Source organism: Streptomyces sp. NPDC110618 (assembly GCF_055657065.1).
Genome location: NZ_JBVKBN010000033.1, coordinates 1 through 56,767, shown reverse-complemented (window position 1 = coordinate 56,767; position 56,767 = coordinate 1). Strand labels below are relative to the sequence as shown.

Annotated in this window: 53 protein-coding genes (1 of these 53 cut by a window edge); 6 read left to right on the top strand and 47 right to left on the bottom strand. The window is 71.2% G+C overall.

The window, feature by feature from the left end:
* The 11 genes from ACZ7L7_RS35190 to rpe form a co-directional block, all read right to left on the bottom strand.
* On the bottom strand, positions 1-81 hold the beginning of the coding sequence (locus tag ACZ7L7_RS35190; protein WP_285511362.1) for a flavin monoamine oxidase family protein. It extends 1,620 nt beyond the left edge of the window; 81 of the gene's 1,701 nt are visible here — the first part of the coding sequence; it begins with the start codon at positions 79-81; its stop codon lies beyond the left edge, outside the window.
* A gap of 47 nt (positions 82-128) precedes the next feature.
* Positions 129-917: a carbon-nitrogen hydrolase family protein gene (locus tag ACZ7L7_RS35185; protein ID WP_472077896.1), complete on the bottom strand. Its 789-nt coding sequence runs from the start codon at positions 915-917 to the stop codon at positions 129-131.
* A gap of 485 nt (positions 918-1,402) precedes the next feature.
* Positions 1,403-2,644, bottom strand: coding sequence for an MFS transporter (locus ACZ7L7_RS35180; protein WP_472077895.1), 1,242 nt, complete (start codon positions 2,642-2,644; stop codon positions 1,403-1,405).
* A 147-nt stretch (positions 2,645-2,791) separates the two neighbouring features.
* Entirely contained in the window at positions 2,792-3,244 is a 453-nt protein-coding gene (locus ACZ7L7_RS35175) for an Lrp/AsnC family transcriptional regulator (RefSeq protein ID WP_093551890.1), read from the bottom strand.
* A gap of 10 nt (positions 3,245-3,254) precedes the next feature.
* On the bottom strand, positions 3,255-4,760 hold the full coding sequence (locus tag ACZ7L7_RS35170; protein WP_472077894.1) for an amino acid permease: 1,506 nt from the start codon (positions 4,758-4,760) through the stop codon (positions 3,255-3,257).
* A 236-nt stretch (positions 4,761-4,996) separates the two neighbouring features.
* On the bottom strand, positions 4,997-5,491 hold the full coding sequence (locus ACZ7L7_RS35165; RefSeq protein WP_471591735.1) for a GNAT family N-acetyltransferase: 495 nt from the start codon (positions 5,489-5,491) through the stop codon (positions 4,997-4,999).
* An 88-nt stretch (positions 5,492-5,579) separates the two neighbouring features.
* Positions 5,580-7,031, bottom strand: coding sequence for a GuaB1 family IMP dehydrogenase-related protein (locus ACZ7L7_RS35160; RefSeq protein ID WP_472077893.1), 1,452 nt, complete (start codon positions 7,029-7,031; stop codon positions 5,580-5,582).
* 97 nt (positions 7,032-7,128) lie between these two features.
* On the bottom strand, positions 7,129-7,443 hold the full coding sequence (locus ACZ7L7_RS35155; protein WP_472077892.1) for a barstar family protein: 315 nt from the start codon (positions 7,441-7,443) through the stop codon (positions 7,129-7,131).
* Positions 7,440-7,829, bottom strand: coding sequence for a guanyl-specific ribonuclease (locus ACZ7L7_RS35150; protein ID WP_472077891.1), 390 nt, complete (start codon positions 7,827-7,829; stop codon positions 7,440-7,442). The genes ACZ7L7_RS35155 and ACZ7L7_RS35150 overlap by 4 nt, the downstream gene beginning before the upstream one ends.
* A 40-nt stretch (positions 7,830-7,869) precedes the next feature.
* Positions 7,870-8,913 (bottom strand): sugar-binding transcriptional regulator, encoded by a 1,044-nt coding sequence (locus ACZ7L7_RS35145; RefSeq protein ID WP_285511370.1) that lies wholly within the window; start codon positions 8,911-8,913, stop codon positions 7,870-7,872.
* 78 nt (positions 8,914-8,991) lie between these two features.
* Entirely contained in the window at positions 8,992-9,678 is a 687-nt protein-coding gene (rpe, locus tag ACZ7L7_RS35140; protein ID WP_093718930.1) for a ribulose-phosphate 3-epimerase, read from the bottom strand.
* Between the two features lie 158 nt (positions 9,679-9,836).
* Here rpe and ACZ7L7_RS35135 point away from each other — a divergent pair, with 158 nt between their 5' ends.
* Positions 9,837-11,996, top strand: a complete 2,160-nt coding sequence (locus ACZ7L7_RS35135) for an MMPL family transporter (RefSeq protein ID WP_453606471.1) — start codon at positions 9,837-9,839, stop codon at positions 11,994-11,996.
* On the opposite strand, the gene ACZ7L7_RS35130 is transcribed toward ACZ7L7_RS35135, so the two are convergent.
* The 3 genes from ACZ7L7_RS35130 to fmt all read right to left on the bottom strand — a co-directional run bounded on the left by ACZ7L7_RS35130 (position 11,947) and on the right by fmt (position 14,866).
* Complete coding sequence (locus ACZ7L7_RS35130) at positions 11,947-12,375, bottom strand: DUF6027 family protein (RefSeq protein ID WP_453606473.1); 429 nt, start codon at positions 12,373-12,375, stop codon at positions 11,947-11,949. The two genes, ACZ7L7_RS35135 and ACZ7L7_RS35130, sit on opposite strands and share 50 nt — an antisense overlap.
* Positions 12,376-12,430: 55 nt before the next feature.
* The gene (locus ACZ7L7_RS35125; protein WP_453606475.1) at positions 12,431-13,849 is read right to left on the bottom strand and encodes an RsmB/NOP family class I SAM-dependent RNA methyltransferase; all 1,419 of its coding nucleotides are present in this window, start codon (positions 13,847-13,849) and stop codon (positions 12,431-12,433) included.
* Between the two features lie 84 nt (positions 13,850-13,933).
* On the bottom strand, positions 13,934-14,866 hold the full coding sequence (gene fmt, locus ACZ7L7_RS35120; protein ID WP_285511373.1) for a methionyl-tRNA formyltransferase: 933 nt from the start codon (positions 14,864-14,866) through the stop codon (positions 13,934-13,936).
* Between the two features lie 208 nt (positions 14,867-15,074).
* On the opposite strand from fmt, the gene ACZ7L7_RS35115 reads away from it, so the two are divergent.
* A complete protein-coding gene (locus ACZ7L7_RS35115) occupies positions 15,075-15,593 on the top strand; it encodes a hypothetical protein (protein WP_285511374.1) in 519 nt (172 codons plus the stop codon).
* 249 nt (positions 15,594-15,842) lie between these two features.
* On the opposite strand, the gene ACZ7L7_RS35110 is transcribed toward ACZ7L7_RS35115, so the two are convergent.
* The 14 genes from ACZ7L7_RS35110 to pyrR all read right to left on the bottom strand — a co-directional run bounded on the left by ACZ7L7_RS35110 (position 15,843) and on the right by pyrR (position 32,405).
* Positions 15,843-17,999 carry a primosomal protein N' gene (locus ACZ7L7_RS35110; RefSeq protein ID WP_471429913.1) on the bottom strand — a complete coding sequence of 719 codons (2,157 nt, stop codon included), beginning with the start codon at positions 17,997-17,999 and terminating at the stop codon, positions 15,843-15,845.
* Between the two features lie 144 nt (positions 18,000-18,143).
* Positions 18,144-19,352, bottom strand: coding sequence for a methionine adenosyltransferase (gene metK / locus ACZ7L7_RS35105; protein WP_093718936.1), 1,209 nt, complete (start codon positions 19,350-19,352; stop codon positions 18,144-18,146).
* Between the two features lie 239 nt (positions 19,353-19,591).
* Positions 19,592-20,794 carry a bifunctional phosphopantothenoylcysteine decarboxylase/phosphopantothenate--cysteine ligase CoaBC gene (gene coaBC / locus ACZ7L7_RS35100; protein ID WP_285511376.1) on the bottom strand — a complete coding sequence of 401 codons (1,203 nt, stop codon included), beginning with the start codon at positions 20,792-20,794 and terminating at the stop codon, positions 19,592-19,594.
* Positions 20,795-20,903: 109 nt separating this feature from the next.
* Positions 20,904-21,176 carry a DNA-directed RNA polymerase subunit omega gene (gene rpoZ, locus ACZ7L7_RS35095; RefSeq protein WP_003988945.1) on the bottom strand — a complete coding sequence of 91 codons (273 nt, stop codon included), beginning with the start codon at positions 21,174-21,176 and terminating at the stop codon, positions 20,904-20,906.
* A gap of 50 nt (positions 21,177-21,226) precedes the next feature.
* The gene (gene gmk, locus ACZ7L7_RS35090) at positions 21,227-21,784 is read right to left on the bottom strand and encodes a guanylate kinase (RefSeq protein WP_285511377.1); all 558 of its coding nucleotides are present in this window, start codon (positions 21,782-21,784) and stop codon (positions 21,227-21,229) included.
* A 60-nt stretch (positions 21,785-21,844) separates the two neighbouring features.
* The gene (locus ACZ7L7_RS35085) at positions 21,845-22,168 is read right to left on the bottom strand and encodes an integration host factor (RefSeq protein ID WP_003977346.1); all 324 of its coding nucleotides are present in this window, start codon (positions 22,166-22,168) and stop codon (positions 21,845-21,847) included.
* A 312-nt stretch (positions 22,169-22,480) separates the two neighbouring features.
* Complete coding sequence (gene pyrF, locus ACZ7L7_RS35080) at positions 22,481-23,323, bottom strand: orotidine-5'-phosphate decarboxylase (protein WP_285511378.1); 843 nt, start codon at positions 23,321-23,323, stop codon at positions 22,481-22,483.
* Entirely contained in the window at positions 23,320-24,429 is a 1,110-nt protein-coding gene (locus tag ACZ7L7_RS35075) for a quinone-dependent dihydroorotate dehydrogenase (protein WP_453606482.1), read from the bottom strand. The genes pyrF and ACZ7L7_RS35075 overlap by 4 nt, the downstream gene beginning before the upstream one ends.
* Positions 24,430-24,497: 68 nt before the next feature.
* On the bottom strand, positions 24,498-27,806 hold the full coding sequence (gene carB / locus ACZ7L7_RS35070; RefSeq protein ID WP_285511379.1) for a carbamoyl-phosphate synthase large subunit: 3,309 nt from the start codon (positions 27,804-27,806) through the stop codon (positions 24,498-24,500).
* A complete protein-coding gene (carA, locus tag ACZ7L7_RS35065; protein WP_471429908.1) occupies positions 27,799-28,941 on the bottom strand; it encodes a glutamine-hydrolyzing carbamoyl-phosphate synthase small subunit in 1,143 nt (380 codons plus the stop codon). The genes carB and carA overlap by 8 nt, the downstream gene beginning before the upstream one ends.
* Positions 28,938-29,498, bottom strand: a complete 561-nt coding sequence (locus ACZ7L7_RS35060; protein ID WP_285511381.1) for a PH-like domain-containing protein — start codon at positions 29,496-29,498, stop codon at positions 28,938-28,940. The genes carA and ACZ7L7_RS35060 overlap by 4 nt, the downstream gene beginning before the upstream one ends.
* Positions 29,495-30,781 carry a dihydroorotase gene (locus tag ACZ7L7_RS35055; RefSeq protein ID WP_472077890.1) on the bottom strand — a complete coding sequence of 429 codons (1,287 nt, stop codon included), beginning with the start codon at positions 30,779-30,781 and terminating at the stop codon, positions 29,495-29,497. The genes ACZ7L7_RS35060 and ACZ7L7_RS35055 overlap by 4 nt, the downstream gene beginning before the upstream one ends.
* Positions 30,782-30,785: 4 nt before the next feature.
* Complete coding sequence (locus ACZ7L7_RS35050) at positions 30,786-31,763, bottom strand: aspartate carbamoyltransferase catalytic subunit (RefSeq protein ID WP_285511382.1); 978 nt, start codon at positions 31,761-31,763, stop codon at positions 30,786-30,788.
* Between the two features lie 84 nt (positions 31,764-31,847).
* Positions 31,848-32,405: a bifunctional pyr operon transcriptional regulator/uracil phosphoribosyltransferase PyrR gene (gene pyrR / locus ACZ7L7_RS35045; RefSeq protein WP_285511383.1), complete on the bottom strand. Its 558-nt coding sequence runs from the start codon at positions 32,403-32,405 to the stop codon at positions 31,848-31,850.
* A 255-nt stretch (positions 32,406-32,660) separates the two neighbouring features.
* Between pyrR and bldD the strand changes: the two genes are divergently transcribed.
* Entirely contained in the window at positions 32,661-33,161 is a 501-nt protein-coding gene (bldD, locus tag ACZ7L7_RS35040; protein ID WP_003956405.1) for a transcriptional regulator BldD, read from the top strand.
* A 166-nt stretch (positions 33,162-33,327) separates the two neighbouring features.
* On the opposite strand, the gene nusB is transcribed toward bldD, so the two are convergent.
* The 14 genes from nusB to ACZ7L7_RS34970 form a co-directional block, all read right to left on the bottom strand.
* Positions 33,328-33,762, bottom strand: coding sequence for a transcription antitermination factor NusB (gene nusB, locus ACZ7L7_RS35035; protein WP_285511384.1), 435 nt, complete (start codon positions 33,760-33,762; stop codon positions 33,328-33,330).
* A gap of 2 nt (positions 33,763-33,764) precedes the next feature.
* Positions 33,765-34,331, bottom strand: coding sequence for an elongation factor P (gene efp, locus ACZ7L7_RS35030; protein WP_285511385.1), 567 nt, complete (start codon positions 34,329-34,331; stop codon positions 33,765-33,767).
* A 52-nt stretch (positions 34,332-34,383) separates the two neighbouring features.
* On the bottom strand, positions 34,384-35,490 hold the full coding sequence (locus ACZ7L7_RS35025) for an aminopeptidase P family protein (protein ID WP_453609264.1): 1,107 nt from the start codon (positions 35,488-35,490) through the stop codon (positions 34,384-34,386).
* A gap of 262 nt (positions 35,491-35,752) precedes the next feature.
* Positions 35,753-36,586: a Pro-rich N-terminal domain-containing protein gene (locus tag ACZ7L7_RS35020; protein WP_285511387.1), complete on the bottom strand. Its 834-nt coding sequence runs from the start codon at positions 36,584-36,586 to the stop codon at positions 35,753-35,755.
* A gap of 165 nt (positions 36,587-36,751) precedes the next feature.
* Complete coding sequence (gene aroB / locus ACZ7L7_RS35015) at positions 36,752-37,843, bottom strand: 3-dehydroquinate synthase (protein ID WP_285511388.1); 1,092 nt, start codon at positions 37,841-37,843, stop codon at positions 36,752-36,754.
* A complete protein-coding gene (locus ACZ7L7_RS35010; RefSeq protein ID WP_472077889.1) occupies positions 37,840-38,352 on the bottom strand; it encodes a shikimate kinase in 513 nt (170 codons plus the stop codon). Before ACZ7L7_RS35010 ends, aroB begins: the two co-directional genes overlap by 4 nt.
* Positions 38,349-39,533 carry a chorismate synthase gene (gene aroC, locus ACZ7L7_RS35005; RefSeq protein WP_261717851.1) on the bottom strand — a complete coding sequence of 395 codons (1,185 nt, stop codon included), beginning with the start codon at positions 39,531-39,533 and terminating at the stop codon, positions 38,349-38,351. Before aroC ends, ACZ7L7_RS35010 begins: the two co-directional genes overlap by 4 nt.
* Positions 39,534-39,718: 185 nt before the next feature.
* The gene (locus tag ACZ7L7_RS35000; protein WP_285511390.1) at positions 39,719-39,994 is read right to left on the bottom strand and encodes a hypothetical protein; all 276 of its coding nucleotides are present in this window, start codon (positions 39,992-39,994) and stop codon (positions 39,719-39,721) included.
* Positions 39,995-40,044: 50 nt separating this feature from the next.
* On the bottom strand, positions 40,045-40,884 hold the full coding sequence (locus tag ACZ7L7_RS34995; RefSeq protein ID WP_285511391.1) for a shikimate dehydrogenase: 840 nt from the start codon (positions 40,882-40,884) through the stop codon (positions 40,045-40,047).
* Positions 40,885-40,923: 39 nt separating this feature from the next.
* Complete coding sequence (gene mltG, locus ACZ7L7_RS34990; RefSeq protein WP_472077888.1) at positions 40,924-42,603, bottom strand: endolytic transglycosylase MltG; 1,680 nt, start codon at positions 42,601-42,603, stop codon at positions 40,924-40,926.
* A 125-nt stretch (positions 42,604-42,728) separates the two neighbouring features.
* A complete protein-coding gene (gene ruvX / locus ACZ7L7_RS34985; RefSeq protein ID WP_285511393.1) occupies positions 42,729-43,193 on the bottom strand; it encodes a Holliday junction resolvase RuvX in 465 nt (154 codons plus the stop codon).
* Positions 43,193-45,865 (bottom strand): alanine--tRNA ligase, encoded by a 2,673-nt coding sequence (alaS, locus tag ACZ7L7_RS34980; protein WP_285511394.1) that lies wholly within the window; start codon positions 45,863-45,865, stop codon positions 43,193-43,195. Before alaS ends, ruvX begins: the two co-directional genes overlap by 1 nt.
* Positions 45,865-46,215: a hypothetical protein gene (locus ACZ7L7_RS34975; protein WP_285511395.1), complete on the bottom strand. Its 351-nt coding sequence runs from the start codon at positions 46,213-46,215 to the stop codon at positions 45,865-45,867. The genes alaS and ACZ7L7_RS34975 overlap by 1 nt, the downstream gene beginning before the upstream one ends.
* A gap of 7 nt (positions 46,216-46,222) precedes the next feature.
* The gene (locus tag ACZ7L7_RS34970; protein ID WP_472077887.1) at positions 46,223-46,666 is read right to left on the bottom strand and encodes a DUF948 domain-containing protein; all 444 of its coding nucleotides are present in this window, start codon (positions 46,664-46,666) and stop codon (positions 46,223-46,225) included.
* Between the two features lie 152 nt (positions 46,667-46,818).
* Here ACZ7L7_RS34970 and ACZ7L7_RS34965 point away from each other — a divergent pair, with 152 nt between their 5' ends.
* Positions 46,819-48,975, top strand: a complete 2,157-nt coding sequence (locus tag ACZ7L7_RS34965) for an ATP-binding protein (RefSeq protein WP_472077886.1) — start codon at positions 46,819-46,821, stop codon at positions 48,973-48,975.
* 28 nt (positions 48,976-49,003) lie between these two features.
* Here the strand turns inward: ACZ7L7_RS34965 and rpsD are convergent, their stop codons facing one another.
* From rpsD to ACZ7L7_RS34940, 5 genes are all read right to left on the bottom strand, one after another.
* Positions 49,004-49,618, bottom strand: coding sequence for a 30S ribosomal protein S4 (gene rpsD / locus ACZ7L7_RS34960; protein WP_093718960.1), 615 nt, complete (start codon positions 49,616-49,618; stop codon positions 49,004-49,006).
* Positions 49,619-49,917: 299 nt separating this feature from the next.
* Positions 49,918-51,273: a replication-associated recombination protein A gene (locus tag ACZ7L7_RS34955; RefSeq protein WP_472077885.1), complete on the bottom strand. Its 1,356-nt coding sequence runs from the start codon at positions 51,271-51,273 to the stop codon at positions 49,918-49,920.
* A gap of 44 nt (positions 51,274-51,317) precedes the next feature.
* The gene (locus ACZ7L7_RS34950; protein ID WP_285511399.1) at positions 51,318-51,974 is read right to left on the bottom strand and encodes a vitamin K epoxide reductase family protein; all 657 of its coding nucleotides are present in this window, start codon (positions 51,972-51,974) and stop codon (positions 51,318-51,320) included.
* A 281-nt stretch (positions 51,975-52,255) separates the two neighbouring features.
* On the bottom strand, positions 52,256-53,518 hold the full coding sequence (gene hisS / locus ACZ7L7_RS34945) for a histidine--tRNA ligase (protein ID WP_453606396.1): 1,263 nt from the start codon (positions 53,516-53,518) through the stop codon (positions 52,256-52,258).
* Between the two features lie 12 nt (positions 53,519-53,530).
* The gene (locus ACZ7L7_RS34940; protein WP_453606398.1) at positions 53,531-54,244 is read right to left on the bottom strand and encodes an MBL fold metallo-hydrolase; all 714 of its coding nucleotides are present in this window, start codon (positions 54,242-54,244) and stop codon (positions 53,531-53,533) included.
* A gap of 181 nt (positions 54,245-54,425) precedes the next feature.
* On the opposite strand from ACZ7L7_RS34940, the gene ACZ7L7_RS34935 reads away from it, so the two are divergent.
* On the top strand, positions 54,426-55,274 hold the full coding sequence (locus ACZ7L7_RS34935) for a peptidylprolyl isomerase (RefSeq protein ID WP_093718965.1): 849 nt from the start codon (positions 54,426-54,428) through the stop codon (positions 55,272-55,274).
* Between the two features lie 136 nt (positions 55,275-55,410).
* On the top strand, positions 55,411-56,640 hold the full coding sequence (locus ACZ7L7_RS34930; RefSeq protein WP_285511403.1) for a DUF349 domain-containing protein: 1,230 nt from the start codon (positions 55,411-55,413) through the stop codon (positions 56,638-56,640).
* Positions 56,641-56,767 lie beyond the last annotated feature (127 nt).

The window sequence follows — 56,767 nt, the reverse complement described above, 5'->3', positions numbered from 1 at the left end:
CGGGAAGTCCGGACCGAACATGGTGATCGGCGGCTGCTGCTCGTCGGCGTGCTGGACGGCGTTGGGCACCATGGACGTCATGGGGTACGGACTCCTTGCGAAAACGGTGAGCTGGGGGGAGGGGAGCTTCAGACGAGGGACCCGTAGAGGCCGGGACGGCGGTCCTTCAGGTACGGGTTGGCCTCGCGGGAGGCGGCGAGGAAGGCGGGGTCGGTGTCGGCGAACACCAGGTCCTCCTCGCGTCCGGCGCGGGTGCGGGCGACGCCGTCGGGGCCGGCCAGGGTGGAGAGGCCGACGAACTCGAACTCCCCTTCGCGGCCCACGCGGTTGACGTAGGCCACGTACATCTGGTTCTCGAAGGCGCGTACCGGGATCATCGACTCGGCGACGAACTGGAAGGGGTGCATCTGCGCGGTCGGCACGACCAGCAGGTCGGTGCCGGCGAGGGCGTGGGCCCGGACGTTCTCCGGGAACTCGACGTCGTAGCAGATGAGGATGCCCACGCGGAGGCCGTTCAGCTCGGCCTGCACCACCTGCTGCTCACCGGGGGTGAAGTGGTCCCGCTCGAAGCAGCCGAAGAGGTGGGTCTTGCGGTAGCTCGCGAGGCGGGTGCCGTCGGCGGAGATCAGCTGGGCGGAGTTGTAGACGGTCCCGCCGTCGCGCTCGGGGTAGCCGTACGCGACGGCGAGTCCGTGCCGAGTGGCGATCTCAGCGACGGTGTCCGCGCTGTCGCCGTCGGCGGCCTCGGCGAGTCGGGCGATGTCGTCGCCGATCGCGTACCCGGTGAGGAACATCTCCGGAGCGATCACCAGCCCGGCCCCGGCAGCGGCGGCACGGCCCGCGGCGTCGTCGAGCACCTTCAGGTTCTCGGCGACCGAACCGGGGCGTCCGGAGCTCTGGAGCAGGGCGGTGCGCATGCGTGTTCCTCACCGGGCAAAGGGGGTTTGGGGGGCCATAAAGAAGGTACGGTCGCCCCGCTGACCTGGACAAGAAGAACCCGTTGCGCGCCGGTGAGCGAAACGTTGCGTGAAACCCGCTCCGACCGTCGATTCATTGCACACCTCCACGGCCGCTCCCGCCCCTGGGGCTTCCCGGCTACGGCCCGGCTCACGGCCCCGGTGCAGGCGACGCCGCCCGGTTCCCCGGTCCAGCGCCGACGGGCCGCGACGCCGTGGCGTACCGCAGGCGAGCGCCGTCCGGCCCAGGCCCGCCCCCGGCCGGCGTCCGGCACAGCCCGGCTAGCAGGCACAGGGCCCCGGGCCCGGAGCATCACTCCTCAACCGGGCCGCGCCCCATCACCCGGCACCGGACCGTTCCGCGGCCCCAAGCCCTCGGCGCACGAATCGCCCCGTACCCCGGACCAGGTCCGCTCACCGACCCCCGTGCCCCGGACCAGCCCCGCTCACCCACCCCCGCGCCCGGTCGACGGCGCCTCCTCGGCCGGTGCCCGGCACGTCCGCCCCCGCCGCAGTACGCCCCAAGCCGCCGCCCACACCAGGTACGGCACCGCGAACGCCGCGAACACCGTGCCGTGGGAGGCGCGGTCGCCCGCCACCGCGTACGCCCCGTACACCAGGACCGTCATCAGTTCCGTGCCCAGGCCGGCCACCGAGGTCAGGGTCGCCCGGCCGCCCTCCTCGATGCGGTGCTGGAGGCGGACGTCGGCCAGGATCGTGGCCAGCTGGAAGCCGGCGAAGGCGACGGCGACGAGGGCGAGGCCGGGGGGCGTGCGAAGGGCGGCACCGAGCGCCAGGGCGAGGGCGGACACCGCGATCAGGCCGAGGAAACCCGGTGTGCCGAGGCGCTCGGCCGGGCCCGCCAGCAGGCTCACCGCCGTGACCGCGGCCCAGATCAGCAGCAGGGCGTACGGGACGAAGCCGTCGGGGACGCCGGTCTCGCGGACCAGGAGGGGTGAGTACTCGTCCAGCGCGCCCCAGACGCAGGCCACTGCCGGGACCAGCAGCAGCGCGCGGCGCAGGGAGGGGTTCCGGCGGGCCGTGGCCAGGCCGGTGCGCAGGGTTCGCGCCCAGCCCTCGTCGTCGGACGTGCGGCCCCGGTCGTCCGGGAAGCGGGTCGCCACGAGCGCCGCCAGCAGCGACGAGGCGACGCTCGCCGCGCCGACGGCCGGGTAGCCGCCCCACGTGAACACCGGACCCGCCGCCCCCATCGCCCCGATCACACCGAGCAGGCCCGCCGCCCGGGCCCGGCCGAGCACCCGGGCGTACCGGTCGGCGGCGCCGAGCCGGTCCAGTTCGTCGTAGACCAGGGCTTCCTGCGCGCCGGAGGCCAGCGCGCCGCTGATCCCCCACAGGACGAAGCCGACCGCGAAGGACCAGTACGTGGGCACGAGCACCCACAGGGCGAACCCGGCCGCGGTCAGCAGCGGGCCCAGCCAGAGCAGCAGGCGGCGGGAGACGGCGTCGGCCCAGGCGCCGGAGGGCACCTCGAACAGGACGCCGGAGATCGACCACAGGGCGAACAGTGAGGAGATCTGCCACAGCGACAGCCCGCTGTCGGCGAAGAGCAGCGCGTACAGCGGGTAGAGCAGGACGAGGTTCTGGAGGAACTCGTAGCCGTACAGCGTGGCCGTGAGCCGTCGGATGCCGACGGAGGTCGCGGGCGCGCGCGCAGGTGAAAGTGTCATGAGGCCTTCCCGTGGGGCGATGCGGACGCGGATGGATCGGCGTCCGCGGCGGCCCTCGGGAGGCACGACGCGTTATGGATCAATGTCGCCAGGTCATGACATCGATGGTAGGCCGATGGAGGCCCGATGTGCAGCGGAATATTCCGCTTACGTCGGCGACCCCGACGAGAAGCGCCTGAGCAGCGGGGAGAGCACCAGTACCGACTTCGTGCGCTCCACGAACGGCTCCCCCGCGATCCGCTCCAGCACCCTCTCGAAGTGCCGCATGTCGGAGGCGAAGACCTGGGCGACGGCGTCCGCGTCCCCGGTGACGGTGGACGCGGCCACGACCTCCTGGTACCGCTCAAGACCGCGCTGGATGGTCTCCGGCGAGGTGTTGCGGCGGCAGTAGATCTCGACGAACCCCTCGGTCTCCCAGCCGAGCGCCGCCGGGTCCACCCGCACGGTGAATCCGGTGATGGCCCCGGTGGCGCGCAGCCGGTCCACGCGCCGCTTCACGGCGGGCGCGGACAGGCCGACGAGTTGCCCGATGTCGGCGTAGGAGCGACGGGCGTCCTCGGCGAGGGCGTGCACGATGCGTTCGTCGAGATCGTTCAGCACTGCGGGTGGGTCACTTCACTTCTGGTGTTGCGGGAGCTTCGGGCGCTGCGAGCGCTTCCCCCGTCGCGAGACGGGAACGGCGATGGCCGTACAGGAAGTAGAACACGAGACCCGCCGCCATCCAGAACCCGAAGACGACCCAGGTCACGGTGTCGAGGCTGAACATGTTGTACGCGCAGAACAGGAAGCCGATGATCGGCAGCACCGGCCCGAACGGCACCTTGAAGGTCCGCTCCAGCTCGGGGCGCTTGTAGCGCAGCACGATCACCGCGATGTTGACCAGGGCGAAGGCGAACAGCGTGCCGATGCTGGTGGCGTCGACGAGCTTGCCGAGCGGGATGAGCGCGGCGAGGACACCGCAGAAGGCGGAGACGAGGACGGTGTTCAGACGCGGGGTGCCGGTCCTGCGGTCGACCTTGCCGAGCGCCTTGGGCACCAGGCCGTCGCGGGACATGGCGAACAGGATGCGGGTCTGGCCGTAGAGGACGGTGAGGACCACGGACGCGATGGAGATGACCGCGCCGAGGGCGAGCAGGGTGCCCCAGAAGGTCTGGCCGCTGACGTCGTTCATGATCGCCGCGAGGGAGGCCTCGGAGCCCTCGAACTTCGTCCAGTTCCAGGCGCCGACGGCGACACCGGCGACCAGCACGTACAGCGCGGTCACGATGATCAGCGAGAGCATGATCGCGCGCGGCAGGTCCTTCTTGGGGTTCTTGGCCTCCTCACCGGCGGTGGAGGCGGCGTCGAAACCGATGTACGAGAAGAACAGGGTGGCACCCGCGGCGCTGACGCCCGCCATGCCGAGCGGCATGAAGTCCTCGTAGTTGCCGGACTTGAAGCCCATGAAGCCGACCGCGCAGAACAGCACCAGCGCGGCGATCTTCACGGCCACCATGATCGTGTTGGCGCGGGCGGACTCCCGGACGCCGCCGAGCAGGAAGATCATCGCCAGGACGACGACGAGCAGCGCGGGCAGGTTGACGATGCCGCCCTCGCCGGGTGCCGAGGACAGCGCGTCGGGGATGGTGACACCGATGGTGCCGTCGAGGAGTTCGTTGAGGTACTCGCCCCAGCCGACCGCGACCGCGGCCACCGAGACGCCGTACTCCAGCACCAGGCACCAGCCGCAGACCCAGGCGACGAGTTCGCCCATCGTTGCGTACGCGTACGAGTAGGAGGAGCCGGCGACCGGGATGCTGCCCGCCAGCTCCGCGTAGGACAGGGCCGAGAACAGCGCCGTCAGTCCGGCTATGACGAAGGCCAGGGTAACGGCCGGTCCGGCCTCAGGGACGGCGTCACCGAGGACGACGAAGATGCCGGTGCCGAGGGTGGCACCGATGCTGATCATGGTGAGCTGCCACAGGCCCAGGGAACGCTTGAGCGAGCCTCCCTCGCCCTGGCCGCCCTCGGCGACCAGGTGTTCCACGGGCTTGCGTCGCATCAGGCGCGCGCCGAGCCCCGGGGACGGTGGGGCGGACTGGCCTCTGTTCTGCGGGGGTGCGCCTTGGTCGAGCACGCGCTGGCTCCTTCATCGCTGCCGGTCAGGGAGACGGGGACCGGCGGCACCCCCACGGACACGGGGACCCACCGAGCGGGGTCCCCGCCACGCCACGTACGAGGCGACAGCCTATGAGCGGGGCGTTGCCGTTGTAATGCAGCAACCTTGCGCGCACCCGCAAGATCATTGCGTTCCTGCGGACTGCGCGGATGTTCGTTGCACGGCGGCTTTCGAGCGTTGCGCGGAGCCCCGTTTCAGCCGAGTTCGCGGACGAGGAAGGTGCAGGGGTCGGCACACTCCCGCGGCATCCCTGCACGGTCCTCGTAGGAGTAGCGGTCGAGGTAGTCGATCAGGGGCCGGTAGCCGAGCCGCCGGTACAGCGCGGCGGCGCGCGGGTTGTCCTTGCCGACGCCGATCCCCGCGACCGTCAGGCGCCGCTCACGGACCAGTTGTTCGGCGGCCCGCACCAGGGCCGTACCGATGCCGCGCGAGCGCAGGTCCTCGGCCACGGCGAGGCCGCCGATCTCCGGGCAGCCCGGTCGAGCCGCCCGCACCGAGGCGTCCGCGCAGCCCGTCCAGCGCAGTTCGGTGTGCCCGACGGGCCGGCCGTCCAGCCGGGCCACGAGGTACGCGCACTCCCCGGCCTCCTGGCGGGCGAACCGCCGGGCGTGGAAGGACGTGCGGCCGGGCGAGGGCAGGCAGCGGTCGAGGAGCGCCACGTCCGGGGCTGTGCAGAGGGTGATCTCCATGCCGCGACGGTAGTGCGCAAGCATGCGAAACGGCCCCCGAATTGTCCCGGCGGGCGGGACAACGGGGGCCGTTCGGCGGTGAGTTGTGTCAGCTCCAGCTGGCGTGCAGCGGCTTGCCCTCGGCGTAGCCCGCGGCACTCTGGATGCCGACGACGGCCTTCTCGGCGAACTCCTCCAGGCTCGCGGCACCGGCGTAGGTGCAGGAGGAGCGGACGCCCGCGATGATCGAGTCGATCAGGTCCTCGACGCCCGGGCGGGCCGGGTCGAGGAACATCCGCGAGGTGGAGATGCCCTCCTCGAACAGCGCCTTGCGGGCGCGGTCGTAGGCGGACTCCTCGGAGGTGCGGTTGCGCACGGCGCGCGCGGACGCCATGCCGAACGACTCCTTGTAGGCACGGCCGTTGGCGTCGTGCTGGAGGTCGCCCGGGGACTCGTAGGTCCCGGCGAACCAGGACCCGACCATCACGTTGGATGCGCCCGCCGCCAGCGCCATCGCCACGTCACGCGGGTGCCGCACACCGCCGTCCGCCCACACGTGCTTGCTGTACTTCTTGGCCTCGGCGGCGCACTCCAGCACCGCGGAGAACTGCGGGCGGCCGACGCCGGTCATCATGCGGGTGGTGCACATGGCGCCGGGGCCCACACCGACCTTGATGATGTCGGCGCCGGCCTCGATCAGGTCCCGGACGCCCTCGGCGGCGACGATGTTGCCGGCCGCGATCGGGACCTGCGGGTCGAGTGCGCGCACCAGCTTGATCGCGGAGATCATCGACTCCTGGTGGCCGTGGGCGGTGTCGATGACGAGCGTGTCGACACCGGCGTCCAGCAGCTGCTTGGCCTTGCCCGCCACATCGCCGTTGATGCCGACGGCGGCGGCGATGCGCAGGCGGCCCTGCGCGTCCACGGCCGGGGTGTAGAGGGTGGCCCGTAGGGCGCCCTTGCGGGTCAGGATGCCCGCCAGCCTGCCGTCGGAGTCCACGGCCGGGGCGTAGCGGCGGTTGTGCTGGTCGAGGGTGTTGAAGGCCTCGCGCGGGTCGATGTCGGCGTCCAGCAGGAGCAGGTCGCGGGACATGACCTCGGCGAGCTGCGTGAAGCGGTCCACGCCGGTCAGGTCCTGGTCGGTGACCACACCGACCGGGCGCCGGTCGTCGTCGACGACGACCCCGGCGTTGTGCGCGCGCTTGGGCAGCAGCGCGAGGGCGTCGGCGACCGTCTGGTGCGGGGCCAGCACGATCGGGGTGTCGAGGACATGGTGGCGGCTCTTGACCCAGGAGACGACCTCGGTGACGACCTCGATCGGGATGTCCTGGGGGATGACCACCAGGCCACCGCGCCGGGCGACGGTCTCGGCCATCCGGCGGCCGGCGATGGCGGTCATGTTGGCGACGACGAGCGGAATCGTGGTTCCCGTGCCGTCCGGGGAGCTGAGGTCCACGCCCTGGCGGGAGCCGACCGCCGAGCGGCTCGGCACCATGAACACGTCGTCGTACGTCAGGTCGTACGAGGGCTGGATGTCATTGAGGAAACGCACGTGCTGCATCCCAGTCGTTCGGAAGTGGCCCCCGGACAGGTCAGCCAGGGGGAAAGAGCACGTACTTCATTGTCCCATGTCAGGCGGATTGCCATGCACGGTCGGTTCATCCAGGGTGGCCCGGAGGCGGCTCGGAGGATCCTCCAAGGGCGAGGGCCACGGTGACGGCGGAGGCGCTCGCGAAGACCTCGGCGGCGGTCTGCCACTCCTGCGGGCGCGCCTCGGCGTACGGCCGCCAGTTGTGTACGAGGACCACGACCGGGTCCCCGGGCCACCGGTCCGGGTCGGACAGGACGTCGGCGAGGGCGTCCCAGTTGCGGCCGAACCAGTCGGGCAGGCCGAGGGCGCGGGCGCAGCGGTCCATCAGCGCGGCCTTGTCCAGCACGCCGTCGAGGTCCACCGAGAGCACACGCCGGGTCATCTCAGCACCGCCTTGAACGATCCGTAGTGATCATCGGTGTAGTAGACCTCCCCGTTCTGCCCGGTGACGATGCGGCGGGCGCCGCGGTCACTGGAGCCGGGGGTGGGAACGGTGTACTCGCGGTAGTAGCCGCGCGACTGCTCCGGCAGCTGCCGTTCGAAGTTGTTGAAGACGGAGCCGTCCCTGGCGTACGGGAAGGGCCCGCCCTGGTCGATGAGGTCCAGCGTCTCGCGCGCCTCCTCGGGCAGCTCGGAGACGGGGACGGTGGTCATGTCCGCGGCCCAGGTGGGCGCGGCGGGACCGGAGTCGGCGCCGTCGGCGCCGCACCCCGTCAGCAGTACGAGGAGGACGCCGAGCAGCACCCGGACAACGAACCGCGGCAGCATGCTCGTGATGCTGCCACGGTCCCTGCCCGCTGACCTCTTGTCAGGGGCCGTCCGGGTCGGCCCGGTTGAGGGCGGGCTTCGGCGTCGGCCCCGACGTCATCAGCACGTCCGCCGCCGAGGTGTCCGTCACCAGGCTGGTGACCAGGCCCGAGCGCAGCACCGCGTCGATGGCGGCCGCCTTGCGGGCACCGCCCGCGATGGCGACCACCTCGGGGATACGGCGCAGCTGGTCGGCCTTGACGGTGATGCACCGCTCCCCCAGGTCCCGCCCGACCCGGCGGCCCTCGGCGTCGAAGAGGTGCGCTGACATCTCGGCGGCGACGCCGAGCGAGGCGTAGTGCGCCCGCTCCTGGTCGCTGAGCATGTCGTGCACCGTCGAGATACCGGGCTCCCAGGAGCCGATGGAGACGCAGGCGACGGTGACCTTGTCGAAGTACTCGAAGGCCCGCGCGATACCGGTCTGGCTGCGCAGGGCCGCCGCGGTGGCCGCGTCCGGCAGCAGCATCGGCGCGTAGATGGGGTGGGCGTCGCCGCCGGAGACCTGGGCCGCCCGGCGCACCGCCTCCACCGAGCCGCGCTCGGCGGTACCCGCGTCGTACACGCCCGTCAGCTGTACGACCGTGCAGGGCGGCAGCCGGTCCAGGGCAGCCGCCATGTGGATGGTGGAGCGGCCCCAGGCGAGCCCGAGCACGTCTCCCTCGTTCACCAGTTCGCCGAGCAGATCCGCGGCGACCTCACCGAGGTTCTCCGGGTCGGGAGTGTCCTCGGCCTCGGCCGGCGACTCGACCACGACGGCGTGCCTGAGGCCGTAGCGGGCGCGCAGCGCGTCCGAGCGCTCGGCGTCCAGCTCGGCGGGGACGCGGATCTCGATACGCACGAGATCCCGTTCGAGGGCCGTCTCCAGGACCCGGGCCACCTTGAAGCGGCTGACGCCGAACTCCTCCGCGATCTGGATCTTGGACTTGCCCTCAAGGTAGAAGCGGCGGGCCATGGCCGCCGCCTGCACCAGCTCAGCGGGTCCCATCCGCATGGCTGACCGGCCCGCCGACATACCCGACACGGCGATCTCCTCACTACTGTTCACACTCTGGATTCGCCGTTCATCCTTGCAGATCCGGCGCGATCGATCCGCCCTGATGGACGGCGTTCACGTTCCCTTGGCTCAGTGTCCGCACGCCCAGGCTGCGGACTTCATCGCCCCCTCGGCCTGTGCGCGCAGCCCGCGGACCGCCTCGGCGGGGTCCTCCGCCCCGTAGACCGCGGAACCGGCGACGAAGACATCGGCTCCCGCCTCCGCGCACCGCTCGATGGTGGCGGCCGAGACCCCGCCGTCCACCTGGAGCCACAGCTCAAGGCCGTGCTTGCTGATCAACTCGCGGGTCCGGCGAATCTTGGGGAGCATGATGTCGAGGAACGCCTGCCCGCCGAATCCGGGCTCGACCGTCATGATCAGCAGCATGTCGAGCTCCGGGAGCAGGTCCTCGTACGGCTCGATCGGCGTCGCGGGCCTCAGCGCCATGGAGGCGCGGGCGCCCTTGGCCCGGATCTCGCGGGCCAGACGCACCGGAGCGGTGGCGGCCTCGACATGGAAGGTGACGGAACCGGCCCCCGCTTCTACGTACTGGGGCGCCCACCGATCGGGGGCCTCGATCATCAGATGGCAGTCCAGCGGGGTGTCCGTCGCACGGGCCAAGGACTCTACGACCGGCACGCCGAGCGTGAGGTTCGGGACGAAATGGTTGTCCATGACGTCGACGTGGAGCCAGTCGGCTCCCTCGACCGCCTTCGCCTCGTCCGCGAGACGGGCGAAGTCGGCGGACAGGATGCTGGGGTTGATCTGCACGGCCATGACCCAACTCTGCCATGTCCTGCGGGGGTCGGCCGAACGGGTCCGCCCGGGAGACGGTTCTGTTATGCCCGCGGACCGGGCGCGGCCGGGCGCGCGGCGTCCCGCGCCCCTTACGGGGCACGCCCGTGCGTGGCATTCTTTCGGCTTCGGGGGTGGTCATGACCGAGCAGCGCGGGATCGCACATTACGTCTGCGGGCGACGGGCCAAGTGGGTCGTGGTGGTGTTCTGGCTGGTCGTGCTGTTCATCGCGGCACCGTTCGCCCAGAAGCTCACCGACGTCCAGGACAACGATGCCGCCTCCTGGCTCCCCGGCTCGGCCGAGTCCACCCAAGTACTGGAGATCTCCGAGAACTTCCGGCCCGAGCAGATCCCCGCGGTCGTCGTCTACGCGCGGGAGAGCGGCCTGACGGCCGAGGACCGCGCGGCCATCGAGGAGGACGTGCGCGAGCTGAAACAGCTCACCGCGTACGGCGTCCGGGGCGACGAGACCCGCGGGCCCGCCTACGACCGCGAGGCCGATCCGCGCGCGGCCCAGGTGTACGTGCCGATCACCATGGACGAGCAGGGCTGGGAGCGGATCTCGCCCGCGGTCGAGGACATCCGGGACATCGTCGGTGAGGGCGGCGGCGGGCTCGCCGTGCACATCACCGGCCCGGGCGGCACCTCGGCGGACTTCGCGGAGGCGTTCGAAGGCATCGACTCCACCCTGCTGTTCGCGGCGATGGCGGTCGTCATCGTCATGCTGCTGATCACCTACCGCAGCCCGACCCTGCTGCTGGTTCCGCTGATCTCGGTGATCACCGCCCTGTTCACCGCGCAGGCCCTCGTCTACCTGCTGGCCGAGCACGCCGGTCTGACCGTGAACGGCCAGAGCGCGGGCATCCTCCTGGTGCTCGTCTTCGGCGCCGGGACGGACTACGCCCTGTTGCTGGTCGCCCGCTACCGGGAGGAGCTGCGCGCCCACGACGACCGGCACGAGGCGATGGCACGCGCCCTGCACCGCGCCGGTCCCGCCGTGATCGCCTCCGGCGCGACCGTCGTGCTCAGCATGCTGGTGCTGATGGCCGCCGAGATGAACTCCACCAGCGGTCTGGGACCGGTCGCGGCGATCGGCGTCGCGGTCGGCGTGGTGGCCATGATGACGCTGTTCCCGGCCCTGCTGGTGATCTTCGGCCGGTGGATCTTCTGGCCGGTCATTCCGCATCTCGGGGCCCCGAACCCGCACGAGAGCGGTATCTGGGCGCGCATGGGCCGCCGTATCGCCGCCCGGCCCCGGATGGTCTGGGGCGTCACCGCGGTGGTCCTCGCCGTCTGCTCGCTGGGCCTGATCCAGCTGCGCGCGGAGGGCATCAGCAACGCCGACGCCTTCACCGGCACCCCGGACTCGATCACCGGCCAAAAGGTCTCCGAGCGGTACTTCCCGGCGGGCAGCGGCGACCCCCTGGTCGTCATCAGCAACCAGGCGCAGGCCGAGGAGGTCGGCCGCGTCGTCTCGGAGACCCGGGGCGTGGTCCCGGACTCGCTCGGCCTGCCGCCGGGCACCAAGCCCGCCTTCGAGGGCAAGGTCCTGTTCGAGGCCACCATGACCGACCCGGCCGACAGCGAGGCCGCCAAGCAGACGGTGGAGCGGGTCCGGGACGCCGTGCACGCGGTGCCGGACGCCGACGCCCAGGTCGGCGGCGGTACGGCCGCCCTGCTGGACATGGACGAGGCGACCACGCACGACAACATCCTGATCATCCCGCTGGTGCTGCTCGTCGTGCTGCTGATCCTGTGCGTCCTGCTGCGCGCCCTGATCGCCCCGCTGCTGCTGATCGGAACGGTGATCCTGTCCTTCACGGCGGCCCTGGGCATCAGCGCGCTGGCCTTCCGGTACATCTTCGACTACGCGGGCGAGACGACCGACTTCCCGCTGTTCGTCTTCGTGTTCCTGGTCGCCCTGGGCATCGACTACAACATCTTCCTGACCACCCGGATCCGCGAGGAGGCGGCCCACCAGGGCACCCGGCCCGGTGTGATCACCGGGCTCGCGGCGACCGGTGCCGTGATCACCTCGGCCGGCCTGGTCCTGGCCGGTACCTTCGCGGCCCTGGGCACGCTGCCGATGGTCGCCTTCGCCGAGATCGGCTTCACGGTCGCCCTGGGCGTCCTCCTGGACACCTTCATCGTGCGTTCCGTCCTGGTCACGGCCCTGTTCCTGGACGTCGGCCCGAAGGTGTGGTGGCCGCACCGACTGGCGCGGGAGGACGGCGGACAGCAGCCGCCGGTCAGTCCCGCTGCGGCGGATACACCGTCGGGTCGTCCAACGGCACCTTGAGCCAGGCGATCATCTGACGGAGCTGGTGGTAGGCGCGCAGCCGCTCCTCGTCGCTGTCGGCCTCCTCGGCGGCGGCGACGGGCTCCCACAGCCGGGGCACCATCACCGGGCCCACCTCCAGCAGCCCGCCGCTGCCGCCGGACGCCCAGCGAGCCAGCACGTACCGGGCGAGCGCACCCACCGGGACGTCCAGGTTCCGCGACATCCCGCGCAGGGTCTCCAACGGATCCAGGAGGCCGTAACCCGCCACGTCCGACTTGAAGTTGGCGTGCGGGTCGTCGTCGGCCCATTCCCCCTTCCAGCGGCGCAGCCGGACGACGTCATGGCCGTCGGCATCGCTCCACACGTCGGGGTCCTCGGGCGGGTTCGGCACGGGCATCGGCCTCCTCGGGCGGAACGGCTCCTCCGAGTCTCGCCCCGGCCGCCCGCCGCCGTCAGGCGGTCCGCCGGACCAGCGCCAGATACATCGCGTCGGTCCCGTGCAGATGCGGCCACAGCTGTACGTCGGGGCCGTCGCCGAGGTCCGGCACTCCGGACAGCAGGGGGCGGGCGTCGATCAGCTCGGCGCCCGGGTGGTGCTTGAGCACGTCGTCGACGACGGCCCGGGTCTCGGCGAGGTGCGGAGAGCAGGTCGCGTAACCGACGACGCCGCCGACCCGCACCGAGTCGAGCGCGGTGCGCAGCAGGCCCCGCTGCAGGGGCGCGAAGCCGTCGAGGTCCTCGGGCCTGCGCCGCCAGCGGGCCTCCGGGCGGCGCCGCAGCGCGCCGAGGCCGGTGCACGGCACGTCCATCAGCACCCGGTCGAAGGTGCCGGGCCGCCACGGCGGGCGGGTCCCGTCGGCGGCGATGACCTGGTACGGGCCCGGGTTCCCGGCGAGCGCCTTGGCGACCAGCCCGGCCCGGTGCGGCTGCTTCTCGGAGGCGAGCAGCACGGCCCCGCGCTCCGCGGCCAGCGCACCGAGCAGCGCCGCCTTGCCGCCGGGACCGGCACAGCCGTCGAGCCACGTGCTGTCGGCCCCGTCCAGCGGGGCGTTGGCCAGTGCGAGGGCGACGAGCTGACTGCCCTCGTCCTGCACCCCGGCGCGCCCCTCGCGCACGGCCTCGATGGCGCCGGGCTCCCCGCCCTCGGCCAGCCGCACCGCGTACGGCGACCAGCGCCCCGGCACCGCGGCCTCCTCGGTGAGGAGTTCCTCGGTGGTGGCCCGCCCCGGCCGGGCGACCAGGGTCACCTCGGGCCGGGCGTTGTCGGCGGCCAGCAGCTCCTCGATACCGGCCCGGCCGCCGCCGAGCGAGTCCCACAGCGCGGAGACGACCCAGCGCGGATGGGAGTGCACGACGGCGAGATGGTCCTCGGGGTCCTCGTCGTAGGGCGGCGCGACCCGCTCGATCCACTCGTCCAGGTCGTACTGGGAGACCTTGCGCAGCACGGCGTTCACGAACTTGGCCCGCCCGTCGCCGAGCACCACCCGGGCCAGCTCCACGGTGGCGGACACCGCGGCGTGCGTCGGGATCCTGGTGCCGAGCAGCTGGTGCGCGCCGAGGCTCAGTACATCGAGCACCGGCGGGTCCACCTCGCGCAGCGGCCGGTCGACGCAGGCCGCGATGACCGCGTCGTACGTCCCCTGGCGGCGCAGCGTGCCGTAGACCAGCTCGGTCGCCAGGGCCGCGTCCCGCCCGTCGAAGTCGCCCTTCTCCCTCGCCTTGCGCAGCAGCGGCGGCAGGACGAGGTTGGCGTAGGCGTCCCGCTCGTCCACGGCCCGCAGGGCCTCGAAGGCAAGCATGCGGACGGGGTCCTTCTTGGGCCGCCGGTAGGGCTTGGCGGGCCTGCGGGGCCGACGGGAGGTGTCGCTCACGAAAAAGGTGCTCCGGATTGCTGGATGACGCTGGTCGCGTGTGCGTCCAGCCTACGTCGCACCGGGCGCCCGGTGCGCGGCCGGTCAGCCGCCGAGGCGCTCGCCGTCGCCGATGCGCACCCCGCGCGCCCAGTCGGCGGCCCGCATCGGCTTCTTGCCCTGGGCCTGCACCCACAGCAGCTCCACGGCGTACGAACCGGTGCCCACGTGCACGCTGTTCTTGCCCGCGGCCAGCGCGCCCGGGGCGAGTTCGGTGCGGTCCGGGACCGGCTTCACCTGGATCAGCTTCAGCCGCTCACCGCGGAAGACGGTCCACGCGCCGGGCGCCGGAGTACAGCCCCGCACCACCCGGTCGACACGCAGCGCGGGGGCGTTCCAGTCGATGTGGGCGTCCTCGACATTGACCTTCGGCGCCTGGGAGACGCCCTCGGCGGGCTGCGGTACGGCCTTCAGGGAGCCGTCCTCGATGCCGTCCATGGTCGCCGCGAGCAGCCCGGCACCCGCGAAGGCGAGCCGGGTGAGCAGGTCGCCGCTGGTGTCGGTGGGGCGGATGGTCTCGGTCACGGTGCCGTAGACCGGCCCGGAGTCCAGCCCTTCCTCGATCAGGAAGGTGGTGGCGCCGGTGATCTCGTCTCCCGCCATGATGGCGTGCTGCACGGGGGCGGCCCCGCGCCAGGCGGGCAGCAGCGAGAAGTGCAGGTTGACCCAGCCGTGGGCGGGGATGTCCAGGGCGACGCGGGGCAGCAGGGCGCCGTAGGCGACCACGGGGCAGCAGTCCGGGGCGATCTCCCGCAGCCGCTCCAGGAACTCCGGGTCACGCGGCTTGACGGGCTTCAGCACCTCGATCCCGGCCTCCGCCGCCCGCTCGGCCACGGGGGAGGCGACCAGCCGGCGTCCCCGTCCGGCGGGCGCGTCGGGCCGCGTCACGACCGCGGCCACCTCGTGCCGCCCGGAGGCGATCAGCGCGTCCAGAGCGGGAACGGCGACCTCGGGGGTACCGGCGAAGACAAGCTTCATGGGTGACTACGGGCCTCTCGCTCGGGGTTGGTCGGCAGCGCACCAGTCTATGGGGGACGGACCCCACCCCCCGGCGCACGCATATGCCGGTACGCCCCCTCTGCGTGACCAGCGGAGCTCAAACGCGTTGGTCAAGAAAGAGTTGACCACAACGGGCCGCACGTCGCGCGGCCCGATCCTTTTCAACGCCGGTTCGAGAGGCTTGTTCATGGCCGACCACGCAACCCACGACGCCCAGGCTCGGGCCAGCCTGCACTTGCTGGTGCGGGACATCGAGCGGGTCCGCCGGCAGGTGGACGCACTGCGCACGCTCACCGCCCAGTTGGGCAACGTCTACCGCCCGCGCCGCTCCGGCCCGTCCACGGGCTTCGTCGTCTACGGACGCGCCCCCGCCCCGACCGTACGGCTGGCTCAGGAACTGCGGGACAGTGTCGAGACCCTGGTCACGGCGGCGGTGGACTTCGACCGCTCGCTCGGCTTCTCGTGGGACGCGGTGGGCTCCGCGCTCGGCGTGACCAAGCAGGCGGTCCACCGCCGCTACGGTTCCCGCCGCGCCGCGACCCAGGCGGCGGCCGAGGCGGAGCGCACGACCGAGACGCCGACCACCCGCCCGCTGAGCGTCAACACGGGCCTCCCCACGGTCCCCGCGGCCCGCTCCATGCCCACCCAACCCACAGCAGGCAGCGACCCCCGCCCCCCAGCCTTCCCCTCCCCCCGAAACGGCTGACGCTCCACCACGCCCCCGCCCTCCCCTCCCGAGGGCGAGTGCGGGGGCGCCACGAAACCCAGGTAGCTGCGGGCAGCCGGTGCCGTCCTGCCTGCATAGCTGCGGGCAGCCGGTGCCGTCCTACGTGCATAGCTGCGGGCAGTCGTGCCGCTGGGGCGGCACGGGTGGGCTGGGGGTCCCCCCTCTGGGGGAGGCACCCGCAAGCGCGGGCGAGCGAAACCCACCCCCACGGCACCCCCAACGGACAGCTCACCCAATATCCGGCGGATCAATCCGCACCCGAACCGCCGCCTCCCCACCGGCCGCCCCCCGAGCCATCCGCGCAGCCTGAGCAGACTTGAGCGCGGCAGCCAACGCGCCCCCCTTCCCCGGCGGCACCCGAATCAACGCCCGCTCCCACCGCTCCCCCGGCGGCGGCGCCCCCACCCGACGAGGCCCGCCGGACGAAACAACAGGCACCGGCACCGGCCCCAGCACCTCAGCCTCCGCAGGCAGTTCAACAGCCCGCAAGAACTCCCCCACCGCAGCGACCGCCCCCAACACCGCCGCCATCCGGGACACCGGCGGAAACCCCAGCTCCGCCCGCTCCGCCAGCTCCCGCACCGCGTGCCCCACGGGATCCCACCGCACCAACGCCTGCACAGGCCGCAGCGTGGGCTCGGCAACGACCACCACAAGCCCCCCGGCAGTCTGCGGCCGCACCAACCCCGCCGCCCCGATCCACCGTCGCAGCGCGTCCTCCCCGGCCCGCAGATCGGGCCGCCCGAGCATCGCCCACCCGTCCAGCAACAGCGCCGCCGCGTACCCCCCCTCGGCCACCGGCTCCGCCCCGGGCGTACTCACCACCAGCGCGGGCGCCCCCGGCACCGTGTCCAGCACATGCTCCCGCCCGGACGTCCGCACCGGCACCGCCGGAAACGCCCTCCCCAACTCCTCCGCGGTCCGCCGCGCGCCCACGACCTGCGCCCGCAGCCGGAACCCCCCGCACTCGGCACAGTGCCAGGAGCCCTCCTCACGCCCGCACCAGCCACACCGCAACGCCCCGGCGTCCTGCGCCTCCAGCGGCCCCGCACAGTGCCGACACCGCGCCGGAGCCCGGCAGTTGGCGCAGGCCAGCCGAGGTACGTACCCGCGTCGCGGCACCTGCACCAGGACGGGCCCGCTCCGCAGCGCGTCCCTGACGACCTGCCAGGCCAGCGTCGGCAGCCGTGCCGCCCGCGCGGCCTCGTCCCGGGCGAGATCCTGGTCCCCCACGGTCCGCACCAGCGGCGCGGCCCCCCGTACCCGCTCCCGGGATGCGACCAGCGGCCGGGCCCACCCGCTCTCCACGAGCTGCGCGGCCTCCACCGTGCAGCTCCAACTGCCCAGCAGAAACGCGCACTTGTCCTGCGCCGCGCGCAGCAGCAGCACCTCACGCGCATGCGGCTGAGGGGCGTGCAGCTCGCTGTGGCTGTCGTCCCCGTCGTCCCAGATGACGACAAGGCCGAGATTCCGCACGGGCGCGAACATGGCGGCCCGCGTCCCCACCACGGCCCGTACGGACCCGCGCCGCACGGCGAGCCACTCCCGGTACCGCTTCTCCGGCCCCGCGTCCGCGGTCAGCACCGCGTGCCGCCCGGCCCCCAGCAGCTCCGTCAGCGCGGCGTCGACCCGCGCGACGGCCCTCCCGTCCGGCACCACGACCAGCGCCCCCCGCCCGCCGGCCAGCGTCGCCGCGACGGCCCGGGCGATCTCCGCGCTCCACTCCGGGCCCGGCAGCGCGTTCCACACGGCCCTCGGGGCCCCGCCGGACGCGAGCGCCCTGAGGAACGCCTCCCCGTGCTCGTAGCGCACCCAGGACCCCGCCTCGGGCGCGGCAGGCGGCGGCAGCGGCTCGGGAGAGGGCCGCTGCTCGGCCTTGGCGCTGCGCGGCGGCACGGCGAGCTGGAGGACATCGGCGAGGCTTCCCGCGTACCGGTCGGCGACCGCGCGCGCGAGCCCGAGCAGTTCGTCGTCCAGCACCCGCTCCGGGGACACGACCTGGGCCAGTGCCGCGAGCGGCCCGGAGTACTCGGACTCCGCGAGCCGTTCGACGAGGAACCCGTCGATCAGCCCGCCGCCCTCCCGGCGCCCGTCGCGCACCCGGTGCCGCCCGGCCCCGAACCGCACGCGGACCCGTACCCCGGGCTGGGCGTCGGCGTCGAGTTCCTCGGGGACGGCGTAGTCGAAATACCGGTCGAGATGGAGCACGCCCTTGTCCACGAGGACCCGCGCGACGGGCAGCTCGGGGGCGAGGGCCGCCCCGCGCCACGTCCGCGGCTTGGCCCGGGGCGCCTTGGCCTTGCGCACGCTCTCCCGGATGAACGCGAGCTGCTCCGGCGGCGCCCCCTCGGCCCCACCGCCGTCCCGCCCGTCTTCCCTGCTCACCCTTGCATTCTTACCAAACGCCACTGACAACCGGAGCCGCCCGGACATGCGATGAGGCCCGGCGTCCCCACCGGGACACCGGGCCTCGTCGGTCGATCAGAGGCGCGCGGCCTTACAAACCCGCGGCCTTACAAACCCGCGGTCTTACAGACCCGCGGCCTTGCGCAGCGCGTCCACGCGGTCCGTGCGCTCCCAGGTGAACTCGGGGAGTTCACGGCCGAAGTGGCCGTACGCCGCCGTCTGGGCGTAGATCGGGCGCAGCAGGTCGAGGTCGCGGATGATCGCGGCCGGGCGCAGGTCGAAGACCTCGTCGATGGCCTTCTCGATCTTCTCGGCGTCGACCTTGGCGGTGCCGAAGGTCTCGACGAAGAGACCGACCGGCTCGGCCTTGCCGATCGCGTACGCGACCTGGACCTCGCAGCGGGAGGCGAGGCCCGCGGCGACGACGTTCTTGGCGACCCAGCGCATCGCGTAGGCGGCCGAGCGGTCCACCTTGGACGGGTCCTTGCCGGAGAAGGCGCCGCCGCCGTGGCGGGCCATACCCCCGTAGGTGTCGATGATGATCTTGCGGCCGGTGAGGCCGGCGTCGCCCATCGGGCCGCCGATCTCGAAGCGGCCGGTCGGGTTGACCAGCAGCCGGTAGTTCTCGGTGTCGAGCTTGATGCCGTCGTCGAGCAGCGCCTTCAGCTCCGGCTCCACGACGAACTCGCGGATGTCGGGGGCGAGCAGCGACTCCAGGTCGATGTCGGAGGCGTGCTGCGAGGAGACGACGACCGTGTCGAGGCGGACGGCCTTGTCGCCGTCGTACTCGATGGTGACCTGCGTCTTGCCGTCGGGGCGCAGGTAGGGGATGGTGCCGTTCTTGCGGACCTCGGACAGCCGCTTGGACAGCCGGTGCGCGAGGAAGATCGGCAGCGGCATGTAGGTGGGCGTCTCGTCGGTGGCGTAGCCGAACATCAGGCCCTGGTCGCCGGCGCCCTGCCGGTCCAGCTCGTCCTCGTCGCCCTCGACCCGGGTCTCGTAGGCGGTGTCGACGCCCTGGGCGATGTCCGGGGACTGCGCGCCGATGGAGACCGAGACACCGCAGGAGGCGCCGTCGAAGCCCTTCTTGGAGGAGTCGTAGCCGATCTCCAGGATCTTGTTCCGGACCAGCGTCGCGATGTCCGCGTACGTCTTGGTCGTGACCTCTCCGGCCACGTGCACCAGGCCGGTGGTGATCAGCGTCTCGACGGCGACCCGGGAGGTCGGGTCCTCGCGCAGAAGCGCGTCGAGAATGGTGTCGCTGATCTGGTCAGCGATCTTGTCGGGGTGACCCTCGGTCACGGACTCCGAGGTGAACAGGCGACGGGACACAACGCTCCCTGGGGTTGCAGCGGCTGCTGGCTGATCATTGGCGGACGGGACGGGGGCTGCGCCCGGCGTCGTCCGAGAACAGTTTATCGGTCGCGCTCGGCCACGGGCCCACCTGTCTCGCCTCTCGGGAGCGCTGTGACCTGCGGCACGGGCATTCTGCCCAATCCCTCACGGCCTTGGCCAGGGGCGCCACGCCCCAATGTGCGGGGTTTCGGGGCGGGGTGAGCCGAATGCGACATTCAGCTCAGCCGTCCGGCCACCAGATCCCACACGATTTCGGCCAGGGCTTCCTTGGGACCGTGCGGCACGGGCGTCTCACTGCCGTCGGCGCCCAGCACCACGGCCTCGTTCTCCTCGGCGCCGAACGTCTTACGCTCGCCCACCTCGTTCACCACCAGCAGGTCGCACCCCTTGCGGGCGAGCTTGGCACGGCCGTTGGCCAGCACATCGTCCGTCTCGGCGGCGAAGCCGACGACGACCTGGCCGGGGCGGGCCCGGTCGGCGGAGATCTCCGCGAGGATGTCCGGATTCCGCACCAGGACGATCGGGTCGGGGTCCTGGCCGTCCTTCTTCTTGATCTTCCCTGCCGCGTAGGCCGCCGGGCGGAAGTCGGCGACCGCGGCGGCCATGACCACCGCGTCGGCGTCGGCGGCGGCCTTGAGTACCGCCTCCCGCAGGTGCACGGCCGTGCCGACCTGTACGACGTCCACGCCCGCCGGGTCGGGCAGCGCGGTGTTCGCGGCGATCAGCGTGACCCGGGCGCCGCGGGCCGCGGCGGTGCGGGCGAGTGCGTAGCCCTGCTTGCCGGAGGAGCGGTTACCGAGGAAGCGGACCGGGTCGAGGGGCTCGCGGGTGCCGCCGGCGCTGACGACCACGTGCCGCCCGGCGAGGTCGGGCTCGGTGACCCCGCGGGCCAGGACACGGCGGCAGACCTCGAAGATCTCCGCGGGGTCGGGCAGCCGGCCCTTGCCGGTGTCGACGCCGGTGAGGCGGCCGACGGCGGGTTCGACGACCACGGCGCCGCGGCGGCGCAGCGTCGCCACGTTCTCCTGGGTGGCCGGGTGCTCCCACATCTCGGTGTGCATGGCGGGGGCGAAGACGACCGGGCAGCGGGCGGTGAGCAGGGTGTTGGTCAGCAGGTCGTCGGCGAGGCCGTGGGCGGCCTTGGCGAGCATGTCGGCGGTGGCCGGGGCGACCACGACGAGGTCGGCGTGCTGGCCGATGCGCACGTGCGGAACCTCGTGGACGGAGTCCCACACCTCGGTGGAGACGGGGTTGCCGGACAGGGCCGACCAGGTGGCGGCGCCGACGAAGTGCAGCGCGGAGTCGGTGGGCACCACGCGGACGTCGTGGCCCGACTCGGTCAGCCGGCGCAGCAGCTCGCACGCCTTGTAGGCGGCGATGCCACCGCTGACCCCCAGAACGACCCTCGGCTTGTCCACGGTCTCTCCCCTGCTCGGCGTGGCTCGCATTACCTACCCCCATGACACACCACAGGCCCGGCAGACGTGCTGCCGGGCCTGTGGATAAGACTGCTGCAAGCAGGAAATACTACTGCGCCGGGCCCTCAACGGCCTCGGACGTCAGCAGCCCCGCGTTGATCTCGCGCAGCGCGATCGAGAGCGGCTTCTCGTGGACGTGCGTGTCGACGAGCGGACCGACGTACTCCAGGAGGCCCTCACCGAGCTGCGAGTAGTACGCGTTGATCTGACGCGCGCGCTTGGCCGCGTAGATCACGAGGCTGTACTTCGAGTCCGTGGCCTCAAGAAGCTCGTCGATCGGCGGGTTGATGATGCCCTCGGGCGCGGAGATGGAAGAGGACACGCTCTACCTTCCGATGGATGGGAAAGATTCAGTCAGGCGATCAGAGACGATCACACAACGTCCATCAAGGCTAGCAGCTCGCGCGCCACGTCCTCGACGGAGGTGTTGACCAGGGTCTCGTCGAACTCCGGCTCGGCGGCCAGCTCGATCTTGGCCGCCTCAAGGCGGCGCTCGATGACCTCGGGGGGTTCGGTGCCCCGGCCGGTGAGCCTGCGCACCAGCTCCTCCCAGGAGGGAGGAGCCAGGAACACCAGATGGGCGTCCGCCATCGACTCGCGGACCTGCCGTGCGCCCTGGAGATCGATCTCCAGCAGCACGGGCTCGCCCTTCTCCAAGCGCTCCATCACGGCCGCGCGGGGCGTGCCGTAGCGGTTGCCGGCGAATTCGGCCCATTCCAGCAGCTCGCCGTTGGCGATCAGCTTGTCCATCTCGTCGTCGGTGACGAAGAAGTAGTGGACTCCGTGCTGCTCGCCGGGGCGGGGCTTGCGGGTCGTCGCCGACACCGAGAGCCAGACCTCGGGGTGTTCCTTGCGCATATGGGCGACGACCGTGCTCTTGCCGACCCCTGAGGGGCCGGAGAGCACGGTCAGCCGCGGACGTTCACTCATGCAGCGATTATTCCAGCAATCCCGGGGTGCCCGGGACTCCCTTCCCGCCTAAGTGCGGGATCAGGAACCGGTGCTGCCGAACTCACGCTCCAGGGACGCGATCTGGTTGGAGCCGAGGCCACGCACTCGGCGGCTCTCGGAGATGCCGAGTCGCTCCATGATCTGCTTGGCGCGGACCTTGCCCACGCCCGGCAGGGACTCAAGGAGGGCGGAGACCTTCATCTTGCCGATGACGTCGTTCTCCTGGCCCTGCTTGATGACCTCGTGCAGGGAGGCGCCGGAGTGCTTGAGTCGATTCTTGACCTCGGCCCGCTCCCGGCGAGCCGCGGCGGCCTTTTCGAGCGCGGCTGCGCGCTGTTCAGGGGTAAGGGGCGGAAGAGCCACGCCTACGTCACCTCGGATGTTGAACTGTCGGATACGGACCGGTGAGGAACCTAGTCGCCCCACACCTGGGGAGCCACGAGCAACACGCTTGCCCGTTCTCTGCTCGGAGACTAGCGGGCAAGTGGGCCAGAGTCAGCGAGAACAGCGGAAAAGTCCTGGTCAGCCTCCGCCAGGACGGACTTTTCGGACATATTGCCCCGGATTTGAGGATGTATTCAGGCTCAAGTCGCCTCGGAGCCACCCTCCGAGGAGTCGAACAAGCGTCTAAATACGTCCGCCCGGGGTCGGCCCGTTCCGACCTGCGCCGACGGCTCAGGCCGCCGCCACGGCGGCCCGGACCTCCTCCGCGAACCGCTCCGCCGCCGACCGCAGCGCGGCCACGTCGGGACCGTGCCGCAGCACACCCCGGCTGACGTTCGGCACCACATTGCGCACCGCCGCACCGAACACCCGGGGAAGGTCCGCGGCCGTCGCTCCCTGGGCGCCGATGCCGGGCGCCAGGAGCGGGCCGTTGATCCTCAGGTCGTACGTCGACAGATCGCCCAGCGTGGCGCCGACCACCGCGCCGAAGGAACCCAGCGGCTCCTCCCCCTCGTTCTCCGCGGCCAGGTGCGCCAGCACGGTCGCGCCCACAGTGCGCCCGTCGGCCCGTACCGCGTGCTGCACCTCGCCGCCCTCCGGGTTCGAGGTCAGCGCCAGTACGAAGAGCCCGGCGCCGCTCTCCCGGGCCATCGCCACGGCGGGCGACAGGGAGCCGTAGCCGAGGTACGGGGAGACGGTCAGGGCGTCCGAGAAGAGCGGGGAGTCCTTGCGCAGGAAGGCCTCGGCGTAGGCGGCCATGGTCGAGCCGATGTCGCCGCGCTTGGCGTCCATCACGACCAGTGCCCCGGCCGCGCGGGCCTCCTCCACGGACTTCTCCAGCACCGCGATGCCGCGCGAGCCGAAGCGCTCGAAGAACGCGCTCTGCGGCTTCAGCACGGCCACCCGGTCCGCCATCGCCTCCACGACGGTGCGGCTGAACCGCTCCAGACCGGCGATGTCGTCGTTCAGGCCCCACTCCTGCAGGAGGGAGGCGTGCGGGTCGATGCCGACACACAGCGGCCCGCGCTCGTCCATGGCACTGCGCAGCCGGGCACCGAAGGGTTCCAGAGTCATACTGCGGCCTTCCTGACGTCGGCGCCGACCGCGTCGGCGAGGGTGGCGTACGGGCTGGTGCGCAGGCGCGCGGCGAGCCCCTTGTGGATGGCACGGGCCCAGAACGGGCCCTGGTAGATGAAGGCGCTGTAGCCCTGGACCAGCGTGGCGCCGGCCAGGATGCGCTGCCAGGCGTCCTCGGCGTTCTCGATGCCGCCGACGCCGACCAGGGTGATCCGGTCGCCCACGCGCGCGTACAGGCGCCGCAGCACCTCAAGGGAGCGCTCCTTGAGCGGGGCGCCGGACAGGCCGCCGGTCTCCTGGACGAGGGCGGGCTCGGAGGTCAGGCCGAGGCCCTCGCGGGCGATGGTGGTGTTGGTGGCGATGATGCCGTCCAGGCCGAGCTCGACGGCCAGGTCGGCCACAGCGTCGATGTCCTCGTCGGCGAGGTCCGGCGCGATCTTCACCAGCAGCGGCACGCGGCGCGCGCGCACCGCGCTGTCGGCCGCCTCGCGCACGGCGGTCAGCAGCGGGCGCAGCGCCTCGGTGGCCTGGAGGTTGCGCAGGCCGGGCGTGTTCGGCGAGGACACGTTCACGACCAGGTAGTCGGCGTACGGCGCCAGCCGCTCGGCGGACTTCACGTAGTCGGCGGTCGCCTCGGACTCGGGCACCACCTTGGTCTTGCCGATGTTGACGCCGAGGACGGTGCGGAAGACGGGCGTACGGGAGGCCAGGCGGGCGGCGACGGCCAGCGAGCCCTCGTTGTTGAAGCCCATGCGGTTGATCAGCGCCCGGTCCGGCACCAGCCGGAACAGCCGCTTCTTGGGGTTGCCGGGCTGCGGCTCCCCCGTGACGGTGCCGATCTCGACGTGGTCGAAGCCGAGCATGGCCAGGCCGTCCACGGCGACGGCGTTCTTGTCGAAGCCGGCGGCGAGCCCGAACGGGCTGTGCAGGCGCAGGCCGAACGCCTCGGTGCGCAGTTCCTTGTGACGGGGCGCGAGCACGGCGGCGACGAAGGTGCGCAGTACCGGGATGCCGGCGACGAGCCGGATCCAGCGGACGGCGAGGTGGTGCGCCTGCTCGGGGTCCATCCGCTTGAAGACGAGGTTGAAGAAGAACTTGTACATGGTCCTCACCGGGAAGTGGTGTCCTCACCAAGAGGGGGACACCGTTTCCGGTGTCCCCCTCAGGGCTGCTAGTCGCGGGCCGCGGTCAGATGTTCGGCGTGTTCCTGGAGGGAGCGCACGCCCACGTCGCCATGGTTGAGGGCGTCGATGCCCTGAACGGCGGCGGCCAGCGCCTGGACGGTCGTCAGGCACGGCACGGACCGCGCCACGGCCGCCGTACGGATCTCGTAGCCGTCCAGGCGGCCGCCGGTGCCGTAGGGGGTGTTGACGATGAGGTTGACCTCGCCGTCGTGGATGAGCTGGACGATGGTCTTCTCGCCGTTCGGGCCGGGGCCCTCGGACTGCTTGCGCACGACGGTGGCGTTGATGCCGTTGCGCTTGAGGACCTCGGCGGTGCCGGAGGTGGCCATCAACTCGAAGCCGTGGGCGACCAGCTCGCGCGCCGGGAAGATCATCGAACGCTTGTCGCGGTTGGCGACCGAGATGAACGCGCGGCCCTTGGTGGGCAGCGGGCCGTAGGCGCCGGCCTGGGACTTGGCGTACGCCGTGCCGAAGACGGAGTCGATGCCCATGACCTCGCCGGTGGAGCGCATCTCCGGGCCGAGGACGGTGTCCACGCCGCGGCCGTGGATGTCGCGGAAGCGCGACCACGGCATGACGGCCTCCTTGACGGAGATCGGCGCGTCCAGCGGCAGCTCGCCGCCGTCGCCGGTGGCCGGGAGCAGCCCCTCGGCGCGCAGCTCGGCGATGGTCGCGCCGAGCGAGATCCGGGCGGCGGCCTTCGCCAGCGGCACCGCGGTCGCCTTGGAGGTGAAGGGCACCGTGCGGGAGGCGCGCGGGTTGGCCTCCAGGACGTAAAGGATGTCACCGGCCATGGCGAACTGGATGTTGATCAGTCCGCGCACGCCGACGCCCTTGGCGATGGCCTCGGTGGAGGCGCGCAGCCGCTTGATGTCGAAGCCGCCGAGGGTGATCGGGGGCAGCGCGCACGCGGAGTCGCCGGAGTGGATGCCGGCTTCCTCGATGTGCTCCATCACGCCGCCGAGGTACAGCTCCTCGCCGTCGTAGAGGGCGTCCACGTCGATCTCGATGGCGTCGTCCAGGAAGCGGTCGACGAGGACCGGCCGGGTGGGGCTGATCTCGGTCGACTCCGCGATGTAGGAGGACAGCCGGGCCTCGTCGTAGACGATCTCCATGCCGCGTCCGCCGAGCACGTAGGACGGCCGCACCAGGACCGGGTAGCCGATCTCGTCGGCGATGGCCTTGGCCTCGGCGAAGGTGGTGGCGGTGCCGTGCTTGGGGGCGGGCAGGCCGGCCTCCTTCAGGACGCGGCCGAAGGCGCCGCGGTCCTCGGCGGCGTGGATCGCCTCCGGGGAGGTGCCGACGATCGGCACGCCGTTGTCCTTCAGCGCCTGCGACAGGCCCAGCGGGGTCTGGCCGCCGAGCTGGACGATCACACCCGCGACCGGGCCCGCGAGGGACTCGGCGTGGACGATCTCCAGCACGTCCTCCAGCGTCAGGGGTTCGAAGTACAGGCGGTCGGAGGTGTCGTAGTCGGTGGAGACGGTCTCCGGGTTGCAGTTGACCATCACGGTCTCGTACCCGGCGTCGTGCAGCGCGAAGGAGGCGTGGACGCAGGAGTAGTCGAACTCGATGCCCTGGCCGATGCGGTTGGGGCCGGAGCCGAGGATGATCACCGCGGGCTTCTCGCGCGGGGCGACCTCGCTCTCCTCGTCGTAGGACGAGTAGAAGTACGGGGTCCTCGCGGCGAACTCGGCGGCGCAGGTGTCGACGGTCTTGTAGACCGGGCGGATGCCGAGCGCGTGCCGCACCTCGCGGACGATGTCCTCGCGCAGCCCGCGGATCTCACCGATCTGCAGGTCGGAGAAGCCGTGCCGCTTGGCCTCGGCGAGCAGGTCGGGGGTGAGCTCGCTCGCCTCGGCGAGTTCGTCGGCGATCTCCTTGATCAAGAAGAGCTGGTCGACGAACCAGGGGTCGATCTTGGTGGCCTCGAAGACCTCCTCGGGGGTGGCGCCCGCGCGGATGGCCTGCATGACGGCGTTGATCCGGCCGTCGGTGGGGCGGACCGCCTCGCGCAGCAGCTCGTCCTTGTCGCCGGTCTCGCCGACGAAGGTGAACTGGCTGCCCTTCTTCTCCAGCGAGCGCAGCGCCTTCTGGAAGGCCTCGGTGAAGTTGCGGCCGATGGCCATGGCCTCGCCGACCGACTTCATCGTGGTGGTCAGCGTGGAGTCGGCCTGCGGGAACTTCTCGAAGGCGAAACGCGGGGCCTTGACGACGACGTAGTCAAGCGTGGGCTCGAAGGAGGCCGGGGTCTCCTGGGTGATGTCGTTGGGGATCTCGTCGAGGGTGTAGCCGACGGCGAGCTTCGCGGCGATCTTGGCGATGGGGAAGCCGGTGGCCTTGGAGGCGAGCGCCGAGGACCGGGAGACGCGCGGGTTCATCTCGATGACGATGACGCGGCCGTCGTCCGGGTTGACCGCGAACTGGATGTTGCAGCCGCCGGTGTCGACGCCGACCTCGCGGATGACGGCGATGCCGATGTCCCGCAGGATCTGGTACTCGCGGTCGGTGAGCGTCATCGCGGGCGCGACGGTGATGGAGTCACCGGTGTGCACGCCCATGGGGTCGAAGTTCTCGATGGAGCAGACGACCACGACGTTGTCGTGCTTGTCGCGCATCAGCTCCAGCTCGTACTCCTTCCAGCCGAGGATGGACTCCTCCAGGAGCACCTCGGTGGTCGGCGAGAGGGTGAGGCCCTGGCCGGCGATGCGGCGCAGCTCCTCCTCGTCGTGGGCGAAGCCGGAGCCGGCGCCGCCCATGGTGAAGGAGGGGCGGACGACGACCGGGTAGCCGCCGAGTTCCTCGACGCCCTTGAGGACGTCGTCCATGGAGTGGCAGATCACCGAGCGGGCGGACTCACCGTGGCCGATCTTGGCGTTGACCGCGTCGACGACCAGCTTGAACTGGTCGCGGTCCTCGCCCTTGTGGATGGCCTCGACGTTGGCGCCGATCAGTTCCACGCCGTACTTGTCCAGGACGCCGTTCTCGTGCAGGGAGATCGCGGTGTTCAGGGCCGTCTGGCCGCCCAGGGTGGGCAGCAGGGCGTCGGGGCGCTCCTTGGCGATGATCTTCTCGACGAACTCCGGGGTGATCGGCTCGACGTAGGTGGCGTCGGCGATCTCCGGGTCGGTCATGATCGTCGCCGGGTTGGAGTTGACCAGGATGACGCGCAGGCCCTCGGCCTTGAGCACGCGGCAGGCCTGCGTGCCGGAGTAGTCGAACTCGGCGGCCTGGCCGATGACGATCGGGCCGGAGCCGATGACCAGGACGGACTGGATATCGGTGCGCTTAGGCACGCTGGCCCTCCATCAGGGATACGAAGCGGTCGAACAGGTAGGCGGCGTCGTGCGGGCCCGCTGCCGCTTCGGGGTGGTACTGGACGCTGAAGGCCGGGCGGTCGAGGAGCTGCAGGCCCTCCACCACGTTGTCGTTGAGGCAGACGTGGGAGACCTCGGCGCGGCCGTAGGGGGTCTCGGAGACCTGGTCGAGCGGGGCGTCGACGGCGAAGCCGTGGTTGTGCGCGGTGACCTCGACCTTGCCGGTCGTACGGTCCTGCACGGGCTGGTTGATGCCGCGGTGGCCGTACTTCAGCTTGTAGGTGCCGAAGCCGAGGGCGCGGCCGAGGATCTGGTTGCCGAAGCAGATGCCGAAGAGCGGGGTGCCGCGCTCCAGGACCGCACGCATCACGGAGACCGGGTGGTCGGCGGTGGCCGGGTCGCCGGGGCCGTTGGAGAAGAACACGCCGTCCGGGTTGACGGCGTAGACGTCCTCGGCGGTGGCCGTGGCGGGCAGCACGTGGACCTCGATGCCGCGTTCGGCCATCCGGCGCGGGGTCATGCCCTTGATGCCGAGGTCGACGGCGGCGACGGTGAACTTCTTCTCGCCGATCGCGGGGACGACGTACGCCTCCTCGGTGGCGACCTCGGCGGAGAGGTCGGCGCCCTTCATCTCGGGGGCCTGGCGGACCTCGGCGAGCATGGTGCCCTCGTCGGGCAGGGCGTTGCCGGAGAAGATGCCGACGCGCATGGCGCCGCGCTCGCGCAGGTGGCGGGTGAGGGCGCGGGTGTCGATGTGGGAGATGCCGACGACGCCCTGGTGGCGCAGTTCCTCGTCGAGGGAGCGGCGCGAGCGCCAGTTGGAGGGCACGCGCGCGGGGTCGCGCACGACGTAGCCGGAGACCCAGATGCGCTTGCTCTCGGGGTCCTCGTCGTTGACGCCGGTGTTGCCGACGTGCGGCGCGGTCATCACGACGACCTGGCGGTGGTAGGAGGGGTCCGTCAGGGTCTCCTGGTAGCCGGTCATACCGGTGGAGAACACGGCCTCGCCGAAGGTCACCCCCACGGCCCCGTAGGCACGGCCGCGGAAGATGCGGCCGTCCTCCAGGACGAGGACGGCGGGAACCCTCGTGGCTCCCCGGGTGGAGGTCGTCATCGTGCGCCTTCCGTGTTGTTGATCATCTGGTTCAGGGTGTCGACCCAGGTGGTGTGCTCGGCGGCGGTGTCCGAGCGGAAGCCGGAGTCGATCAGGCGGTCGCCGTGCGCCCAGGTCACCACGAGCAGCCCGCCCTCGGTGAGCACCTTGCCGGCGATGCCCTTGTCCAGCCGGGCCTCGCGCAGCTGTCCGGCCGGGACGAAGAAGTCGCGCGCCCCGGGGCGTTCGACGACCAGGCCCGCGTCGGTCAGGGTGAGCTCGACCCGGCTGCGGGTGCCCAGGCCGTGCGCCACGATCCGGTCGAGCCACTGTCCGGCGGTGGTGGAGCCGTGGTAGCGGCCGCTCATCGTCAGTGTGGCCTCGCCCGGCTCCGACGGCGCGCTGGGCAGCTCCGGCAGGTCGCTCTGGAGGGTTCCGCGCCATTTCCAGCCCTCGCGCATCAGCCAGTAGACGAGGGCGACGAAGAGGGCGAGTCCGACGAGCCAGCCGATGCGGGCGGCCCAGTCGGTCACCTCGGCCGACTTCTGGTCTGCGGCGATGGTCAAAAGGGGTGTCACGTGAGCTTCCCGTCGACGAGCGTGGCCTTGCCCCGGAGCCACGTGTGCGTCACACGGCCCGGCAGCTCACGCCCCTGGTACGGGGTGTTGCGGCTGCGCGAGGCGAAGCCCGCGGGGTCCACCTGTCCACGGTATGCCGTGTCGACGAGGGTGAGGTTGGCGGGCTCACCTGCCGAGACGGGACGGCCGTGGCCCTTGGCCTGCCCGATCTCGGCGGGCTTGAAGGACATGCGCGCGGCGACCCCGGCCCAGTCGAGGAGCCCGGTGTCGACCATGGTCTCCTGCACCACGGACAGTGCGGTCTCCAGGCCGACCATGCCCATGGCGGCGGCGGCCCACTCGCAGTCCTTGTCCTCGTGCGGGTGGGGGGCGTGGTCGGTGGCCACGATGTCGATGGTGCCGTCGGCGAGGGCCTCGCGCAGGGCCAGCACGTCGCGCTCGGTGCGCAGCGGCGGGTTGACCTTGTAGACGGGGTTGTAGGTGCGCACCAGTTCGTCGGTGAGCAGGAGGTGGTGCGGGGTGACCTCGGCGGTGACGTCGATGCCGCGGGACTTGGCCCAGCGCACGATCTCGACGGAGCCGGCGGTGGAGAGGTGGCAGATGTGGACGCGGGAGCCGACGTGCTCGGCGAGCAGCACGTCGCGGGCGATGATCGACTCCTCGGCGACGGCGGGCCAGCCGCCGAGGCCAAGCTCGGCGGAGACGACGCCCTCGTTCATCTGGGCGCCCTCGGTGAGGCGCGGCTCCTGGGCGTGCTGGGCGACGACGCCGCCGAAGGCCTTCACGTACTCCAGGGCGCGGCGCATGATCACGGCGTCGTCGACGCACTTGCCGTCGTCGGAGAAGACGGTGACCCCGGCGGCCGAGTCGTGCATGGCGCCCAGCTCGGCGAGCTTCTTGCCCTCCAGGCCGACGGTGACGGCGCCGATGGGCTGGACGTCGCAGTAGCCGTGCTCCTGGCCGAGCCGGTAGACCTGCTCGACCACACCGGCGGTGTCGGCGACGGGGAAGGTGTTGGCCATGGCGAACACGGCCGTGTAGCCGCCGCCGGCGGCGGCGCGGGTACCGGTCAGGACGGTCTCGGAGTCCTCGCGGCCGGGCTCGCGCAGATGGGTGTGCAGGTCGACCAGGCCCGGCAGGAGCACCTTGCCCTCGGCCTCGACGACCTCGGCGCCCTCGGCGGACAGGCCGGTGCCTACGGCCTCGATGACCTCGCCGTTGATCAGGACGTCCTGCGGCTCGCCGCCGAGCACCTTCGCACCACGGATCAGGATCTTGCTCATCGTCTTACTTCTCCTCGACGCGGGTGTGGGTGACGGCGGGCTGGTTGCCGCCCAGCAGCAGGTACAGGACGGCCATCCGGATGGAGACTCCGTTTGCGACCTGCTCGATGGCGGTGCAGCGCTCGGAGTCGGCGACCTCGGCGGTGATCTCCATGCCGCGGACCATCGGGCCGGGGTGCATCACGATGGCGTGCTCGGGCATCTTCGCCATGCGGTCGCCGTCCAGGCCGTAGCGGCGGGAGTACTCGCGCTCGGTGGGGAAGAACGCGGCGTTCATCCGCTCGCGCTGGACGCGGAGCATCATCACCGCGTCGGACTTGGGCAGGGTGGCGTCGAGGTCGTAGGAGACCTCGCAGGGCCAGGTCTCGATGCCGACCGGGAGCAGGGTGGGCGGGGCGACCAGGGTGACCTCGGCGCCGAGGGTGTGCAGCAGGTCGACGTTGGAGCGGGCGACCCGGCTGTGCAGGACGTCACCGACGAGGGTGATGCGCTTGCCGGAGAGGTCCTGGCCGATGCCGGCGTCCCGGCCGACCAGGCGGCGGCGCATGGTGAAGGCGTCGAGCAGCGCCTGGGTGGGGTGCTGGTGGGTGCCGTCACCGGCGTTGATGACGACCGCGTCGATCCAGCCGGAGTTGGCGAGCCGGTAGGGCGCCCCGGAGGCGCCGTGCCGGATCACCACGGCGTCGACGCCCATGGCCTCCAGGGTCTGGGCGGTGTCCTTCAGGGACTCGCCCTTGGAGACGCTGGACCCCTTGGCGGAGAAGTTGATGACGTCGGCGGACAGGCGCTTCTCGGCGGCCTCGAAGGAGATCCGGGTCCGCGTGGAGTCCTCGAAGAAGAGGTTGACGATGGTGCGGCCGCGCAGGGTCGGCAGCTTCTTGATGGGCCGGTCGGCCACCCGGGCCATCTCCTCGGCGGTGTCGAGGATCTGGACGGCGTCGTCGCGGGTGAGATCGGCGGCCGAGATGAGATGACGCTGCATCTGTCAGGCTCCGTAAGGCAGTTCAGTTCGGGAGATTCCGGGCAGGCGAGGGCACGCCGGGTTCCGGCGGGTCCGGTCGGCTCGCTACTGGGTCGGCTTCACACCGAGCAGGACGGTGTCGCGACCGTCCTCCTCGACGAGGTGGACCTTGACCGTCTCCCGCAACGACGTGGGGAGGTTCTTGCCGACGTAGTCGGCACGGATGGGCAGTTCACGGTGGCCACGGTCGACGAGCACGGCGAGCTGCACCGCGCGGGGGCGGCCGATGTCGTTGAGCGCGTCGAGGGCGGCGCGGATGGTGCGGCCGGAGAACAGGACGTCGTCGACGAGGACGACGAGGCGGCCGTCGATGCCGTCACCGGGGATCTCGGTGCGGGCGAGGGCGCGCGGCGGGTGCATGCGCAGGTCGTCGCGGTACATGGTGATGTCCAGCGAGCCGACCGGGATCTTGCGTTCGGTGATCTCTTCGAGCTTGTCGGCGAGCCGCCGGGCGAGGAAGACGCCACGGGTGGGAATGCCGAGGAGTACCACGTCGTCGGCGCCCTTGGCGCGTTCGACGATCTCGTGGGCGATGCGGGTCAGGACCCGCGCGATGTCGGGACCCTCAAGAACGGGCCGCGCATCGGACGCTTGGGTGTCCATACGAAACGGACCTCCTTCTCCGCCTCACGGGACGGACCTTAAAGGACGTCGGGTTTGCGTCATCCACCGTAGCAGGCCGGGAAACGGACCCCGATCACCCCCTTGGCGTAATCAGCCACGGCTATCACGGAAGAGTCGGTGTGGACCATTCGGCTTGACGCACGAGAGTCACGCTGCGTAACCTCACAGTGAGTTACCAGCCGCGCGGCAGGAACCCCTCCCGCCGCGTCGACGACACAGTGTCCGGGGAGCTATATGTCCAGCGAATACGCCAAACAGCTCGGGGCCAAGCTCCGGGCCATCCGCACCCAGCAGGGCCTTTCCCTCCACGGTGTCGAGGAGAAGTCCCAGGGGCGCTGGAAGGCCGTGGTGGTCGGCTCGTACGAGCGCGGCGACCGTGCCGTGACCGTGCAGCGTCTTGCCGAGCTGGCGGATTTCTACGGCGTGCCGGTGCAGGAACTGCTCCCGGGCACCACTCCGGGCGGCGCCGCCGAGCCGCCGCCGAAGCTGGTCCTGGACCTGGAGCGGCTGGCGCACGTGCCGGCCGAGAAGGCGGGCCCGCTCCAGCGCTACGCGGCGACGATCCAGTCGCAGCGCGGTGACTACAACGGCAAGGTGCTCTCGATCCGCCAGGACGACCTGCGCACACTCGCCGTCATCTACGACCAGTCCCCCTCGGTCCTCACCGAGCAGCTGATCAGCTGGGGTGTGCTGGACGCCGACGCCCGTCGCGCGGTGTCCCACGAGGAGAGCTGAGCCTTCTGGCGACTCAGCAGAAACGTGCCGCCGGGGTGGCCGGAACCAATCGGTTCGGGCCACCCCGGCGGTCTTTTTTCGTGCGGCCATGCTCACGCATGGCCCACGGACACGAGGAAGGCCCACAGCGACTCGCTGTGGGCCTTCCGAGAACCGGCGGGCTCTCCTACGCCTCCTCGCGGCGCAGCGAGGGCTTGAGCTCCTTCAGCCGGCCGAGCAGGCCGTTGACGAACGAGGGCGACTCGTCCGTGGAGAACTCCTTGGCCAGCTGCACCATCTCGTCCAGCACGACGGCGTCGGGAGTGCCGTCGACCCAGATCAGCTCGTAGGCGCCGAGCCGCAGGATGTTGCGGTCCACGACCGGCATCCGGTCCAGCGTCCAGCCGACCGAGTACTGGGCGATCAGCTCGTCGATGCGCGCCGCCCGCCGGGCGTAGCCCTCGACCAGCTCCATCGTGTACTCGCTCACCGGCGGCTGCCGGGTGTCGGTCCGGGAGTGCCGGACCCAGTCCGCGAGGACCGTCTGGACGTCGACGCCACGCTGGTCGCCCTCGAAGAGGATCTGGAAGGCGCGCTTGCGGGCCGTGTTGCGGGCAGCCACGGTTAGCTGTTCACCCGGCCGAGGTAGTCGCTGGTGCGGGTGTCGACCTTGATCTTCTCACCGGTGGTGATGAAGAGCGGGACCTGGATCTGGTGGCCGGTCTCCAGGATGGCGGGCTTGGTGCCACCGGTGGAGCGGTCGCCCTGGACGCCCGGCTCGGTCTCCTGGATGGTCAGCTCGACGGCGGCGGGCAGCTCGACGAAGAGCACCTCGCCCTCGTGCTGCGCGACGGTGGCGGTGAAGCCCTCGATCAGGAAGTTGGCGGCGTCGCCGACGGCCTTGCGGTCGACCATCAGCTGGTCGTAGGTCTCCATGTCCATGAAGACGAAGTAGTCGCCGTCCATGTAGGAGAACTGCATGTCGCGCTTGTCGACGGTGGCCGTCTCGACCTTCACGCCGGCGTTGAAGGTCTTGTCGACGACCTTCCCGGAGAGCACGTTCTTGAGCTTGGTGCGCACGAAGGCGGGGCCCTTGCCGGGCTTGACGTGCTGGAACTCGACGACGGACCAGAGCTGGCCGCCTTCGAGCTTGAGCACCATGCCGTTCTTGAGGTCGTTCGTGGAAGCCACGGTTGCGGAATCTCCTGGACTGACGTGGACGACCCCGGGGGCACGCACCTGCCTATAGTGCGAGCAGCTCCTTGGTCGTGATGGTGAGTAGCTCGGGTCCGCCGTCCGCCTCGGGGCGGACGACGAGCGTGTCATCGATCCGGACGCCGCCCCGGCCCGGGAGGTGGACCCCCGGTTCGACGGTGACCGGCACGCAAGCGTCCAGTTTACCCATGGCCGCGGGGGCCAACTGCGGGTCCTCGTCGATTTCGAGTCCGACGCCGTGCCCGGTGAGCAGTGGCAGTCCCTCCGCATGGCCCGCGGAGTCCAGCACCTGACGTGCCGCGCGGTCCACGTCCCGGAACGCCGCGCCGGGCGCCAGGGTCTCCCGTCCGGCGCGCTGAGCGGCGAAGACCAGGTCGTACAGCTCGATCTGCCAGTCCGCCGGCGAGGTGCCGATGACGAACGTGCGGCCGATCTCGCAGCGGTAGCCGCGGTAGGTGGCGCCCAGGCAGACGGAGAGGAAGTCGCCCTCCTCGACCCGCCGGTCGGTGGGCCGGTGCCCGCGGCGACCGGAGTTCGGCCCGGTGGCGACGGAGGTCGGGAAGGCGGGACCGTCGGCGCCGTGGTCGACCAGCCGGCGCTCCAGTTCCAGCGCGAGATGCCGCTCGGTGCGGCCGACGAGGATGGACTCCAGGAGTTCCCCGAGCGCCTGGTCGGCGATCTCGGCGCCGATGCGCAGACAGGAGATCTCCTCCTCGTCCTTGACCACCCTGAGCTGTTCCACGGCCCCGCCGAGGTCGGCGAGGCGGATACGGGGGGCCACCGAGCGGATCTCCCGGTGCCGGGCGACGGTCAGGTGGTGCTCCTCCACGGCCAGGGTGTCGGCGCGCTGGGCGTCGGCGAGGTCGGCGGCGGCCACCGCCGGGTCGCCTCCGGCACTGGGGAGGACGTGCACTCGCAGGGCCTCGTCGGGGCGGCCCTCGGAGGGGCGGTCTTCCGGGGGGCTCGCGCACACCAGGACGTCCTCGGTACGGCCGATCAGCAGGACGGCGCCACGGGGGGCCGCGCCCGCGAGGTAGCGGACGTTGGCGGGGCGCGTGACCAGGGCGGACTGGCTGCCGCCGGCCTGGCAGCGGTCGCGGAGTCTTGCTCTTCGGGTGGCGTACACCTCTGACATGTGTCGAGCGTAGGAGTTTTGTCCGGTGTGCGCGTTTTGGGAGGGCCGTGTGGGGGTGGGCTGCGATGGATCGCCGGGTGCGGGTGAGTGGGGGCCGGTCACGCGGTTCCCCGCGGCCCTGGAGGTCGGAGCAGTTGCCCGGCGCCTGCTCAGCGCCGTATCTCCGCGCACCCACGCGGAGAAGTGCCCTCTGATCCCCGCGCACCCGCGCGGAGAAGTGCCCTCGGCCCCCGCGCACCCGCGCGAAGAAATCCCCCGGCGCCTACCAGCTCGGCGGGCTGGCTATCGAGCGGGACAGGACCTCGTTGAGGACCTGGGCCGTTTGCGGGACGTCCATCTGGGAGTTGTCGATGATCGGCAGGCCCGAGCCGTACCAGCCCGCCATCCGGCCGTGGATGCGGGCCACCTCCTCGTCGGTGAGGCGGCGGTTGCCGGTGCGCTGGGCGTTGCGCTCCAGGACGATCTCCAGGCCGGGCAGCAGGACCACCGGCAGCAGGCCGGGGCCGACATGGCGCTTCCAGCCGCCGAGGCCGACGACCGGACGGTCCGGGAAGACCGCGTCGTCGAGGATGCAGGAGATGCCGTTGGCCAAGAAGTTGCGCGCGGCGAAGCCGCAGGTGCGGCGGGCCAGCCGGTATTGGGCCTCGGAGTTGTCGTTCCAGCCGGTCTGCGGGTCGGCGAACCCGGAGCGGACCCACTCGCGCACGTCGTCGAGGCTGATGTGGGCCGTGGGGACCCGGCGGTGGTCGGCCCAGTACTTGGCGACGCTGGTCTTCCCGGCGCCGGCCGGGCCGATGAGCAGCACCGCGAGCGTGGTCGTGGACGGGTCGGGCGCGGCCGGGGTGGTCGGCATGGCGACCGGGCCGCCGGGCGGCAGCGGCACATGGCCGGTGGTGTCCGGGGCCGGGTGCGGCGGGATGTGCTGCGGGGCGGGCGGCACCTGGCCGGGGGGCGGTGCGGTGAATCCCGGGGGCGGGGGCACCGGGGCGGCTCCCTGGTGCGGACCCGGGTGTTGTGCGGCCGGGGACCAGCCGACGGCCGGTCCGTGCCCCGGCTGGTGGGGCGGCGGCAGCGGAGAACCCACTGCGTGCTGCATCCGGTGCCACTCCATCTCGTACGGGCCATGAGCGTGGGCAGCGGGGGCCGAACCCCCGTTCCCTACCGAACGGTACCGCCCCCGGCCGCCGTTTGGTGAACGGCCGGGAGCGGCGGGAAGTGCCCATTCCCACAGGAAAATCGGGCGTACGGCGCCCTGAGGGACTTACTGCCCCACTTCGCCGTACGCGGCGAGGAGCACCGCCGGGTCGGGGCCCTCCAGGACGGTCGGCTTGGCGAGGCCGTCCAGGACGATGAAGCGGAGCAGGTCGCCGCGGGACTTCTTGTCGACCTTCATGGTCTCCAGCAGCTTGGGCCACTGGTCGTGGCGGTAGTGCAGCGGAAGACCGACGGACTCCAGGATCGCCCGGTGCCGGTCGGCGGTCGCGTCGTCCAGCCGTCCCGCCAGGCGGCCCAGTTCGGCGGCGAAGTGCATGCCGACGGCGACCGCGGCGCCGTGCCGCCACTTGTAGCGCTCGTTCTTCTCGATGGCGTGGCCGAGGGTGTGGCCGTAGTTGAGGATCTCGCGCAGCCCCGACTCCTTCAGGTCCGAGGAAACGACCTCGGCCTTCACGCGGATGGAGCGCTCGATCAGCTCGGCGGTGTGCCGGCCCTCGGGGCTGCGGGCGGCCTCGGGGTCGGACTCGATGAGGTCGAGGATGGCCGGGTCGGCGATGAAGCCGGCCTTGATGATCTCGGCGAGCCCGGAGACGTAGTCGTTGACCGGGAGGGAGTCCAGCGCGGCCAGGTCGCACAGGACTCCGGCAGGCGGGTGGAAGGCGCCGACGAGGTTCTTGCCCTCGGCGGTGTTGATGCCGGTCTTGCCGCCGACGGCCGCGTCGACCATGGCGAGCACGGTGGTGGGGACGGCGATCCAGCGCACCCCGCGCAGCCAGGTCGCCGCCACGAACCCGGCGAGGTCGGTGGTGGCGCCGCCGCCCACGCCGACGACCACGTCGGTGCGGGTGAAGCCGGACTGGCCGAGCGCCTTCCAGCAGTAGGCGGCGACCTCGGCGGTCTTGGCCTCCTCGGCGTTGGGCACCTGGATGGCGACGGCCTCGTAGCCCTGTCCGGCGAGGTCGGCGCGCAGGGCCTCGCCGGTCTCGGCGAGCGCCTCGGGGTGGATGACGGCGACGCGCTTGGCCTTCTCGCCGATCAACCCGCCGAGTTCGCCCAGCAGCTGACGGCCCACCAGGACCTCGTACGGCTCGCTGCCCGCGGTGCCGCCGACCTGGATCCGGGTCACTGCCTCGCTCATGCTTCCTTCAACTCCAGTGCGTCGAGCACGGCTTGGGTCACTTCTTCGGGCGTACGGCCGTCCGTCGCGACGACCGCCGTGGCGATCTGCTCGTACAGGTGCCGCCGGGCCTCCATCAGCTCGCGCCACTGCTTGCGCGGGTTGACCGCGAGCAGGGGGCGGGCGGCGTTGAGGCCGGTCCGCTTGACGGCCTCCTCGACGTCCATCGAGAGGTAGACGACCGGCTGCCCGGCGAGCAGGTCACGCGTGTCCTCGTCGAGGACGGCGCCGCCGCCGAGGGCGAGGACGCCGTCGTGCTCGGCGAGGGCGCGCCGCACCGCCTGCTTCTCCAGCGCGCGGAAGGCGGGCTCGCCGTCGTCGACGAAGATCTCGGAGATGGACCGGCCCTGCTCGGCGACGATGTCGTCGTCGGTGTCGCGGTAGCCGACACCGAGTCGCTCGGCGAGCTGCTGTCCGACGGTGGACTTGCCCACGCCCATCGGGCCGACGAGCACCACCACCGGGTTCATCGGATCGCCAGGTTGTCGAGGTACGAGCGGACGTTGCGGCGGGTCTCCGCCACGTTGTCGCCGCCGAACTTCTCGGCGACCGCGTCGGCGAGGACGAGGGCCACCATGGCCTCGGCGACGATACCGGCGGCCGGGACGGCGGAGACGTCGGAGCGCTGGTGGTGGGCCTGCGCGGCCTCGCCGGTGGTGACGTCGACGGTCTGCAGGGCGCGCGGCACGGTCGCGATCGGCTTCATCGCGGCGCGGACCCGCAGCAGCTCGCCGGTGGACAGACCGCCCTCGGTGCCGCCCGAGCGGCCGGAGACGCGCTTGATGCCCTCGGGCGTGTTGACGATCTCGTCGTGCGCCTTGGAGCCGGGCACCCGCGCCAGCTCGAAGCCGTCGCCCAGCTCGACGCCCTTGATCGCCTGGATGCCCATGAGGGCACCGGCGAGCCGGGCGTCCAGCTTGCGGTCCCAGTGCACATGGGAGCCGAGGCCGACGGGCACGCCGTAGGCCAGGATCTCGACGACGCCGCCGAGGGTGTCGCCGTCCTTGTGGGCCTGGTCGACCTCCGCGACCATCGCCTTGGAGGTGTCGGCGTCGAGGCAGCGCAGCGGGTCGGCGTCCAGCTTCTCGACGTCGGCCGGGGTCGGGTAGACGCCCTGCGGGGCCTTGACGGAGCAGAGCTCGACGACATGGCTGACGATCTCGATGCCGGTCGTCTCCTTCAGGTACGACCGGGCCACCGCGCCGAGCGCCACGCGGGCGGCGGTCTCGCGGGCCGAGGCGCGCTCCAGGATCGGGCGGGCCTCGTCGAAGCCGTACTTCTGCATACCGGCGAGGTCGGCGTGGCCGGGGCGGGGCCGGGTCAGCGGGGCGTTGCGGGCGAGGCCGGCGAGGATCTCCGGGTCGACCGGGTCGGCCGCCATGACCTGCTCCCACTTGGGCCACTCGGTGTTGCCGACCATGACCGCCACCGGGGAGCCGAGGGTGAGGCCGTGCCGGACGCCGCCGAGGAAGGTGACCTCGTCGCGCTCGAACTTCATGCGCGCACCGCGGCCGTAGCCGAGCCGGCGCCGGGCCAGGTGGTCGGCCACCATCTCCGTGGTGATCGGCACGCCGGCCGGGAGGCCCTCCAGCGTCGCCACGAGTGCGGGGCCGTGCGACTCCCCCGCGGTCAGCCAGCGCAACCTGCTCAACGATGCTCCTCAGTGCTCGCGCCCTGGTACTGCCCTTCGTACGCGCGTCGTGGCGTACGGCGACGGCTGGACCAGGTGCGCGGCCCCGGCCCGCCATGTCCGATCCTCCCACGTCCCGGGGCGGTGACCGGCCGCCGGTCCATCAGGCGGACGCGAATGTGTCAGCCCGCGACGCGGGTGCGGCATCAGAGGGCGGGGTCCTCCGGGCGCCGCTGCGGGGCGTAGGCACCGAGGTAGTCGGCACCGCTGCCCTGGTCGTACGGCACCGGGGCGGGCATCGGCTGCGCCTGGCGCCGGGCGCGGCGCTGGACGATCTTGTTGCGCAGCTTGAGACCCCAGGCGGCGAGCACGGCCAGGATGATCAGGACGAGCGCGGTGTGCTGGGCCCAGTCGGGCAGGAAGCCCAGCAGGCTCTCGAAGATCTGCGTCTTGGCGGACGCCAGCGGCCGGCCGGTGGTCATGTTCGGTTTTCCCCCTCCTGGCACCGCCCGCTGCGGAACCGGACGGGATCCTAGCGATCTTCGAGCGCGTGTTCGCCTGCTTTTCGCATCGCGTCCAGCGGGGCCGGGGCGCGGCCCGTCATCTGCTCGACCTGGAGCACCGCCTGGTGGACCAGCAGGTCGAGGCCGCTGACCACGGCGCCGCCGAACATGGACCAGCGGGCCGCGAGGTCGGTGGGCCAGGGGTCGTAGAGGACGTCGAAGAGCGTGGCGGGACGCTCGGGTACGGCGGCGGCGAGGGCGTCGGTCGTACCGGCCGGGGTGGTGGCGATGACCAGCGGCGCGCGGAGCGCCTCGGCGGCGTCGGACCAGTCCGCCGTACGGACCTCGACGTCGAGCCGTTCGCCCCACTGCCGCATCTCGGCGGCGCGGGCGGCGCTGCGGACGTAGGCGACGACCTCGCCGGTGCAGATGCGGGAGAGCGCGGCCAGCGCGGAGGAGGCGGTGGCGCCGGCGCCCAGGATCGCGGCGGAGTCGACCTGTTCGATGCCGCGTTCGCGCAGGGCGGCGACCATGCCGGGGATGTCGGTGTTGTCGCCGACCGTGCGCCCGTCCTCCGTGAAGACGACGGTGTTGACGGCCTCGACCGAGCGCGCCGTCTCACTGATCTCGTCCAGCAGCGGGATGACCGCCCGCTTCAGCGGCATGGTCAGCGACAGCCCGGCCCACTCCGGACCGAGACCGGCGAGGAAGCCGGGCAGCGCCTCCTCGTCCACCTCGAACCGGTCGTACGTCCAGCCGGTGAGCCCCAGTTCCGCGTATGCGGCCCGGTGCAGCACCGGGGAGAGGGAGTGGGCAATGGGCGAGCCGAGCACCGCGGCCCGTCGGACGTCAGCGCCCTGAACTGTCATCGAACCTGTTCCTCAGTCGTCTCTCGCACGTCCCCGGCGTCACCGGGAGGCGTTGAACTGCTCGACCAGCTTGTCGTGTTCGGCGAGGGTCTTGGTGAACTTGCTGGTCTTGCCGTCCAGCGAGATGAAGTAGTACCAGCCGTCGTCGGTCGGGTTGAGCGCGCCCTTGAGCGCTTCCTCACCGGGGTTGTCGATCGGGCCGGGCGGCAGTCCCTTGACGAAGTACGTGTTGTACGGGTTGTTGTACTTGCGCAGCTCGGCAATCGACAGGTCGATCTTGCTCTGGTTCTTGATGTAGTTGTACGTGGAGTCGAACTCCAGCGAGCCGTAGGTCTCGGGGTTGCCGGGGTCGAGCCGGTTGTAGACGACCTCGGCCATCTTGCGGAAGTCGTCGTGGCTGGTGCCCTCGGCCTGCGCCAGGCTCGCCACGGTGAGCAGCTCCCAGGGACCGTCCAGGCCCAGGCCCTTGGCCTTCTTCTCCAGGCCGAGCTTCTCGTACTGCTCGGTGGCGCGCTCGACCATGTCCTTCAGGACGGCCTCGGGCTTCTGCCCCTTGGCCACCGGATAGCTCGACGGGTAGAGGAAGCCCTCCAGCGGGTCCTTGACGTTCTCGTGGTTCAGCGCCCAGTCGGGAAGGCCGAAGCTCTCCCACTTCTTGGCGGCGACCTTCTTCGTCGTGCCCTTGTCGAGTTCGAGACGCGCGTCGATCATCTCGTAGACCCGGACATTGCGGGTGCCCTCGGGGATGATCAGGTTGCTCTGGCTCTCCGGGCTGAGCATCATCGCGACGGCGGCCTCGGCCGACATCTCCCGCTCCAGGGTGTACACACCGGCCTGGATCGACTTGCCCTTGGGGTTCTTCTGCTGCGCGGCGACGAACGCGTCGACGCTCTTGACCACGCCCTTCGCCTTCAGTTCCTGGCCGATGGCATAACCGCCCGCACCCTTGGGGATCTCTACGGTGACCTGCTCGCCATTGCCGTCGCCCGCGAAGTCCGGGGCGTCGCCGAAACGATCCTGGTAAAACTGGTACCCGAAATATCCGACACCGGCGACACCGCCGCCGAACACGAGCAGGACCACGAGACACGCGCATCCGCTGCGGCGTTTCTTGCCGCCTTTGCCACTGCGGCCGCGTCGTTCGCCGCGGGTCCGCCGGTCCCCCGCGTCGTCGTCGAGGTCGTCGTCATCGTCGTCGCGGCCCGCGAAGAAGGCGTGCTCACCGCGGTCCGGCCCGGGGTCCCAGTCGGTGCGCGGCTCCGGTTCCGGTTCGGGCTGCGGCGCGGGTTCGGCCCGGCGCCTGCTCGGCGGCTCGGGCGGTGGGTACGCCTCGGGGGTGCCGTAGTAGTCCTGCTGCTGCCCGAAGGCCGCGGCCTGCTGACCGTACGGATCGGAGGGATCGGGGTACGGGACCTGCCCGTGCGCGCCGGTGCCCCAGCCGGAGTTGTCGTACTGCTGCTGGTAGCCCTGGTTGGCGTAGTACTGCTGCTGATCGTATTGCTGCTGGTCGTACTGGGGCTGCTGCCCGCCCTGCTGGCCCCAGTCGCCGTACTGCTGCTGGTGCTGCGCCTGCTGCTGCTCCGGATAGTGCTGCGGCTGGCCGCCGTAGGGGGACTGCTGACCCGCCTGGGCCTGCTGTCCTCCCCACCCGTCGTCCCCGTAGTACGGGTCCTCGGGGTGCCACGGTTCGGAGCCCTGGCCCCGGCCATACTCAGTCATCGATCCCCTAGAGCCGCGAGGTGGTGGCCGCTTGGGGCATCGAGCCCGGTGCTTCCGTTCCGCCTCTCTTTGTGCGGTGGCTGTTCGAACACCATCGCATCGCGCGGAACGTTACCGTATCGCGATCAGATGACCACTTCGACGCCCTCGCCGGGTGCTTTACCTGACACCCGTTCGGATTCCAGCGCCTGCTGGAGGATGATCACAGCGGCTGCCTGGTCGATGACCGATCTGCCCTTTTTGGATTTCACGCCCGAGGCGCGCAGTCCTTGACTCGCCGTCACCGTGGTCATCCGCTCGTCCACGAGCCTTACCGGGACCGGCGCGATCATGCGTGCCAGTTCCTGGGCGAAGCCACGGACCTTGACCGCGGCCGGGCCCTCGCCGCCCTTGAGGGAGCGCGGGAGCCCGACGACGACCTCGATCGGCTCGTACTCCTCCACCAGCGCCTTCAGCCGACGCTGGGCTGCCGGGACGTCCCGGCCCGGCACCGTCTCCACCGGGGTGGCGAGGATCCCGTCGGGGTCGCACGAGGCGACCCCGATCCGGGCGTCCCCGACGTCGATGGCGAGCCGACGTCCTCTGCGCATTACTTGGCCGTCTCCTGGACCAGGCGCTCCACGGCGTCCACGGCCTCGCCGACGGCGGCCGGGTTCTGGCCGCCGCCCTGGGCGACGTCCGGCTTGCCGCCACCGCCGCCGCCGAGCGTCTTGGCGGCGGTGCGGACCAGGTCACCGGCCTTGAGACCGCGCTCGCGGGCGGCCTCGTTGGTGGCGATGACCGTGAGCGGCTTGCCGTTGTTCACCGTGAACAGGGCGACCACGGCGGCGCGTCCGCCCTGGATCCGGCCGCGCACGTCGAGCACCAGCTTGCGCAGATCGTCGGCTGTGGTGCCGTCCGGGACCTGCCCGGTGACGACGGCGATACCGCGGATGTCCCGGGCGGACTCGGCGAGACCGGCGGCGGCCTGCAGCACCTTCTCGGCGCGGAACTTCTCGATCTCCTTCTCGGCGTCCTTCAGCTTGCCGAGCATGGCGGAGACCTTCTCCGGCAGCTCCTCCGGACGTCCCTTGATCAGCTCCTGGAGCTGGGCGACGACCGTGTGCTCACGGGCGAGGAAGTTGTAGGCGTCGACACCGACGAGGGCCTCGATACGGCGCACACCCGAGCCGATCGACGACTCGCCGAGCAGCTTGACCAGGCCGAGCTGGGCGGTGTTGTGGACGTGCGTACCGCCGCACAGCTCCTTGGAGAAGTCACCGATGGTCACCACGCGGACCCGCTCGCCGTACTTCTCGCCGAACTCGGCGATGGCACCCTGCTTCTTGGCCTCGTCGATGCCCATGACCTCGGCGTGCACGTCCAGGTCGCGGGCGAGCACCTCGTTGATCTTCTGCTCGACGTCGGTCATCACGGCCGTCGGCACGGCCGAGGGCGAGCCGAAGTCGAAGCGGAAGCGGCCGGGCTGGTTCTCCGAACCGGCCTGGGCGGCCGTCGGGCCGAGGGCGTCGCGCAGCGCCTGGTGGGTGAGGTGCGTGGCCGAGTGGGCGCGGGCGATGGCCTTGCGGCGCAGGTTGTCGATCGAGGCGTGGGCCTTGGCGCCGACGGTGACCTCGCCGACCTGGACGACGCCCTTGTGGACGTAGACACCCGGGACCGGCTTCTGGCAGTCGCGGACCTCGATGACGGCGCCGGAGTCGGCCTTGATGCGGCCGGTGTCGCCGATCTGGCCGCCGCCCTCGGCGTAGAAGGGGGTGCGGTCCAGGACGATCTCGACCTCGTCGCCCTCGGTGGCGGCCGGGGAGGAGACGCCGTCGACGAGGATGCCGACGATGGTCGACTCGCCGGAGGTGTCGGTGTAGCCGATGAACTCGGTCTCACCGGCGCTGTCGGCGATCTCGCGGTAGGCGCCGAGGTCGGCGTGGCCGGTCTTCTTGGCCTGGGCGTCGGCCTTGGCACGCTCGCGCTGCTCCTTCATCAGGCGCCGGAAGCCGTCCTCGTCCACGGACAGGCCCTGCTCGGCGGCCATCTCCAGGGTGAGGTCGATCGGGAAGCCCCAGGTGTCGTGGAGCAGGAACGCCTTGTCGCCGGAGAGGACGGTGCCGCCGGAGGCCTTGGTCTCGGTGACGGCCGTGTCGAGGATGTTGGTGCCGGCCTTCAGCGTCTTGAGGAAGGCGTTCTCCTCGGCGAGGGCGACCTTCTCGATCCGCTCGCGGTCGGTGATCAGCTCCGGGTACTGCTGTCCCATCATGCCGATGACGACGTCGATGAGGTCCTTGACGACCGGGCCGGTGGCGCCGAGCAGGCGCATGTTGCGGATGGCGCGGCGCATGATGCGGCGCAGCACATAGCCGCGGCCCTCGTTGCCCGGCGTGACGCCGTCGCCGATGAGCATGGTGGCGGTGCGCATGTGGTCGGTGACCACGCGCAGGGAGACGTCCGAGTCGTGGGCGTCGCCGTAGGCCACGCCGGTCAGCTCGGTGGCCTTGTTGATGACGGCCATGGAGGTGTCGATCTCGTACATGTTCTGCACGCCCTGCAGAATCATGGCGAGGCGCTCCAGGCCGAGCCCGGTGTCGATGTTCTTGCTCGGCAGCTCGCCGAGGATCTCGAAGTTGTCCTTGCCGGTGCCCTCGCCGCGCTCGTACTGCATGAAGACGAGGTTCCAGATCTCCACGTACCGCTCGTCGTTGACGGCGGGGCCGCCCTCGACGCCGAACTCGGGGCCGCGGTCGTAGTTGATCTCGGAGCAGGGGCCGCAGGGGCCGGGGACGCCCATGGACCAGTAGTTGTCCTTCATGCCGAGGCGCTGGATGCGCTCCTTGGGCACACCGACGACCTCGTGCCAGATGCGCTCGGCCTCGTCGTCGTCCTTGTAGACGGTGATCCAGAGCTTCTCCGGCTCAAGGCCGTAACCACCCTTGTCCTGGGGCGTGGTGAGCAGCTCCCAGGCGTACTTGATGGCGCCTTCCTTGAAGTAGTCGCCGAAGGAGAAGTTGCCGCACATCTGGAAGAAGGTGCCGTGCCGGGTGGTCTTGCCGACCTCCTCGATGTCCGGCGTGCGCACGCACTTCTGCACGCTGGTGGCGCGCGGGAAGGGCGGCTTGACCTCGCCCAGGAAGTAGGGCTTGAAGGGCACCATGCCGGCCGGGACGAGGAGCAGAGTCGGGTCGTCCGCGATGAGCGACGCCGAAGGGACGACGGTGTGCCCGCGCTCCTCGAAGAAGCTCAGCCAGCGGCGGCGGATCTCAGCCGACTCCATCAGTGGTCCTCATTCCGGTTGTACGAGTACGTCGTGCTGTCGATGACGTACGTCTTCGGCCTGTTGCGGTTCTCGATCGCGGCGTGCCGCCGCGGTGCGGGGAGTTCGGGGTCCTCGCGGATACCGAGGGCGTCCTCCAGCTCGGCCTCCCGCTGGGCCATGTTGGCGCGGACGTCGAGCGCGAAGCCGACGGCCCGGTCCTTGAGCCGGTTCCCTGCCTCCAGCGCCTTGTTGGCGGCCTGGGTGGCGATGTGCTCGGGGGTCAGCTGCTTCAGTTTGCGGTTGACCTTGGTGGTGGCCCACACACCGGCCGCGACGCCCGTGGTGAACCAGAAGCTACGGCGGAACATCGGTGGTTCAGCCCTTCTTCCGCTTGCTCCGTCGCGCGGCCGGAACCGTGCGGCCCACGATCACCGTACGCCGGGGCTCCCGCGCGGGCATGTCGTCCTTGCGGCCCGCGATGGCCCGGCGTACGCCGTAGCCGAATGCCGCGACCTTCACCAGCGGGCCGCCGAAGGTGGAGGCCACCGTGGTCGACAGCGCGGAGGCGTTGGAGGTGACCTCCTGGACGTCGGAGGCGATGGCGTCGACCCGGTCGATCTGGGTCTGCGCCGAACGCACCGCCGTGGAGGCGTCCGCGAGGAGCGGTACGGCCTGATCGGTCACGTCCGCGACCAGCTTGGTGGTCGCCCTGAGCGTCTGGGCCAGCCTCACCAGTGCCACGGCGAGGAAGGAGACCAGGATCGCCCAGAAGACGGCCACCAGAATCCCGGCCACCTCTCCACCGGACACTGTGTGCACCCGCTCCCTGAAACGCGCCTCAACATCGAAAAGTCGTGGACCGAGCCTATCGCGCCGGGCACGCGGCTCCGTACCGCATTACCGCGCGCGGGGCGCCGGGTTCCGGGGAGTGATTGTACGGAGTGAATACGCTTCAGTACGCTCCGTGTCCCATGCGCGATCGACAGCCCGAGGACACCCCGGCGACCGGCAATCTGCCCTGCGAACTCGACGCGTTCGTCGGGCGCGCGGCCGAACTGGCGGAACTGGCCGGGGCGCTCGACCGGGCGCGGCTGGTGACGGTGACCGGCACGGGCGGGGTGGGCAAGTCCCGGCTGGCGGCCCGCGCCGCCGCCCGCGCCGCGCCGCCGGACGGGGTGTGGCGGGTGGAGCTGGCGCCGGTGCTCGATCCCGCGTTCGTCGACCACGCGGTGGTGGCCGCGCTCGGGCTCACCGACCACACCACCCGGGCGCCGCGCGAGACGCTTCTCGACCATCTCGCCGGACGTCAACTCCTGCTGGTCCTGGACGGGTTCGAGCATCTGGTGGGGTCCTGTGCGGATCTGGTGGCCGAGTTGCTGGGCCGGGCGCCGGGACTGCGGGTGCTCGCTGCGGGCCGCAGACCGCTCGGCGTGGCGGGCGAGCGGCTGTTCCCGCTGGCGCCGTTGGACGAGGACGAGGCGGTGGAGCTGTTCACGGACCGCGCCGCCCTGCACGGAGTGCGCGCCCCGGACGGGGCGGAGGTACGGGAGCTGTGTCGGCGACTGGAGGGGATCCCCCTGGCAGTGGAGCTGGCGGCCGGGCGGCTGCGGGCGCTGTCCCCGGCGCAGTTGCTGGACCGGCTCGACGACCGGTTCCGGCTGCTGACCCGGACCGACCCGGACGCGCCGTGGCGGCACCGCACCCTGCGCACGGCGATCGGCTGGAGCCATGAACTGTGCACGCCCGAGGAGCGGTTGCTGTGGGCGCGGCTGTCGGTGTTCGCCGGGCGGTTCGACCTGGAGGCCGTGGAGTACGTGTGCGGCGGGCACGGGCTGCCCGCCGAGGACGTCCTCGATGTGCTCCAGGAGCTGCTGGCGCAGTCGGTGGTCTCCCGCGAGGACACGGAGACGGGCGTGCGCTACCGCATGCTCGACACGGTCCGCGCCTACGGCGCCGACTGGCTGGCCGCCACCGGGGACACCGAGCGGCTGCGGCGCCGGCACCGCGACTGGTACCTGGGCCTGGCCACCTGGTGCGAGCTGGACTGGTTCTCCCCGCGCCAGTCCGAGGTCGCCGCGCGCGTGGAGGCGGAGCTGCCCAATCTGCGCCGGGCGCTGGAGCACTGCCTGTCCGAACCCGAGGAGGCGCATCTGGGCCAGCTGCTCGCGGGGTCCCTGTGGTTCTGCTGGGTCGGCTGCGGGCGGCTGTCGGAGGGGCGGCACTGGCTGGACCAGGCCGTCCGGCTGGACTCCGGGCACGAGCCGTCCCGGCTGAAGGCGCTGTGGGTGCTCGGCTATGTGGCGATCCTCCAGGGCGACACGGTCGCCGCGCTGGCGGCCCTGCACGAGTGCGGCGAGGAGGCGGAGCTGTCGGTGAACGAGACCGCCGCGGCCTACGCCGAGCACCGCACCGGCTGTCTGGCGCTGGTCAGCGACGACATGGCCGGTGCCGAAGCGTTGCTGCGCTCGGCGCTGGACCGCTACCGGGAGATCGGTGAACTCAACAGCAACGTGCTGATGGGGCAGGTGGAGCTGGGCATGGCCCGGGCCTTCCAGGGCGATCTCGCCGAGGCGGTGCGCCTGTGCGAGGACGTGCGCGAGATCTGCGAGGACCACGGCGAGCGCTGGGCCCGCTCGTACGCGCTGTACGTGCTGGCGTACGCGGCCTGGCGGGAGGGCGACCAGGTCAGGGCGCGGGAGCTGCTGGCGGACTGCCTGGGCCACGCGCACTCCTTCCGGGACCTGCTGGGCTCGGTGCTCGTCGTGGAGCTGCTGGCCCTGGTCACGGTGACCGAGGGGGACGCGGCGGAGGCGGCCGTGCTGCAAGGGGCGGCGGCGCGGATGTGGCCCTCGGTGGGGCTACCGCTGTTCGGCTCGGCCTACTACAACGCCCCGCACGAACTGTGCGAGGCGACGGCCCGGGAGCGGCTGGGCGACGAGCGGTACGAGGAGTGCGTACGGGCCGGTGCGCTGCTGGACCGGGAGGCGGCGGTGGCGCGGGCGCTCGGCGCCCGGCCCGCGGACCCGGACCTGCTGGAGGCGCTTCCCGCGCCGCGCACCGGGATCTCCCCCGACATGCAAGAACCCGCCGTCTCCCCGACCCGGAAGGGCGGGGAGACGGCGGGCTGAGGCGCAGGTGCCTACGACCGCCGGAGGATCAGCGGGCGTAGTACTCGACGACGAGCTGCTCGTCGCAGATCACCGGGATCTCCTTGCGGTTCGGCTCACGGTCCAGGCGGAACGCCAGGGCCTTGAGGTTCACCTGGAGGTAGCGCGGGGTCTCGCCGTCGGCGGCGAAGCCACCCTCACGGGCGATGGAGAAGAGGGTCTTCTCACGGCTGCGCTCACGGACCATCACGACGTCGTCGGGACGGACACGGAACGAGGGCTTGTCGACCTTCTGGCCGTTGACCTCGATGTGGCCGTGCACGACCATCTGACGGGCCTGGTAGATGGTGCGGGCGATGCCCGAACGCAGCACCAGGGCGTCCAGACGGCGCTCCAGCTCGACGATCAGGGCCTCACCGGTCTTGCCCTGGACCTTGGACGCGCGCTCGTAGGCGCGGACGAGCTGGCGCTCGGAGATGTCGTACTGCGCGCGCAGACGCTGCTTCTCCAGCAGACGGACCTTGTAGTCCGAGTTCTGCTTGCGGCCACGGCCGTGCTCACCCGGCGGGTAGGGACGGGCCTCGAAGTACTTGACGGCCTTCGGGGTCAGCGCGATGCCGAGGGCACGCGACTTCTTGACCTTGGGGCGGGACTGGTTCGCCACAATCTCTCATTTCTTGGTGTTCGGCTTGTCAGTGTTGGCGGGAGGTCGCATCCGCAGCCGGGGAATCCCTGGGGCCCACGAGGGCCGTCAGGGCAGCCGCTCCCCTGGTCTGGGCACATACGTGCAGCACGCGAGTGGCCCACCGACCTGTTCCGTCCCGCGGGACGGAGGGTGGTGGGCTGCCCGCGACACCGTTCGACGGTGCGCGACGCTCCTGGAACCCCCGCTGGGAGGGTTCCGGCTGGATGTCCCGCTCTGACTGCGCGGGACTCAGCACTCCGAGCGATTCTACAGGCAGCTCAGGACCGTCTGCGACCGAGGTGTTTGCGGGTCCACTCCACGGCGTCCGCGTACCGCGCCTCCGCTCCGTGCCGGGTCGGGGCGTAGTACTCGCGGTCCTTCAGGGCGTCCGGGGCGTACTGCTGCTCGGCGATGCCCTCGGGCAGGTCGTGCGGGTACACATAGCCCTGCGCGTGCCCCAGCTGGGCCGCGCCCTTGTAGTGCCCGTCACGCAGGTGCGGCGGCACGGACCCGGCCAGCCCCTTGCGTACGTCCTCCAGGGCGGCGCCGATGGCGGTGGTCGCGGAGTTGGACTTCGGGGCCAGCGCGAGGGCGATGGTGGCGTGGCTGAGGGTGAGCGCGGCCTCGGGAAAGCCGATCATGGCGACGGCCTGGGCGGCCGCGACCGCGAGGGGCAGGGCGTTCGGGTCGGCGAGGCCGATGTCCTCGCTGGCGGAGATCATCAGGCGGCGGGCGATGAACCGGGGGTCCTCGCCGGCCTCGATCATCCGGGCCAGGTAGTGCAGGGCGGCGTCGACGTCGGAGCCCCGGATGGACTTGATCAGGGCGCTGGCGACGTCGTAGTGCTGGTCGCCGTCGCGGTCGTACTTCACCGCGGCCCGGTCGACGGTCTGCTCCAGGGTCTGCAGGCTGATCTCGCTCTCGCCCTGGTCCAGGGCGGCCCCGGCGGCGGCCTCCAGGGCGGTCAGGGCGCGCCGGGCGTCCCCGCCGGCGATCCGCAGCAGGTGCTCCTCGGTGTCCTCGGGGAGGGCCACGGCGCCCTTCAGACCGCGCTCGTCGTCCAGCGCCCGGCGCAGCAGGCCCCGGACGTCGTCGTCGGTGAGGGGTTCGAGGGTGAGCAGCAGGGAGCGGGAGAGCAGCGGGGAGATCACCGAGAAGTACGGGTTCTCGGTGGTCGCCGCGATCAGGGTCACCCAGCGGTTCTCCACCGCCGGGAGCAGGGAGTCCTGCTGGGCCTTGCTGAAGCGGTGGATCTCGTCGAGGAAGAGGACGGTCTCCTTGCCGAAGCCGCCGGTGGCGCGGCGGGCGCCCTCGATGACGGCGCGAACCTCCTTGACGCCCGCGGTGATCGCGGACAGCTCCACGAACCGCTTGTTGGTGGCCTTGGAGACGACGTACGCGAGGGTCGTCTTGCCGGTGCCGGGCGGGCCCCAGAGGATCACCGAGGAAGGTCCGGCGGGGCCGCCGCCGGACTCGCCGACCAGCCTGCGCAGGGGTGAACCGGGCTTGAGCAGATGCTGCTGGCCCACCACCTCGTCGAGGGTGCGCGGGCGCATCCGGACGGCCAGGGGACTGGCGGCCGGGTCCTTCTCCTGGCGCTCTTCCGCCGCGGCGGTGAACAGGTCGGGCTCCACGTCTGAAACCCTAAATCACGGCACTGACAACACCCTCGGGCCGGTCAGCTCGTCCAGAAGTCCCACCAGCGGGTCAGGATCAGCATGCCGATGATGCCGATGTGCAGCACGGGCATGACCCAGGTGAACTCGCCGAAGAAGCTCTTCAGCCAGTTCGGTGCCGGCAGGAAGCCCTGGCGCACGTTGAACGAGGTCACGTACCAGAACATGATGATCGTCGCGACCCAGGCCAGGGAGCACCACAGGCACAGGGCGTTGATGCGGTACAGCGACTGGAACATCAGCCAGGCGCAGAAGCAGACACCGAAGAGCGTCCCGGCGTTGAAGGTGAGCCAGTACCAGCGCGGGAAGGTGGCACGGCTCAGCAGGCTGACGCCGACGCAGATGACGATGCCGTAGGCGACGAGGCCGAGCATCGGGTTGGGGAAGCCGAAGACGGAGGCCTGGTCGCTCTCCATGACGCTGCCGCAGGAGACGACGGGGTTCAGGCTGCACCCGGGGACGAAGGTCTTCCCCTCGACCTTGGCCTCCAGCAGCTTGAACTTGTCGATCGTGATGACCCATGCCGCGAGCAGTCCGGCGGCGCCGGTGATCACCAGCATCAGCGCGAAGGCGGTACTGCTGCCTTCCTTGCGCGGCGCCTCGGCGATGCGCTCCGGTTCGGGCTCTGTGGAGACGTCCTTCACTGTCGTCTTGCTCATCACGCCGATTCCGTCTGTTGGGGGGTGGGGGCCTTCTTCGAGCAGGGGCCATTGTGCCGCACCCTGACCCCATTCCACCGTTCGGTGGACATAAGGACGTACGGGCGACGCACCCCGGGCGTTCGGCGCGCGGGCGGGCGGATCTGCGGCTGTGGCGGACCCGGCGCACGGCACGCGCGCGTGGGCGGATGTCCGGAAATCAACGGGACGGGTGAAACTTCCGGCAGCGGAGTTGACGAAGGCGCCGGGCGAGTGCCCGGCGCCTTCGGTCGACGCGGTGGTCAGCCGAGCTTCGACTCCAGCTCCGCCACGATCTCGTTCACGCCGATCGCCACCTGCTCGCCGGACTCCATGTCCTTGAGCTGGACGACGCCCTCGGCGAGGTCGCGCTCACCGGCGATGACCGCGTAGCGGGCGCCGCTGCGGTTGGCGCTCTTCATGGCGCCCTTCAGGCCCTTGACGCCGTAGGAGAAGTCCGCCGCGACGCCGTTCCGGCGCAGCTCGGTTACCTTCGCGAACAGCACGCGCCGGGCCTCCTCGCTGAGCGGCACCGCGAACACGCTGGTGGTGGAGGGCAGTTCGAGCTCCACGCCCTCCGCCTCCAGGGCCAGGACGGTGCGGTCGACGCCAAGGGCCCAGCCGACGGACGGCAGCGCGGGGCCGCCGATCATCTCGGACAGGCCGTCGTAGCGGCCGCCGCCGCCCACCGCGGACTGCGAGCCCAGACCGTCGTGGACGAACTCGAAGGTGGTGCGGGTGTAGTAGTCCAGGCCGCGCACCAGCTTCGGGTCGTCCTCGAAGACGACACCGGCGGCCGTGATCAGCTCGCGGACCTCCTCGTGGTACGCCTTGCAGGCGTCGCACAGGTAGTCGCGCAGCAGCGGGGCGTCCCCGAGCTGCTTCTGGACCGACTCGCGCTTGTCGTCGAGGACCCGCAGCGGGTTGATCTCGGCGCGGCGCAGGGTGTCCTCGTCGAGGTCCAGGCCGCGCAGGAAGTCCTGCAGCGCGGCCCGGTAGACGGGGCGGCACTCCTTGTCGCCCAGGCTGTTGAGCAGGATCCGGAAGTTGCTCAGGCCCAGCGAGCGGTACGCCTGGTCGGCCAGGATGATCAGCTCGGCGTCCAGCGCCGGGTCCTCGGCGCCGATCGCCTCGGCGCCGACCTGGGAGAAGTGCCTGTAACGGCCCTTCTGGGGGCGCTCGTAGCGGTAGTAGGAGCCGGAGTACCAGAGCTTGACCGGCAGGTTGCCGGCCTTGTGCAGGTTGGCCTCCAGCGCGGCGCGCAGCACGGACGCCGTGCCCTCGGGGCGCAGGGCGAGCCTGTCGCCGCCCTTGGTCTCGAAGGCGTACATCTCCTTGGTGACGATGTCGGTGGACTCACCGACACCGCGCGCGAACAGCTCGACGTTCTCGAAGCCGGGGGTCTCGATGTAGCCGTAGCCGGAGTTGCGCAGGGGCGCGGCGATCGCCTCGCGCACCGCCAGGAACTTCGCGGAGTCGGGCGGCAGCAGGTCGTACGTGCCTTTGGGGGCCTTGAAGGTGCTCACGGAAGTCTCTCGTCACATTCCTCGTCGGGGAGGGGTGTCGACACCCGCTCCCTGGCCGGCGGCCACCTGCCGCAGATACGGGTTGGTGGCGCGCTCCTGGCCGATGGTCGTCTGGGGGCCGTGGCCGGACAGCACCACGGTCGAGTCGTCGAGCGGCAGGCACACGCGGGCCAGCGAGTCGAGGATCTCGGCCGTGTCACCGCCGGGCAGGTCGGTGCGTCCGATGGAGCCGGCGAACAGCAGGTCGCCCGAGAACAGGATCGGCGGGATGTCCGCCGCCTCGGGCAGGCCGAAGGTCACCGACCCCTTGGTATGGCCCGGCGCGTGCGAGACCGTCAGCTCAAGGCCCGCCAGCCGAAGCTTCGCGCCGTCGGTCAGCTCCTTGACGTCGTCCGGCTCCCCGATGGTCAGCTCGCCCATCAGCGGCATACCGATGGACCGGCCGAGCGCCTTCTCCGGGTCGCTCATCATGTACCGGTCCTCGGGGTGGATCCAGGCCGGTACGTCGTGCGCGCCGCAGACGGGGACGACCGAGGCCACGTGGTCGATGTGGCCGTGGGTGAGGACGACGGCGACGGGCTTGAGGCGATGCTTCCTGATCGCTTCCGCGACTCCGTCGGCGGCCTGGTGACCGGGGTCGATGATCACGCACTCCTCACCCGCGGCCGGGGCGACGAGGTAACAGTTCGTCCCCCAGGCCCCGGCGGGGAACCCGGCAATGAGCACGATCGTCCTTCGTTTGTGTCGGTTCGGGTGACAAGTCGTTGGGCTGCGCCTGAGGTCAGAGCCTACCGGCGCTGCCGATTCCTCAGCGAACCCATATACGGTACGGGGCACACGCAGACGGTCGGCTCACCGGGCGCACCCGCCCCGGTCGACGCATACAGACGCTTGAGGAGACAACCCCGTGGTCAGCCAGGAACAGCGGCGGCGTCAGCTCGCCCGGGAGAAGTTCTTGCGGCAGCAGCAGCGGCGCACGGAGGCGCGGCGCAAGTCACGTACACGCAACGCGGTGATCGCGTCGGCGCTCGGTGTCGTCCTCATCGGCAGCCTCGGGCTCTACACGGCGGGCGCCTTCGACGGGGACGACTCCAAATCGAACGCGGGCGCGGAGGTCACCCCGAGCGCCACGCCGACCAGCAAGGCGCCGGACCCGTGCGAGAAGCCGGCCAAGGGCAAGGTCGAGACCATGAGCTGGAAGAAGGAACCGGCCATGACCATCGACAAGTCCGCGAAGTACACGATGAAGCTGGACACCACGTGCGGTGAGATCGACATAGCGCTCAAGGCCGCGGCCGCCCCGCACACGGTCAATTCGTTCAACTTCCTGGTGAACAAGGGCTACTTGGACCACACCAAGTGCCACCGGCTGACGGACAGCAGTATCTGGGTCCTGCAGTGCGGCGACCCGACGGCCACCGGCAGTGGCGGTCCGGGCTACACGATCCCGGACGAGAACCTGAAGGACGAGGACATCAAGGGCGACGTGTATCCGGCGGGCACGGTCGCGATGGCCAACCAGTTCAACGCCCAGACCGGTGAGGGCAAGGACTCCGGCGGCAGCCAGTTCTTCCTCGTCTACCAGGACAGTCCGCTGCCGGCGAACTACACCCCGTTCGGCACCGTGTCCAAGGACGGGATGAAGGTTCTGAAGAAGCTCGCCGCCGCCGGAGCGCAGGCTCCGGACCCCGCGACGGGCAACACGGCGCCCAACGCGACCGTGGTGATCAACAAGGCAACTGTCACCAAATCCTGACCCCCCAACTGCGAAATTTCGGTCGCGCGGGATGCGGACAGGCAACCCGCCGGTCGCCTATGTTGGCCGTGACGAAACTGTGGACGATGCCCGGGGGCGCTGAAGCCCCGCGCAGGCATCATGTGGAGGAGGCGCTGTGAGCAGCGACCCGTGGGGCCGCGTCGACGAGACGGGGACCGTGTACGTGCGTACGGCCGACGGCGAGCAGGTTGTCGGTTCCTGGCAGGCGGGCTCCCCCGAGGAGGCGTTGGCCTACTTCGAGCGCAAGTACGAGGGCCTGGTTGTCGAGATCGGCCTCCTCGAAAAGCGAGTGAAAACCACCGACCTGTCCGCCAAGGACGCGATGGCGGCGATCGACCACATCCGCGAGCAGGTCGACGCGCATCACGCGGTCGGTGATCTCGACGCGCTGCGGCAGCGTCTGGACCGGCTCGTGGAACTGGTCGAGAAGCGGCGCGAGGAGCGCAAGCAGCAGCGGGCCAAGCAGTCCGACGAGGCCCGGCACGCCAAGGAGGCGCTGGTCGCCGAGGCGGAGGAGCTGGCCCAGTCCGACCAGTGGCGGGCGGCCGGTGAGCGGCTGCGGGCTCTGGTGGACACCTGGAAGGGGCTGCCGCGGCTGGACCGCAAGTCCGACGACGAGCTGTGGCACCGCTTCTCGCACGCGCGCTCGGCGTTCTCCAAGCGGCGCAAGGCGCACTTCGCGGCGCTGGACGCGCAGCGCGAGGAGGCCCGCAGGACCAAGGAGCGGCTGGTCGCCGAGGCCGAGGCGCTGTCCGGGTCGACGGACTGGGGTCCGACGGCCGCGCGCTACCGCGAGCTGATGGCGGAGTGGAAGGCCGCGGGCCGCGCCCAGCGCGAGCACGAGGACGATCTGTGGAACCGCTTCCGCGGCGCCCAGGACGTGTTCTTCGCGGCGCGCAGCTCGGTCTTCGCCGAGCGTGACGCCGAGCAGGCCGAGAACCTGAAGCTGAAGGAGGAGCTGGCCCAGGAGGCCGAGAAGATCCTCCCGGTGACGGATCTGAAGGCCGCGCGGGCCGCGTTCCGCCAGATCAACGAGCGCTGGGAGGCCATCGGCCATGTGCCGCGGGACGCCCGGCCGAAGGTCGAGGGGCGGATGCACGCGGTGGAGCGGGCGATCCAGGAGGCCGAGGAGGCCGAGTGGCGCCGCACCAACCCGGAGGCGCGTGCGCGTGCCGAGGGTCTGACGGGCCAGCTCCAGGCGGCCGTGGACAAGCTCAAGGGCCAGATCGAGCAGGCGCGCGCCCAGGGCAACAACGCCAAGGCGGAGAAGCTGGAGCGCGAGCTGGAGGGCCGCCAGGCCCTGCTGGACCAGGCCCTGAAGGGTCTGCAGGAGTTCGGCGGCTGAGCGACCGCAGGCGAAAGGGCCCCGCACCTTCGGGGACGCTGTTGGTTTATTCGGGCCCTGCGTGACGTCGGCCTTCAAGACCCGGTTGTGGTCTTGAAGGCCGTCGTTGTCGTATGGGGTGGATGCG

What these genes read in the sequence shown, in the direction of transcription:
- ACZ7L7_RS35185 (WP_472077896.1), bottom strand. Translation starts at nt 917, where the DNA reads ATGCGCACCGCCCTGCTCCAGAGCTCCGGACGCCCCGGTTCGGTCGCC.
- ACZ7L7_RS35180 (WP_472077895.1), bottom strand. Translation starts at nt 2,644, where the DNA reads ATGACACTTTCACCTGCGCGCGCGCCCGCGACCTCCGTCGGCATCCGA.
- ACZ7L7_RS35165 (WP_471591735.1), bottom strand. Translation starts at nt 5,491, where the DNA reads ATGGAGATCACCCTCTGCACAGCCCCGGACGTGGCGCTCCTCGACCGC.
- ACZ7L7_RS35160 (WP_472077893.1), bottom strand. Translation starts at nt 7,031, where the DNA reads ATGCAGCACGTGCGTTTCCTCAATGACATCCAGCCCTCGTACGACCTG.
- ACZ7L7_RS35155 (WP_472077892.1), bottom strand. Translation starts at nt 7,443, where the DNA reads ATGACCCGGCGTGTGCTCTCGGTGGACCTCGACGGCGTGCTGGACAAG.
- ACZ7L7_RS35150 (WP_472077891.1), bottom strand. Translation starts at nt 7,829, where the DNA reads ATGCTGCCGCGGTTCGTTGTCCGGGTGCTGCTCGGCGTCCTCCTCGTA.
- rpe (WP_093718930.1), bottom strand. Translation starts at nt 9,678, where the DNA reads ATGGCCGTGCAGATCAACCCCAGCATCCTGTCCGCCGACTTCGCCCGT.
- ACZ7L7_RS35135 (WP_453606471.1), top strand. Translation starts at nt 9,837, where the DNA reads ATGACCGAGCAGCGCGGGATCGCACATTACGTCTGCGGGCGACGGGCC.
- ACZ7L7_RS35130 (WP_453606473.1), bottom strand. Translation starts at nt 12,375, where the DNA reads ATGCCCGTGCCGAACCCGCCCGAGGACCCCGACGTGTGGAGCGATGCC.
- fmt (WP_285511373.1), bottom strand. Translation starts at nt 14,866, where the DNA reads ATGAAGCTTGTCTTCGCCGGTACCCCCGAGGTCGCCGTTCCCGCTCTG.
- ACZ7L7_RS35115 (WP_285511374.1), top strand. Translation starts at nt 15,075, where the DNA reads ATGGCCGACCACGCAACCCACGACGCCCAGGCTCGGGCCAGCCTGCAC.
- gmk (WP_285511377.1), bottom strand. Translation starts at nt 21,784, where the DNA reads ATGAGTGAACGTCCGCGGCTGACCGTGCTCTCCGGCCCCTCAGGGGTC.
- pyrF (WP_285511378.1), bottom strand. Translation starts at nt 23,323, where the DNA reads ATGACTCTGGAACCCTTCGGTGCCCGGCTGCGCAGTGCCATGGACGAG.
- ACZ7L7_RS35075 (WP_453606482.1), bottom strand. Translation starts at nt 24,429, where the DNA reads ATGTACAAGTTCTTCTTCAACCTCGTCTTCAAGCGGATGGACCCCGAG.
- carA (WP_471429908.1), bottom strand. Translation starts at nt 28,941, where the DNA reads ATGACGACCTCCACCCGGGGAGCCACGAGGGTTCCCGCCGTCCTCGTC.
- ACZ7L7_RS35055 (WP_472077890.1), bottom strand. Translation starts at nt 30,781, where the DNA reads ATGAGCAAGATCCTGATCCGTGGTGCGAAGGTGCTCGGCGGCGAGCCG.
- ACZ7L7_RS35050 (WP_285511382.1), bottom strand. Translation starts at nt 31,763, where the DNA reads ATGCAGCGTCATCTCATCTCGGCCGCCGATCTCACCCGCGACGACGCC.
- pyrR (WP_285511383.1), bottom strand. Translation starts at nt 32,405, where the DNA reads ATGGACACCCAAGCGTCCGATGCGCGGCCCGTTCTTGAGGGTCCCGAC.
- bldD (WP_003956405.1), top strand. Translation starts at nt 32,661, where the DNA reads ATGTCCAGCGAATACGCCAAACAGCTCGGGGCCAAGCTCCGGGCCATC.
- ACZ7L7_RS35025 (WP_453609264.1), bottom strand. Translation starts at nt 35,490, where the DNA reads ATGTCAGAGGTGTACGCCACCCGAAGAGCAAGACTCCGCGACCGCTGC.
- ACZ7L7_RS35020 (WP_285511387.1), bottom strand. Translation starts at nt 36,586, where the DNA reads ATGCAGCACGCAGTGGGTTCTCCGCTGCCGCCGCCCCACCAGCCGGGG.
- aroB (WP_285511388.1), bottom strand. Translation starts at nt 37,843, where the DNA reads ATGAGCGAGGCAGTGACCCGGATCCAGGTCGGCGGCACCGCGGGCAGC.
- ACZ7L7_RS35010 (WP_472077889.1), bottom strand. Translation starts at nt 38,352, where the DNA reads ATGAACCCGGTGGTGGTGCTCGTCGGCCCGATGGGCGTGGGCAAGTCC.
- ACZ7L7_RS35000 (WP_285511390.1), bottom strand. Translation starts at nt 39,994, where the DNA reads ATGACCACCGGCCGGCCGCTGGCGTCCGCCAAGACGCAGATCTTCGAG.
- ACZ7L7_RS34995 (WP_285511391.1), bottom strand. Translation starts at nt 40,884, where the DNA reads ATGACAGTTCAGGGCGCTGACGTCCGACGGGCCGCGGTGCTCGGCTCG.
- mltG (WP_472077888.1), bottom strand. Translation starts at nt 42,603, where the DNA reads ATGACTGAGTATGGCCGGGGCCAGGGCTCCGAACCGTGGCACCCCGAG.
- ruvX (WP_285511393.1), bottom strand. Translation starts at nt 43,193, where the DNA reads ATGCGCAGAGGACGTCGGCTCGCCATCGACGTCGGGGACGCCCGGATC.
- alaS (WP_285511394.1), bottom strand. Translation starts at nt 45,865, where the DNA reads ATGGAGTCGGCTGAGATCCGCCGCCGCTGGCTGAGCTTCTTCGAGGAG.
- ACZ7L7_RS34975 (WP_285511395.1), bottom strand. Translation starts at nt 46,215, where the DNA reads ATGTTCCGCCGTAGCTTCTGGTTCACCACGGGCGTCGCGGCCGGTGTG.
- ACZ7L7_RS34965 (WP_472077886.1), top strand. Translation starts at nt 46,819, where the DNA reads ATGCGCGATCGACAGCCCGAGGACACCCCGGCGACCGGCAATCTGCCC.
- ACZ7L7_RS34950 (WP_285511399.1), bottom strand. Translation starts at nt 51,974, where the DNA reads ATGAGCAAGACGACAGTGAAGGACGTCTCCACAGAGCCCGAACCGGAG.